55 protein-coding genes (2 of these 55 running past the window's edge) are annotated in these 56,810 nt (G+C 58.3%); 30 read left to right on the top strand and 25 right to left on the bottom strand.

Features of this window, described 5'->3' with window-relative positions; all coding sequences use genetic code 11:
* Positions 1-905, bottom strand: partial view of an ArsB/NhaD family transporter gene (locus ACI5FR_RS17850; RefSeq protein ID WP_405456695.1) — the 5' portion only. It extends 376 nt beyond the left edge of the window; only the first 905 of its 1,281 coding nucleotides appear in the window; the start codon lies at positions 903-905; its stop codon lies beyond the left edge, outside the window.
* Positions 906-1,060: 155 nt separating this feature from the next.
* Positions 1,061-1,888 carry a helix-turn-helix transcriptional regulator gene (locus ACI5FR_RS17845; protein ID WP_405456694.1) on the bottom strand — a complete coding sequence of 276 codons (828 nt, stop codon included), beginning with the start codon at positions 1,886-1,888 and terminating at the stop codon, positions 1,061-1,063.
* A gap of 184 nt (positions 1,889-2,072) precedes the next feature.
* On the opposite strand from ACI5FR_RS17845, the gene ACI5FR_RS17840 reads away from it, so the two are divergent.
* Positions 2,073-2,783 (top strand): phytanoyl-CoA dioxygenase family protein, encoded by a 711-nt coding sequence (locus ACI5FR_RS17840; protein WP_405456693.1) that lies wholly within the window; start codon positions 2,073-2,075, stop codon positions 2,781-2,783.
* A gap of 53 nt (positions 2,784-2,836) precedes the next feature.
* Here the strand turns inward: ACI5FR_RS17840 and ACI5FR_RS17835 are convergent, their stop codons facing one another.
* Both ACI5FR_RS17835 and gerQ read right to left on the bottom strand, forming a co-directional pair.
* Entirely contained in the window at positions 2,837-3,406 is a 570-nt protein-coding gene (locus ACI5FR_RS17835; protein ID WP_405456691.1) for a peptidase G2 autoproteolytic cleavage domain-containing protein, read from the bottom strand.
* Between the two features lie 286 nt (positions 3,407-3,692).
* The gene (gene gerQ, locus ACI5FR_RS17830; RefSeq protein ID WP_405456688.1) at positions 3,693-4,136 is read right to left on the bottom strand and encodes a spore coat protein GerQ; all 444 of its coding nucleotides are present in this window, start codon (positions 4,134-4,136) and stop codon (positions 3,693-3,695) included.
* Between the two features lie 301 nt (positions 4,137-4,437).
* On the opposite strand from gerQ, the gene cyoE reads away from it, so the two are divergent.
* The 3 genes from cyoE (at position 4,438) to ACI5FR_RS17815 (ending at position 7,061) form a co-directional block, all read left to right on the top strand.
* Positions 4,438-5,397, top strand: coding sequence for a heme o synthase (cyoE, locus tag ACI5FR_RS17825; RefSeq protein WP_405456686.1), 960 nt, complete (start codon positions 4,438-4,440; stop codon positions 5,395-5,397).
* Positions 5,398-5,494: 97 nt separating this feature from the next.
* Positions 5,495-6,112 (top strand): SCO family protein, encoded by a 618-nt coding sequence (locus tag ACI5FR_RS17820; RefSeq protein WP_405456684.1) that lies wholly within the window; start codon positions 5,495-5,497, stop codon positions 6,110-6,112.
* Positions 6,113-6,137: 25 nt separating this feature from the next.
* Positions 6,138-7,061 carry an AEC family transporter gene (locus tag ACI5FR_RS17815; protein ID WP_405456682.1) on the top strand — a complete coding sequence of 308 codons (924 nt, stop codon included), beginning with the start codon at positions 6,138-6,140 and terminating at the stop codon, positions 7,059-7,061.
* 17 nt (positions 7,062-7,078) lie between these two features.
* Here the strand turns inward: ACI5FR_RS17815 and ACI5FR_RS17810 are convergent, their stop codons facing one another.
* From ACI5FR_RS17810 to ACI5FR_RS17795, 4 genes are all read right to left on the bottom strand, one after another.
* Positions 7,079-7,429 (bottom strand): toprim domain-containing protein, encoded by a 351-nt coding sequence (locus tag ACI5FR_RS17810; RefSeq protein ID WP_405456680.1) that lies wholly within the window; start codon positions 7,427-7,429, stop codon positions 7,079-7,081.
* Positions 7,430-7,498: 69 nt separating this feature from the next.
* Positions 7,499-8,842: a TrkH family potassium uptake protein gene (locus ACI5FR_RS17805; RefSeq protein ID WP_405456677.1), complete on the bottom strand. Its 1,344-nt coding sequence runs from the start codon at positions 8,840-8,842 to the stop codon at positions 7,499-7,501.
* Between the two features lie 131 nt (positions 8,843-8,973).
* Positions 8,974-9,060: a YjcZ family sporulation protein gene (locus ACI5FR_RS17800; protein WP_405456721.1), complete on the bottom strand. Its 87-nt coding sequence runs from the start codon at positions 9,058-9,060 to the stop codon at positions 8,974-8,976.
* A 106-nt stretch (positions 9,061-9,166) separates the two neighbouring features.
* The gene (locus tag ACI5FR_RS17795; RefSeq protein ID WP_405456675.1) at positions 9,167-10,375 is read right to left on the bottom strand and encodes an MFS transporter; all 1,209 of its coding nucleotides are present in this window, start codon (positions 10,373-10,375) and stop codon (positions 9,167-9,169) included.
* 260 nt (positions 10,376-10,635) lie between these two features.
* Here ACI5FR_RS17795 and ACI5FR_RS17790 point away from each other — a divergent pair, with 260 nt between their 5' ends.
* On the top strand, positions 10,636-11,070 hold the full coding sequence (locus ACI5FR_RS17790; RefSeq protein ID WP_405456673.1) for a hypothetical protein: 435 nt from the start codon (positions 10,636-10,638) through the stop codon (positions 11,068-11,070).
* 75 nt (positions 11,071-11,145) lie between these two features.
* On the top strand, positions 11,146-12,300 hold the full coding sequence (locus ACI5FR_RS17785) for a transglutaminase domain-containing protein (RefSeq protein ID WP_405456671.1): 1,155 nt from the start codon (positions 11,146-11,148) through the stop codon (positions 12,298-12,300).
* A 73-nt stretch (positions 12,301-12,373) separates the two neighbouring features.
* Here the strand turns inward: ACI5FR_RS17785 and ACI5FR_RS17780 are convergent, their stop codons facing one another.
* Positions 12,374-12,496 carry a hypothetical protein gene (locus ACI5FR_RS17780; RefSeq protein WP_405456669.1) on the bottom strand — a complete coding sequence of 41 codons (123 nt, stop codon included), beginning with the start codon at positions 12,494-12,496 and terminating at the stop codon, positions 12,374-12,376.
* Between the two features lie 229 nt (positions 12,497-12,725).
* Between ACI5FR_RS17780 and ACI5FR_RS17775 the strand changes: the two genes are divergently transcribed.
* Complete coding sequence (locus ACI5FR_RS17775; RefSeq protein ID WP_405456719.1) at positions 12,726-14,714, top strand: peptidoglycan D,D-transpeptidase FtsI family protein; 1,989 nt, start codon at positions 12,726-12,728, stop codon at positions 14,712-14,714.
* Positions 14,715-14,729: 15 nt separating this feature from the next.
* Here the strand turns inward: ACI5FR_RS17775 and ACI5FR_RS17770 are convergent, their stop codons facing one another.
* Together ACI5FR_RS17770 and ACI5FR_RS17765 are read right to left on the bottom strand one after the other, a co-directional pair.
* The gene (locus ACI5FR_RS17770; protein WP_405456667.1) at positions 14,730-15,230 is read right to left on the bottom strand and encodes a GyrI-like domain-containing protein; all 501 of its coding nucleotides are present in this window, start codon (positions 15,228-15,230) and stop codon (positions 14,730-14,732) included.
* A gap of 12 nt (positions 15,231-15,242) precedes the next feature.
* Entirely contained in the window at positions 15,243-15,686 is a 444-nt protein-coding gene (locus ACI5FR_RS17765; RefSeq protein WP_405456665.1) for a GyrI-like domain-containing protein, read from the bottom strand.
* A 141-nt stretch (positions 15,687-15,827) separates the two neighbouring features.
* Between ACI5FR_RS17765 and ACI5FR_RS17760 the strand changes: the two genes are divergently transcribed.
* From ACI5FR_RS17760 to ACI5FR_RS17735, 6 genes are all read left to right on the top strand, one after another.
* On the top strand, positions 15,828-16,541 hold the full coding sequence (locus ACI5FR_RS17760; RefSeq protein WP_405456663.1) for an HAD-IA family hydrolase: 714 nt from the start codon (positions 15,828-15,830) through the stop codon (positions 16,539-16,541).
* Positions 16,542-16,564: 23 nt separating this feature from the next.
* Positions 16,565-18,595 carry a peptidoglycan D,D-transpeptidase FtsI family protein gene (locus tag ACI5FR_RS17755; protein ID WP_405456662.1) on the top strand — a complete coding sequence of 677 codons (2,031 nt, stop codon included), beginning with the start codon at positions 16,565-16,567 and terminating at the stop codon, positions 18,593-18,595.
* Positions 18,596-19,014: 419 nt separating this feature from the next.
* Positions 19,015-20,913, top strand: coding sequence for an asparagine synthase (glutamine-hydrolyzing) (gene asnB / locus ACI5FR_RS17750; protein WP_405456660.1), 1,899 nt, complete (start codon positions 19,015-19,017; stop codon positions 20,911-20,913).
* Between the two features lie 54 nt (positions 20,914-20,967).
* The gene (locus ACI5FR_RS17745) at positions 20,968-21,708 is read left to right on the top strand and encodes a Cof-type HAD-IIB family hydrolase (RefSeq protein ID WP_405456658.1); all 741 of its coding nucleotides are present in this window, start codon (positions 20,968-20,970) and stop codon (positions 21,706-21,708) included.
* A 68-nt stretch (positions 21,709-21,776) separates the two neighbouring features.
* Positions 21,777-22,262: a DUF456 domain-containing protein gene (locus tag ACI5FR_RS17740; RefSeq protein WP_405456656.1), complete on the top strand. Its 486-nt coding sequence runs from the start codon at positions 21,777-21,779 to the stop codon at positions 22,260-22,262.
* 29 nt (positions 22,263-22,291) lie between these two features.
* Positions 22,292-23,017: a ThuA domain-containing protein gene (locus ACI5FR_RS17735; RefSeq protein WP_405456654.1), complete on the top strand. Its 726-nt coding sequence runs from the start codon at positions 22,292-22,294 to the stop codon at positions 23,015-23,017.
* A gap of 1,053 nt (positions 23,018-24,070) precedes the next feature.
* On the opposite strand, the gene ACI5FR_RS17730 is transcribed toward ACI5FR_RS17735, so the two are convergent.
* Positions 24,071-25,885, bottom strand: coding sequence for an ABC transporter substrate-binding protein (locus ACI5FR_RS17730; RefSeq protein ID WP_405456651.1), 1,815 nt, complete (start codon positions 25,883-25,885; stop codon positions 24,071-24,073).
* Between the two features lie 157 nt (positions 25,886-26,042).
* Between ACI5FR_RS17730 and ACI5FR_RS17725 the strand changes: the two genes are divergently transcribed.
* Positions 26,043-26,255: a hypothetical protein gene (locus ACI5FR_RS17725; protein ID WP_405456649.1), complete on the top strand. Its 213-nt coding sequence runs from the start codon at positions 26,043-26,045 to the stop codon at positions 26,253-26,255.
* On the opposite strand, the gene ACI5FR_RS17720 is transcribed toward ACI5FR_RS17725, so the two are convergent.
* Together ACI5FR_RS17720 and ACI5FR_RS17715 are read right to left on the bottom strand one after the other, a co-directional pair.
* Positions 26,250-27,059 carry a hypothetical protein gene (locus ACI5FR_RS17720; protein WP_405456646.1) on the bottom strand — a complete coding sequence of 270 codons (810 nt, stop codon included), beginning with the start codon at positions 27,057-27,059 and terminating at the stop codon, positions 26,250-26,252. The two genes, ACI5FR_RS17725 and ACI5FR_RS17720, sit on opposite strands and share 6 nt — an antisense overlap.
* Before the next feature lie 129 nt (positions 27,060-27,188).
* Complete coding sequence (locus tag ACI5FR_RS17715) at positions 27,189-28,274, bottom strand: citrate synthase (RefSeq protein ID WP_405456645.1); 1,086 nt, start codon at positions 28,272-28,274, stop codon at positions 27,189-27,191.
* 268 nt (positions 28,275-28,542) lie between these two features.
* On the opposite strand from ACI5FR_RS17715, the gene ACI5FR_RS17710 reads away from it, so the two are divergent.
* Positions 28,543-31,989 carry a heparinase II/III family protein gene (locus ACI5FR_RS17710; protein ID WP_405456642.1) on the top strand — a complete coding sequence of 1,149 codons (3,447 nt, stop codon included), beginning with the start codon at positions 28,543-28,545 and terminating at the stop codon, positions 31,987-31,989.
* 70 nt (positions 31,990-32,059) lie between these two features.
* Here the strand turns inward: ACI5FR_RS17710 and ACI5FR_RS17705 are convergent, their stop codons facing one another.
* Together ACI5FR_RS17705 and ACI5FR_RS17700 are read right to left on the bottom strand one after the other, a co-directional pair.
* A complete protein-coding gene (locus tag ACI5FR_RS17705; RefSeq protein ID WP_405456639.1) occupies positions 32,060-33,184 on the bottom strand; it encodes a homoserine dehydrogenase in 1,125 nt (374 codons plus the stop codon).
* Between the two features lie 97 nt (positions 33,185-33,281).
* Complete coding sequence (locus tag ACI5FR_RS17700; protein WP_405456636.1) at positions 33,282-33,578, bottom strand: hypothetical protein; 297 nt, start codon at positions 33,576-33,578, stop codon at positions 33,282-33,284.
* Between the two features lie 132 nt (positions 33,579-33,710).
* Between ACI5FR_RS17700 and ACI5FR_RS17695 the strand changes: the two genes are divergently transcribed.
* Entirely contained in the window at positions 33,711-35,348 is a 1,638-nt protein-coding gene (locus ACI5FR_RS17695; RefSeq protein WP_405456634.1) for a putative polysaccharide biosynthesis protein, read from the top strand.
* Positions 35,349-35,350: 2 nt separating this feature from the next.
* On the opposite strand, the gene ACI5FR_RS17690 is transcribed toward ACI5FR_RS17695, so the two are convergent.
* The 3 genes from ACI5FR_RS17690 to ACI5FR_RS17680 are packed head-to-tail and all read right to left on the bottom strand — an operon-like array spanning position 35,351 to position 37,784.
* Complete coding sequence (locus ACI5FR_RS17690) at positions 35,351-36,625, bottom strand: DUF2515 family protein (protein ID WP_405456631.1); 1,275 nt, start codon at positions 36,623-36,625, stop codon at positions 35,351-35,353.
* A 57-nt stretch (positions 36,626-36,682) separates the two neighbouring features.
* Positions 36,683-36,925 (bottom strand): type II toxin-antitoxin system antitoxin, encoded by a 243-nt coding sequence (locus ACI5FR_RS17685; RefSeq protein ID WP_405456629.1) that lies wholly within the window; start codon positions 36,923-36,925, stop codon positions 36,683-36,685.
* A 16-nt stretch (positions 36,926-36,941) separates the two neighbouring features.
* The gene (locus ACI5FR_RS17680) at positions 36,942-37,784 is read right to left on the bottom strand and encodes an SPFH domain-containing protein (protein ID WP_405456627.1); all 843 of its coding nucleotides are present in this window, start codon (positions 37,782-37,784) and stop codon (positions 36,942-36,944) included.
* Positions 37,785-37,974: 190 nt separating this feature from the next.
* On the opposite strand from ACI5FR_RS17680, the gene ACI5FR_RS17675 reads away from it, so the two are divergent.
* The 5 genes from ACI5FR_RS17675 to ACI5FR_RS17655 all read left to right on the top strand — a co-directional run bounded on the left by ACI5FR_RS17675 (position 37,975) and on the right by ACI5FR_RS17655 (position 42,782).
* Positions 37,975-38,328 (top strand): thioredoxin family protein, encoded by a 354-nt coding sequence (locus ACI5FR_RS17675; RefSeq protein ID WP_405456624.1) that lies wholly within the window; start codon positions 37,975-37,977, stop codon positions 38,326-38,328.
* Between the two features lie 180 nt (positions 38,329-38,508).
* On the top strand, positions 38,509-39,423 hold the full coding sequence (locus ACI5FR_RS17670; protein WP_405456622.1) for a COX15/CtaA family protein: 915 nt from the start codon (positions 38,509-38,511) through the stop codon (positions 39,421-39,423).
* 18 nt (positions 39,424-39,441) lie between these two features.
* A complete protein-coding gene (locus ACI5FR_RS17665; RefSeq protein ID WP_405456620.1) occupies positions 39,442-41,199 on the top strand; it encodes a UbiD family decarboxylase in 1,758 nt (585 codons plus the stop codon).
* Between the two features lie 87 nt (positions 41,200-41,286).
* Positions 41,287-41,991, top strand: coding sequence for a Cthe_2314 family HEPN domain-containing protein (locus ACI5FR_RS17660; RefSeq protein WP_405456618.1), 705 nt, complete (start codon positions 41,287-41,289; stop codon positions 41,989-41,991).
* Positions 41,992-42,008: 17 nt separating this feature from the next.
* On the top strand, positions 42,009-42,782 hold the full coding sequence (locus tag ACI5FR_RS17655; protein WP_405456718.1) for an SDR family oxidoreductase: 774 nt from the start codon (positions 42,009-42,011) through the stop codon (positions 42,780-42,782).
* A 49-nt stretch (positions 42,783-42,831) separates the two neighbouring features.
* Here ACI5FR_RS17655 and ACI5FR_RS17650 read toward each other — a convergent pair whose 3' ends face one another.
* Positions 42,832-43,074, bottom strand: a complete 243-nt coding sequence (locus ACI5FR_RS17650) for a NifU family protein (RefSeq protein WP_405456616.1) — start codon at positions 43,072-43,074, stop codon at positions 42,832-42,834.
* Positions 43,075-43,154: 80 nt separating this feature from the next.
* Between ACI5FR_RS17650 and ACI5FR_RS17645 the strand changes: the two genes are divergently transcribed.
* A complete protein-coding gene (locus tag ACI5FR_RS17645; RefSeq protein ID WP_405456614.1) occupies positions 43,155-43,406 on the top strand; it encodes a YuzB family protein in 252 nt (83 codons plus the stop codon).
* Between the two features lie 7 nt (positions 43,407-43,413).
* On the opposite strand, the gene ACI5FR_RS17640 is transcribed toward ACI5FR_RS17645, so the two are convergent.
* Positions 43,414-44,475 carry an NAD(P)/FAD-dependent oxidoreductase gene (locus ACI5FR_RS17640; protein ID WP_405456612.1) on the bottom strand — a complete coding sequence of 354 codons (1,062 nt, stop codon included), beginning with the start codon at positions 44,473-44,475 and terminating at the stop codon, positions 43,414-43,416.
* 98 nt (positions 44,476-44,573) lie between these two features.
* Entirely contained in the window at positions 44,574-45,677 is a 1,104-nt protein-coding gene (gene mqnE / locus ACI5FR_RS17635; protein WP_405456610.1) for an aminofutalosine synthase MqnE, read from the bottom strand.
* 226 nt (positions 45,678-45,903) lie between these two features.
* Here mqnE and ACI5FR_RS17630 point away from each other — a divergent pair, with 226 nt between their 5' ends.
* The 6 genes from ACI5FR_RS17630 (at position 45,904) to ACI5FR_RS17605 (ending at position 50,844) form a co-directional block, all read left to right on the top strand.
* Entirely contained in the window at positions 45,904-46,263 is a 360-nt protein-coding gene (locus ACI5FR_RS17630) for a HesB/IscA family protein (RefSeq protein WP_405456608.1), read from the top strand.
* 200 nt (positions 46,264-46,463) lie between these two features.
* Positions 46,464-47,468, top strand: a complete 1,005-nt coding sequence (locus ACI5FR_RS17625; RefSeq protein WP_405456605.1) for a cation diffusion facilitator family transporter — start codon at positions 46,464-46,466, stop codon at positions 47,466-47,468.
* 24 nt (positions 47,469-47,492) lie between these two features.
* Complete coding sequence (locus ACI5FR_RS17620) at positions 47,493-47,669, top strand: hypothetical protein (RefSeq protein WP_405456603.1); 177 nt, start codon at positions 47,493-47,495, stop codon at positions 47,667-47,669.
* A gap of 238 nt (positions 47,670-47,907) precedes the next feature.
* Positions 47,908-48,060 carry a sporulation histidine kinase inhibitor Sda gene (sda, locus tag ACI5FR_RS17615; protein ID WP_405456601.1) on the top strand — a complete coding sequence of 51 codons (153 nt, stop codon included), beginning with the start codon at positions 47,908-47,910 and terminating at the stop codon, positions 48,058-48,060.
* Between the two features lie 145 nt (positions 48,061-48,205).
* Positions 48,206-50,062 carry an extracellular solute-binding protein gene (locus tag ACI5FR_RS17610; RefSeq protein ID WP_405456598.1) on the top strand — a complete coding sequence of 619 codons (1,857 nt, stop codon included), beginning with the start codon at positions 48,206-48,208 and terminating at the stop codon, positions 50,060-50,062.
* A gap of 143 nt (positions 50,063-50,205) precedes the next feature.
* The gene (locus tag ACI5FR_RS17605; protein ID WP_405456596.1) at positions 50,206-50,844 is read left to right on the top strand and encodes a nitroreductase family protein; all 639 of its coding nucleotides are present in this window, start codon (positions 50,206-50,208) and stop codon (positions 50,842-50,844) included.
* A gap of 74 nt (positions 50,845-50,918) precedes the next feature.
* Here ACI5FR_RS17605 and ACI5FR_RS17600 read toward each other — a convergent pair whose 3' ends face one another.
* The 3 genes from ACI5FR_RS17600 to ACI5FR_RS17590 all read right to left on the bottom strand — a co-directional run bounded on the left by ACI5FR_RS17600 (position 50,919) and on the right by ACI5FR_RS17590 (position 54,534).
* Complete coding sequence (locus ACI5FR_RS17600; RefSeq protein WP_405456594.1) at positions 50,919-52,283, bottom strand: hypothetical protein; 1,365 nt, start codon at positions 52,281-52,283, stop codon at positions 50,919-50,921.
* Positions 52,284-52,415: 132 nt separating this feature from the next.
* Positions 52,416-53,858, bottom strand: coding sequence for a sensor histidine kinase (locus tag ACI5FR_RS17595; protein ID WP_405456592.1), 1,443 nt, complete (start codon positions 53,856-53,858; stop codon positions 52,416-52,418).
* Between the two features lies 1 nt (position 53,859).
* Complete coding sequence (locus ACI5FR_RS17590; protein WP_405456590.1) at positions 53,860-54,534, bottom strand: response regulator transcription factor; 675 nt, start codon at positions 54,532-54,534, stop codon at positions 53,860-53,862.
* Between the two features lie 245 nt (positions 54,535-54,779).
* Between ACI5FR_RS17590 and ACI5FR_RS17585 the strand changes: the two genes are divergently transcribed.
* Positions 54,780-56,123 (top strand): extracellular solute-binding protein, encoded by a 1,344-nt coding sequence (locus ACI5FR_RS17585; RefSeq protein ID WP_405456588.1) that lies wholly within the window; start codon positions 54,780-54,782, stop codon positions 56,121-56,123.
* A gap of 79 nt (positions 56,124-56,202) precedes the next feature.
* Positions 56,203-56,810, top strand: the 5' portion of a protein-coding gene (locus ACI5FR_RS17580) for a carbohydrate ABC transporter permease (RefSeq protein ID WP_405456586.1). 277 nt of this gene lie beyond the right edge of the window; 608 of the gene's 885 nt are visible here — the first part of the coding sequence; it begins with the start codon at positions 56,203-56,205; its stop codon lies off the right edge, out of view.

Below are 56,810 nucleotides of genomic sequence, written 5' to 3'. Positions count from 1 at the left end.
ATCGCGATGACGCCCGTCTCGATCAGCCCGGATACGAGCACGAACAGCCCGACGAAGAAAAAGATCGTCGTCCACTCCACCTTGGCGAGCGCTTCCTCCATCACATGTTCGCCGGTCAATAACAGCAAGAGGAAGGCACCGGTCAATGCGACCGTTGCCGACTCGAGATGAAGGAGCTGGTGCAGGAAAAATCCGATGATGGTGAGCCCCAGTACGGTCAGGGATTGCTTCAGCAGCTTGCGGTTCTTGATAAGCGCGCGTTCATCCATCTCCATAAGAGCGCGCATGTGCTCCGGCGAGGTCTGGATTTGGGACCGGAACAGGAGCACGAAGATCGGGAGGAAGGCAATCATGATCAAGGCTGCGATCGGAGCCAAATTGTTAATGAACGCCATGAACGTCAATTCCGGCACGGCGCTGCCAATCATGATGTTGGGAGGATCCCCGATCAAGGTGGCCGTCCCTCCGATGTTCGAGGCGAAAATCTGCGTAATCAGGAAGGGAATCGGCGGCACCCGCAGCTGCCGGGTGATGTTGAACGTGACAGGCACCATCAGCAGCACGGTCGTCACGTTGTCCAGGAATGCCGACCCGACCGCGGTAATGACGGCCAGCGCGATTAGTATGCGCACCGGCTCGCCGCTCGCCAGCTTGGCTGCCTTGACCGCTACATAATTGAAGACGCCGGTCTCGGCGGTGACGCTGACCAGGATCATCATCCCGATCAGCAGCCCGAGCGTATTGAAGTCGATGTGGTGTACGGCTTCCGCCTGATCGACGATTCCGAAGACGATCATGGCGACGCCCCCGATCATGGCTACGATCGTGCGGTGTACTTTCTCCGCGACAATCATGGCGTACACAATGAGGAATAAGCCGATGGCCCAGTAAGCTTGAATCTCCATAAGTCCCCCTTGAATGATTGGTACTAGATTTAGGATTTCCCAAAAACGGAAACAAAAAAGAGAAGCCCCTTGGTGACAGGCTCCTCCGACTTGCTTAAGCATGAGTATGCGGTTGATCGATCCGACTCTTAAAATACCATGCCCGGCGCGGGGCGTCAATGCTTGGCGCGGAATTGGCGCGGGGTCATGCCGCGGAACTGCTTGAACACTTTGATGAAATAGCTCGAAGAGCCGAAGCCGCATTCCAGGGCGATCTCCGTTATCGACCGGTTCGTGTGGCGCAGCATGTGGCTTGCGTGCTGCAGCCGGAGCCGGGCGAGGAATTCATTCGGCGTGAGCCCGGCGACCGCCTTGAACTTCGTATAGAAGCCGGTCTTCTTGAGCTTCGTCTGCCGCATCACCTCGTCCATGTCGATCTCGTAGGACCAGTGGGCGATGATGTATTCGATGGCGGCCACGAGGCTCGAGAGGGAAGGGTCGGCCTGGCGCTCGGCCGATTGCTCGAGATAATGGCGGTGCACATGGACGAGGATCTGGAGGAGCAGCGTGAACTGCTGCACGTCCCAGTCCGGCCGGCCGAGACTCGCCTCCTCCACAGCCTGCTCGGCCAGCCGCTTGATCGCTTGAGCGTGCGGCGAGCTAGCCGGGATGAGCGGCGGCATGTCCGTCATGTAGAACGGGGCGAGCAGCGCATATCCTCTCGGCACGCCGCTCACGACCGCGGGCGAGAACAGCACCATGACCCATCGGGCCGGCTTGTCCGCCTCGCGGGTCAAGTTCCAGTGAGGCTCGAACGGCCGGAATAGGAACACGTCGCCGGGCTCGGCGTAGTACACCCGATCAAGAAGCGGGTACATCATCGGACGGTCGAGCGGGATGCTGAGCTCCAGGGCGTCGTGGACGTGCAGCTCGTGCTCGGTGAGCTCGGCGAGCTTCTCCTCGATCGTATAGCCGTGCGTCAGCCGGATATCCGAATAGTTCACCCGAGTCCCCTCCTTTTCAATACTAAGATACCATCGGGAGCCGGAGGCGGGAAGGGTGAGATTGCGGCCGTGCGAACAAAATTGCTATTTTTCCATGGTGATCGTGGAAGATTGGAGCAGCTGCCGCCGGTTACAATCGAGGTATAAAATGACCAAGCAGCGAGCTGCGAAGGGAGCCAATGAAATGACGACGCAAACGGGATTTGTATTGACGGAGGAATTGGTGGAGCAATTTTACCGGGAAGGGTATTTCTACGCACCGGGGTTTCTGGCTCCGGAGACCGTAGAGGCGATCAACCGGGAAAACGAGGCGTTCGCCTATGCCCCGAGCGACGGCAAGTGGAGGAGCAAGGCGATTATTCGGATCGAGGAGGAGCGGGGCGACTATCCCCATACGACGGCGTTCCTGACCGATCCTGCGATCGTCAGCGTGTTCGAACGCATTCTGTGCAACCCGGTGAAGCTGTGGATGGGCATGTACGCGGTCGTCGCTCCAGGCGGCAACGGGCTGGAGTGGCACCAGGACAATCAATATACGCATATTCTGGGCCATATGCTGAACGGATTCATCGCGCTGGATTTTATCGATCAAAGCAATGCCGGCTTGTGGCTGGCCCCTGGCTCCCATCTGCTTGGACGTCAGCCCAACTTAAACGAGGGGGAGGGGCACAAACGCGCCGCCGAACCCGAGAATGGCGCGCCCTGTCTCCCAATGGCTCCAGGCGACGCCGTCTTCTTCCACCGGGAGACGCTGCATCACAGCAAGAAGAACAACACCGACAAGCCTCGCCGGGCATATGCCTTCCAGGTGGCATCGGCCAACTGCCGCTACGCCAAGACCGGCATGCTGCTGGAGGACCGTGTGCTGCTGTCGGGATACCGGTCGAGCCGATAAGCGGCCGAACGGGAAAAGGCTGCAAGCAGTCGTCGCCTGCCTGCAGCCTTTTGCTATCGTCGAACCCGGACCCCTCCCAGCAGGATGAGAATCTGAGCGGGGCCGATCCGCTTCATGACCTTGAAGCCGAATCCGCGCGGCGCAGCAGAAGCGATGCCGTCCGCATTGGGCCAGCAGTATTCATTGACCCGGCATGAACCGTCATCCCGTACCGTCAGCTTGCCGAGGAGTCCCACACTGACCCATTCCGGCCTCTGTCTTCGCGGCACGTAGACCGCATTCGGGTCGTATTCCGGGTTCAGCATCCGCTGGCCGGATTCGTCGGTGAGCGGGCGTCCCCATTCGTCCTCCAGGAACATCCGGTTCCAGTGCAGCTCGCTAGCGTCCCCGAGAATCATCGGCTTCGCCGTCACGACGCCTAGAACCTCTTCGTCTTGGGCTGTGGCTTTGCGCACGAGGCTGCCGTCCAGCGCGACGAAGCAGCCCGGCTCGATCGGCTGCCTGTCCGCGGTCTCGAACATTTCGGCATAGCCCGCGCCAGCGGGGCCCAATACGGTGCCATCTGTCTTGACATTACCGAGAGGGTCGACCGAAAACGTTTGGACTACGGGGGTCTTCGCCACCGCGCCGCCGGAGCGTGATTTGGTGCCAGATGCGATCGTGACGCGGCCTAATCGCTTTTTCCTGTGGGACAGTTTGGCGGCGGACTTCCTTGCAGGAGAATATGATCTTTTAGAAGCAACTATTGTGGATATCATTAGACAACCCCTTCCATGTAGGAACTACTGCATGATATGGGAAGAGGGCCTAAGGGGTTTGTACACCAGCCTATGACAACATGCGCAAGAGCGCCCATCCCTGAGCCGAGCCGGCAGGGGACAGGCGCTCTTCCTGCATTCATGCCGGCGATTAGCGCACCGGGTACGAATAGTTCAGCGGCTCGTCGAACGTGACATAGTCCAGGTTGACCATCAAGAGCAGAAAACGCATGCCGGTAGTCGGATCGCTAATGATGATGTGGTCGCGGCCGGCCGCTTCGATCTTGCCTTTGAAGATCTTGGCGTTCCACTCGCTGTTGTTCTCATACGTCATGTAGAACGTCCCGGTCTTGCCCAGGTTCAGACGAAGAATGTTCTCAATGAAGGATTGTTCGCTGAGCGATGCTGGCAAGGGCGCGGTCATGGGGGGAGCAGCCGGAGTGGTCGTACCGGTCGGCTGGTAAAAGCCTGCGCCGCTTTGCCCTGGCGCTTGCGTTTGCATGTGGCCATAGGGCTTAGGCTGCTGGTGCCCGGGATACATCATCTGGGGACCGGTTGTCCCCCGGAAGTCTGGATATGCTTGATAACAGGACATAATGTATAAAAGCCTCCTTTTTGGGATTAAAACGTACCGAGCACGCTGGGGCAGTCTTCGCTCGTCGGTGCGAAGAAACAGTGGGCGAAGTCTGCTCGGTGGTCTGGGCTCAAACCTACATCTTCATCATATTGGGCGCCCCGCGAAATGGTGACGGTTCCGGGAAAAATGTTTTCGTCGCAAAGCGTTCACACGGTTCGACAAATTTATGAAATCGGTCCGCACTTTGTTGTCAAATGCAGGACGGGTTGATATGATAGGGAAGGTTAAAGTGCAAATGATTTTGATGGGGGGCAATACCATGGACAATCAGCTCCAGATGGAAGGGACGCTCAGCGCGGAAGCGCAGGCCGCACTCGAGACGGAAGAGCTGCTGGCTCCCGTTCGCAAGGCAACGATTCGCGACTATGTGAACCTGGCCAAGCCGGGCATTTTATTTTCTAATTTGATCGCCGCCTTCGGGGGTTACTGGGTCGCATGGGGAGCATCGGGCGAAGAGATCGATCTGGTCAAGATGCTGCTCACGATGATCGGCACCGCACTCGTCATGGCATCCGGCTGCGTCCTGAACAACTACCTCGACCGCGATATGGACACGAAGATGAGCCGGACGAAGAAGCGCGCGCTGCCTACGGGCGTCGTGACGCCGAATCAGGTGCTGATCTACGGCATCGTTCTAGGACTCGTCGGACTGACCGTGCTCGTCTTCTTCTCCGGCTCGCTAGCCGCGCTGCTCGGCGTCGTCGGCTTGCTCGTCTACGTATGGATTTACACCGCTTGGCTGAAGCGCACTTCGCCGCTCAGCACGACGATCGGCGCGATCTCGGGCGCCATGCCGCCGGTCATCGGATACGTCGCCGTGTCCAACGTGCTGGACGCCGGGGCCTGGATTCTGTTCGGCATCTTGTTCCTGTGGCAGCCGCCGCACTTCTGGGCGCTCGGCATGCGCCGGAAGGAAGAATACCGCGCCGCGGGCTATCCGCTCTTGCCGGTCGTACACGGCAACTATATTACGAAGCTGCACATGATGCGCTTCCTGATCATGCTCGTGCCGGTTTCGCTCATGCTATACTTGTACCAGTACGTAGGGGAGGTCTACTTGATCACCGCGTCCGTACTTGGCTTGATTTGGGTGTTCCTGGGCATCATGGGCTTCAAGGCGAAGGATGACGATACTTGGGCGAAGAAAATGTTCGTCTACTCGATCAACTATTTGCCGATCCTGTTCATCATCATGATCTTGGACACGATCCGGGTGTAAACCCTAAGAGCTTTTTTAGCAGCAAGCCCCTAAGCAAGCGACGGGGCTTCTTTTTTTAACATCATTCCGGGGTTGAAGTTAGGAGGAACAACGCGACATGCAGCAATTTATTGAGAAGCACTGGTTCAAGGGGGTGGCCGCCGCCGCGATCATCGCGATCGCCGCCGTGCTAGTCCTGAATACTTCCACGTTCAAAAAGAGCGGCAAACTGCCGGTCATCAAGAAGGCCACCGAGTTCTCCCTGGAGAGCTCCGACGGCTCCACAGCGAGCCTGGCCGACTCGAACGGCAAGGTTCGGCTCGTCTACTTCTTCTGGTCGACATGCCCGGACGTCTGCCAGCCGACGACCTATGAGCTATCGAAGGTGAAGCAAGAGCTGGAGAAGGACGGACTTATGGGAAGCAAGGTCGTGATGTATTCGATTTCCTTCGACCCGGACAAGGATACGGCACAGCAGCTGTCGACGTATTCAGCCCGATTCCAGAAAGATACGACGAACTGGAAGTTCCTGCGCGGGGAAGAGAAGGCGATGCGAGACTTGGCTAACGCTTATGGCGTAAGTGTCCTGAAGAACAAGGACGGCACGTTCGCGCATACGAATTCGATCGCCCTCGTCGACGGCGCGGGCAACATTCGCGAGTACATTACATCCGACGAAGTGGGCGCGATCGTGAGCTACAAGGAAATCGTGAAGGAAGTCAAAACTTTATTGTAGATCCAGCTAGAGAAGAGGAACCGGGTTGTCTTACTTTTCCTATATCCTGCTGAACAACGTCGTCCCGCTCAGTCTTATGATTGCAGCGGGTGTCGTGCTTCAGCTCGTCTTCAAGCTCGACATTCGGACGTTGTCCAAGCTGAACTTTTTCTTATTTTCCCCTTGCATCATGTTTCTCATGCTGTACGAGTCGGCGATTACGCTGAACATCATGCTACAAGTGCTGCTGTTCATCTGCGCGTTCTTCGCCGCGTCTTACATCCTGATCGGCGTCGTCATGAAGCTGCGCGGGTATAGCGGCAGCATGAAGAGCGCCATGCGGAACAGCGTCCTGTTCTACAATAGCGCCAATTACGCGATCCCGCTCAATCAGCTCGTCTTCGTTAACGATCCGTTCACCTTATCGATCCAGATCATCATCATGATGATGCAGAGCTTGCTGCCGAATACGTACGGCATCTACAGCGTGAACTCCCACCGGCAGTCGATGCGGGAGACGCTGAGGACGATCCTCACGATGCCGACGATCTATGTGATCCCGATCGCGCTGACGATGCGCTGGCTTCATATTCCGTTGCCGCATCCGATCTACATTTCGATCGATTATGTGGGCAAGGGCTTTATCGCTACGGCGCTCATCACGCTCGGGGTACAGCTGGGAGGCATGAAGTGGCGGCTGCAGCTGTCGGACGTGATGCTCTCGAACGTGATGCGGCTATGCGTAGGGCCGCTGCTCGGATTCGTCCTGGTCTGGGCGTTAGGCATAGAAGGCGATATGGCCAAGGCGCTCGTGCTGTCCTGCGCCGTACCTACGTCGCTCAGCAGCGTGCTGCTGGCGGTGGAGTTCGACAGCGAGCCGGAGTTCGCATCGCAGGCGGTGTTCTCATCCACTGTGTTCAGTATTTTTACGGTGACATTCGTCATCTATTTGCTGCAATACGTAGGGTGAAATCCCAGCAAAGTTCTTTACGGCACTAAATCGCTCGGAGGGTATAGAATAAATTCATCGAGACCCGCCTTCTCCAGCTGTTGGATGATATATTCGTCCGGGGTACCTTCGACGCCGGCATAGCCTCGGCGGGTGTAGATTTGCTCCGCATCGGGGTATGTGTCCCTCAGCATCGCGCGGATTCGCTTGCCCGACGGATCGTTGTCCGTGAACAGGTAGACGTCGCGGTCCCCGATCTCTTTTTTCAATCGCTCCAGCTTCTCCGTATTCAGCGTTCCATATGTACACACGATCATGATTTGGTCTGAGAGCAGCCGCCGCAAGCGGCTTTTGTCGTTTTTGCCTTCTACGATGATTGCGATCGACATGATGGTTCTCCTTCTTAACGATTAACAGCTAAACTATCGGAAGTATTCCCTGGGAAATGTCGGATCGTGTTATCCGATTAACAGCTTCCCTTCAGGATGGCGATATAGCTCTTTTTTATGCTTAGGCTGCAAGGCGAAGGCCAACGTGACCGGACCTACGCGTCCCAGGAACATGACGAAGATAAGAATCCACTTGCCTGCCGCGGTCAAATCCGGAGTCAAGCCCATGCTGAGCCCGACCGTTCCAAAGGCGGATACAACCTCGAACAATATCATCAGGAACGGCCTCGGATGCAGCGCCGACATGACCATCGTCGCAATCGAGATCAGGAACACGGATAGGATCGTAAACGTCGTCGCCCGATACACGAGCTCCTGGGAGATGCGGTAGCGGAACAGCTGTACGTCTTCCCTGCCGCGCACCATCGTGAAGACTGCGCCAAGCAGGATGGCGAACGAAGTAATCTTGATCCCGCCCCCCGTAGAGCCCGGAGCGGCCCCGATGAACATGAGTACAATCATGAAAAATTGTGTGCCTTGCCTGAGCCCGGCTATATCGATCGTATTCGTGCCCGAGGACCGCAGGCTCACGGACTGGAACATCGCCGCCATCGCTTTATGGCCGTCGTGAAGCGGTACGAGCGTAAGCGGGTTCGTGTATTCGAAGATGAAGATCACCAGCGCGCCTATTCCGATCAGGAGGCTTGAACCGGTTAGGACGACTTTGCTGTGCAGGCTCAGCCTTCGCGTGCGTCGGTACTCGATCAAGTCGGACATGACGATGAAGCCGATGCCGCCCGAGACCACGAGCAGCATGGACACGATATTGATGAGGATGTCGTCCACGTACATCGTCATGCTGCGGAAGCCGCCGAACAGCTCGAACCCGGCATTGTTGAACAGAGACACCGCATGGAACACGCCGAAATAAAGCGCCCGGCCGAACGGCAGTTCCGACGACCAGCGCCAGGCGTATAGGAGAGCCCCTATGCCTTCGAGGCTGAGCGAATATGTGAAAACCTTTTTCGTCAGGCGAACGATGCCTTCGATGTTCGTCTGGTTCATCGATTCCTTCAAGACGATGCGTTCCCGGAGCGAGATTCGACGGCCGAGCATGAGGGCGAACCATGTGGCCGACGTCATGAAGCCGAGTCCGCCCAGCTGGATCAATACTAGGATGACCAGCTGACCGAACAGGGTGAAGTCATTCGCCGTATCGGCCACGACCAATCCGGTCACGCATGTAGCTGAAGCGGATGTGAATAATGCGTCTATGTAAGAGATTGACTTGCCCGGGGGCGATGAGATCGGCGCCCACAGCAGCAAGCTTCCGATCAGAATGAGCAGCAGGAACCCGACGGTTAAGATTTGCGGCGGGGATAGCCTGGAGACTCTGGCACGAATAGTTGACATGATAGGATGACACCTCTTGGGTACAGTTTACCTGATCGGACGAACGTTATCCAATCCTGGCTGTACCGCCTTGAGCATGGATACGAAAAAACGGCTTGAGCCCTTGGCCCAAACCGTTCCCTATAGCAGTCCTAGAAGCACCAGCAGCTTGCAAGTACAATTACCAGAAGGATGAAAAGTACGAGTATGAATGCACTAGAGTGGCCGAGAGCGGACATATTCAAAAGACCTCCTTCCCGACTGCGTGGTCATCTTACACTCCTATCCTATTGCGGAGACGGGCGTACGGCCTGTGCAAATACCTAGAGCCCGAAAAATGGGTGATTATCGAGGAAGGACAGTCGCTGTCCGGAACTTCTGCGGAGCGAGCAGCAGAAGCGCCAGCATGAGGAACAGGAAGGCGATGAAGTAAGGGCTCACGACCGTACGCAGCTGTCCCGCGAGGACGGGGCCGATGAACGCGCCGATGGAGAAGGAGACGGATAGGAGGGAGAAGACGCGGCCGTAGCGGCTCGCGCTCGAAACCGTAGCGAGCAGCGTCGCCATGGCCGGGAAGATGATGCCCTTCGCCATCCCGACGAGGAACAGCGATGCCGCGATCGGCAACGGCCAATGGACGGACAAGCCGAAGAAGCATAATGCGAGCGCTAATGCCCCCGACGCCGTGCGAGCGAAAGGGGAGAACCGGTTCAAGAACAGCAGGCTCAAGGTAAATAGGGCGCCCAGGCTGACCATGGAGAATAGCAGACCTGAAGTGAGGATCGACTGCTTAGCCGCACTCATAAGCGGCAGCTCGAAGAAGAGGATGCCTTGCGAGCAAGAGATCGCCATCGGGATGCCGAAGAACAGCCACGGGATGGTGCCGTTGTCGGCCGTGCCGATGGAGGCGTCCGGGGCGGTTGCCTCGTAGCGGGACGGCGCATGCGAATGGCCGTGCCCGGGAGCGTGGGGAGGCAGGCCGGGATGCTCCCCGGCCACCGCAGGAGTGCGCTCCTCCCGGATGCCGAGCATCGCTAACAGCCCGATACCGATCAGCGCCCAGCCGAGGAAGAGGAACGAGGTCGTGAAGCCGAACTTGCCGACGAGATAAGCGCCTGCGGCCGGGGAGATGACGGAGGCGAGTGTATGGACGAGGCCGTTGCCGGCCATGAGCTTGCCTTGTTGGGTGCGGTTGCGGGCGAGCTTGGCGAGCATTGCCATACAGGCCGGCGAGAGGAACGCGAGAATGAAGCCGCTGATCGAGCGGATCCAGAGCAGCTGCCACGGGTTCGTAACCGTCGATTGGTAGACGAGGATAATACCGGCGCCGATTAGGCTTAGCAGGATGAACCATTTGCTCCCATAGCGGTCGACCCAGACCCCGGCGAGGAGATTGCCGGGCAGGTGGGTGATGGAGTAGACGCCCATGATCCAGCCTATGAACGTAGGCGCGGCGCCTAACGACAGCGCGAACGGGGTCAGGATCGGGTACTGCGCATGCAGGTCGAAGAACGCCACGAACATGAACAGGTAAAGCCAGATAGCCGTTTTCATGGGAAAATCACCCGTTTCCTTATTTTTATAAACCCCGGGGTCCCCGCAAAGTAATAGGGGGCTTCGCCGAGCTTCAGAGGCCCACTTCACTTTGTGGGGTAACTTGTACATGCATTCATCACTACTTGTACGTGATTGTCCGACCGGATATTACGGAATTTTCGGGGGCTGGACAAAAAAAGGGTGAACTTGCACGAAGCCCTATAGTATGATGGATGTGGAATCGGAGCATAACTTGTAAAATAGGAAAGGGTGTAGAAATGGATCAGTTGTCGACGTTCATTCAGGATCGCTGGGTGGTCATCCTGATCGCGATCGTGGTGCTATTCCTAGTGATTAAAATTGTGAAAACGGTTGTAAAATGGGTCATCGTGCTCGTAGTGGTAGCGGCTCTATTCTATTACGGGGCGTCGTATACGGACGATCTGAAGCAGCTGGGCAGTGACGCCGTAGCTACAGTCAAGGACGTAGCCGCCTCCGCCAAGGAAGATGCGCTCAAGGCGCTCGCCGGCAAAGATGCGAAGTTCGCGCAGAACGCCGACGGCTCGTATTCGGTGACCGCGGGCCAAGTGAAGCTGGAAGGCAAGCCGGGCGCGACGGAAGTGAGCCTGTCCGTAGCCGGGAAGAAGATCGCGGACATCAAGCTGGACGATGCGGTGAAGGCGCTGATCGAGCAAGCGAAGAAGAACGTCTAGTATCAGGAGCGGCGACTAGCGAGTCTTATACAAGACTAGCAAGATTAGAAGACACTATGCGAAGGGGGGGAGATGATGGACAATCTGGCCTGGGTGCAGCAAATGGACATGAACCTGATCTCCATCGCGCTGTTCCTTCTCGTGGCGGCCTCAATCGTGCAGGGCTTCCTTAGGGGCGCGTCCGGCTCGGCGCAGTCGTTCCTGTTCTTCGCCGCGGAAGGCGTCATCACGGTCGTCAGCGTCCTAATGGCTTGGCGGATCGGCGAATGGCTGTCCCCGGTCATCCGCGACGCCCTTATCGCCCGGAATATCGTCATCCCGAACGCCGATCTGGGCTTTTTCCAGCAAGGCTACTATACGCTGATTACCGGGATTCGCGACTTCCCGCTGTTGCGGACCGGGACGCTGTTCCTGATCGGCTACACGGCGGCCAAGCAGCTGTTGTACTGGCTGTGGCGGCAGTTCGTGTTCCGCTCGGGGTGGTTCGACCGGTCGATGACGGCCCGTGAAGGGCGGCCCTCGCTGTGGAGCAGCGGCATCGGCGGCGGGATCGGCGCGATCATCGGCATCGGCCGGGCGCTCATGCTGATCGCGGCGCTATTCGTGTTCACGACGCTGTTCCCGCAGTCGGGCTTCTCCCGCTATGTGCAGTCGTCGGGCATCTACACGCAGGGCGCGACGCAAGTCATCGCTCCGTTCAGCGGAGACTTCCTGGAGAAGCAGCTCCCCGTGCTGACGAAGGCGGTCGGCCAAGAGTACAAGAAGATCCTGCAGCGCAAGTACGAGGTCATCGACGCGAAGATTCCGGCCGACATCGAGGCCGCGGCCAAGGAGATCGCGGCCGGGAAGACGGACGACGAAGCGAAGGCGCGGGCGCTCTACCAGTGGGTCGGGACGCGGGTCCAGTACGACTGGGACAAGGTCGAGCTGTACGAGCGGGACCGGGTCTGGAAGGAGCAGTCGCCGGAGGACACGTTCGCCACGCGGCTCGGCGTCTGCATCGACTACTCGCGGCTGTACGCCGTTATGGCGCGGGCCGTCGGGCTCGAGGTGAAGGTCGTCACCGGCCAAGGCTACGACGGACGAGGCGGGTACGGCCCGCACGCCTGGAACGAGGTGTACGTCAGCGCCAAGCAGGCTTGGATTCCGCTGGACTCCACGTGGATGTCGAGCGGAGGGAACTGGTTCGACCCGCCGAATTTCTATAATACGCATATCCGGGATGTATAAAAGTGCCCCGGCCTTCCCGATACAAGGGGGGCCGGGGCGTTTGGCTTTCGTTGCGGTGCTTCTGCCCATCGTTCTAACGAAGCTCGTGCTTCGCATATTTGCCGACCCAATCTTGTTCATTCATCTCGTCGAACCAAGCGGAATGTATCCAGATCGGGAAGTTCGCGATGCGCTCCAGCTTCTCGACCGCTTGCATTCAGCCCTCCTTGGAATGCAGCCATGACTTGTTAAAGGCAGCTCTGCTCTCTTCTCAGTAGTTATTCGTCTTGTTTCGACAATACTCCTCTCCTTTTCCTCCTCCTCACTTACAATGTGTGGTCCGCCACTTTTCCATCTCCTTCGACATTATGGTAGACTAGGAAAGGTACAACTTGATAGAGTAGGAGGGATTGCCGGTGACTCCGGATTCTGAGTCCAAGGAGCAGATGGCTCACCGACGCCATTTTACGTTTCGTTTGAACTTATTTTTCTTCGTCGTCTTCGCCCTGTTCTCCATTCTGATCATCCGGCTCGCGATCGTGCAATTCGTAGAAGGGGAGACGCTGGCCGAGGAGGAGGGGAAGCTTAGGTCGAAGCATAACGCCATCCCTTCCATCCGCGGCTCGATCTTCGACCGAAAAGGATATCCGATCGCCGAGTCGACATCGTCCCAATCGCTCTTCTACTCCGTGGAGCCGGGCCAGAAGGAGAAGCAGCCGATCATAGATGTGGCCCGCAAGGTAGAGCAAATTTTCGCCCAGTACGGGGATCCGGCTAAAACGATGACGGCGGAGGACATTTTGAAAAAGATGGACGTCGGCTTTGATCTCCAGATGAACAAAACGAAGGACCCGAGCTACTACTCGGTGCCCCGCCGGATCAAAGCGGACTTGAACCAAGCGGAGATCGCCTACTTGTCCGAACACCGGGACGAGCTTCCGGGCATGGAGATTCAAGAGGAGAGCATCCGTCAATACAACGACAAGACGATCGCAGTCCAGCTAGTCGGGTATTTGAAGTCTTTCTCGACGGCGCGCAGCGATTCCGGGTTGGAGTTTTACCGGAAGAAGGCGGAGTCGACGGAACCGACCGATGAATATTTGGATACGGAGGACGTAGGGTTCGACGGGTTGGAGCTGATGTACCAGGACGAGCTGCGCGGCAAAAACGGGGTCAAGACGTACCCGGTCAATGCGGCTGAGAAAATCGTGGGCCCGGTCACGATGATCAAGCCGGAGAAGGGCAACAACCTGTTCCTGACGATTGATGCCGATGTGCAGCTCGAGACCGAGAACGCGATCATGGAGCATCTCGCCTATATCCGCGATCCGGCGCGGGACCGGTGGAGTTATGCTCCGAATGCGACGACCGGCTATGCCGTGGCCATGGAGGTCGATACCGGCAATGTCGTGGCGATGGCGAGCATGCCCGACTACAACCCGAATTTGTGGAACGGCGGGATCAGTCCGGAAGATTACAACAAGGTGAAGTTTTTCGTCGAAAACGGCACGATTCGGGAAGTGCGGCCGCCTTATGAAGATCAGAAAGAGCTGAACAAGCACCCGACCTCGCTCGTCTACCTCGGCTCGACGATCAAGCCGCTGACGATCCTGCTCGGCTTGAACGAGAAGCTGATGGGCATTAATGAGCTGTACACCGATACAGGAGTGTTCTTCTACGGGAAGGACAATAAGGCCCGGCTGACGAACTCGGACGGCAAATACAACGGCCCGATCAATGCCACCCAAGCGATCCAGTATTCGTCGAACACATACATGTCAGCCATGGTTGGCAACCGGTTGTACTTCCGGCCGAATACGGACGGGATCCAGGTTTGGAACGATTATATGGAGCGCTTCGGGCTCGGCGTGTTGACCGGCAGCGGACTCCGGGGCGAGTATGCAGGATACAAGGAGTACAACGAGACGAACAAAAAATACGGCCCGCAAGCGGCGCTCATCCCGGCTTCGTGGGGACAGATGGGCAAGTACACGACGCTGCAGCTGGCGCAGTACGCCGCGATGCTCGGCAACCGGGGGAAGCGGATCAAGCCGCAGTTCGTGACCAAGATCACGTCGTACGACATGAATCCGATTAAGGAGTTCCAGCCGGAAGTATTAAGTCAGGAGAATTTTCCGAAGGAGTATTGGGATACGGTTCAAAAAGGGATGGAGCTCGTGACCAAGAGCGGGTTCGAAGGGTTCCCTTACCGCGTAGCGGCGAAGACGGGGACGTCTACGCAGTCGGTGGCGGGGAAGGACATCGACAACGCGGTGTTCATCGCGTACGCGCCGGCCGACAAGCCGAAGCTGGCGGTTGCCGTCGTCGTTCCCGAGGGCGGCTTCGGCTCTTATGGTGCCGCGCCGATCGCGAGACGCATGTTTGACGCCTACGATCGGGCCGTCGGCTTGTACGGGGTGCCGGTGCAGCCTTAGAATCGCCGGTGCAGCTCAGGCGAGCGCCGGCTTCCGGCGAACCGGAAACCAGATGTCCGTAATCGACTCCTCCGATTCCGGCCCCTTGTTCCGTTCATCGTATACTTCTACATTGTACAGACCGCACAGCTCATAGGGCTGTTCCTTGAGCCATGTGGAATACAAATAATGATGCACTTCTCCGGCATTATCTTCGTGCCCCTGGAACGTGAAGACGGCGTACGTATTCGCCGGGATCTCTCGCACGACCATCCCGTCCGGGATGGTCCGTGTCGAGGTGACTTCCATTCCGATGAAATATTCGAACGGATCCGTGTCCGGATCGTAGCCCTCCGGATCGGTCGACAGGCCATACACGGTGTTTCCCTCAGCAATGGACATGATCTCGCCTTTCCGGCTCATAAAAGCGCTTCCCAACTTAAAAGTCGTGCGGTCCTGAAGGACCTCTTGCAGCGTAACCTGGACGGCGAGCCCGACTAATCTCAGCGCAGGGCGGTTGACTATAATCGCTTCCATCCCATTACCCCCCTAATTCAATGTATCGTACAAATCAATCTCGTTCGGTCCGGCCGTAATCTCCAGATGCCAGGCGCACAGGTTCCGCGTGTAGCCTTGGGCGGCGATCCAGGCGTGCAGCGTCTCATATGTACGCGGGATGCCCGTATTCGGCCCGCGGTGCCGAATGACCGCATACCGCTGTGCCGGCACTTCCAGACCAACCATACCAGGAGGGATTGTCATCCCATCCCATCGCTCGACCTCGACACCGATCCAGTACCCGTCCTGTTCCTCGGTGCAATCGCCGACCACGAACGCGCCGATGAGCTGCTCCGGGTTTACCGCGCCCTCAATCTCCTTTACACGTTCTCTCAGCTTTGCCGCCGTTTGGGGAATCTCCTGAAAATACCGATCTCCCTCGCAAACGACGCGAAACCCGATCAGGTGTTTGCGCCCCAGCTGCACTACCTCCATGGGATCCCTTCCTCCTTGTAATAAGCTTCCGTCGCCTCAGCCGAATTGGTTCTTTGAGACTCCCGGCCAGTTGTGGATTAGAACGTTTGTGATACAATATTCATATACACTTTACTATGACCGAGGAGAATTTTGCCAGTTATGATTTTGCACAATGCCACACGGTATAAAGCCGTCTTTTTCGACGCAGGCGACACGCTGTTGACGATCCCCGGAGCCCGCGAGACGATGCGGCGCTACTTGGCGGACAATGCCTTCCATCGCACGGAAGAAGAGATCGGAGAGCGGTTCGACGCGGCGTTCCGCTTGCTCTATTACAATAAGCCCGTGCTGGGCAACGAGCTGTGCTCGCCCGAATCCGACCGAGCGTTCTGGGTGAATCTGTACGGGCATATGCTGAATGAGCTGGGTGCTCGCGAACAGATCGAGGAGGAACTGATCCACCGCTGGTGCCATGAGATGTACGACCTGTTCGTCTCCCCGGAGCAATACGTCTTGTTCGACGATGTCCGGGATACGCTCGAAGCGCTTCAGGCGCGAGGCTACCGGATGGCGATCGTCTCCAACTTCGCTCCCACCCTGCGCGGCATTTTGCGTTACATGGAGATCGAGCCGTACTTCGACCCGATCATCGTCTCGACCGAGGTTGGGCTGGAGAAGCCGAATCCGGCGATCTTCCGGCTCGCTCTGGAGCAGTCCGGGTTATCGGCGAACGAGGTTTTGTATATAGGCGATCACGACAAGAACGATATATGGGCTCCCGGGCAAGTGGGGATCGACGCGGTGAAGATCAAACGGTACGCCTACCATACCGGCGAAGGCATTCACTCGCTTCGCGAACTGTGGCAGGACTAGGGTAGGAGGAAAGAGGAGCGAGCATGACGAACAAAGATCCCGCCAAAGAAGAAATAGCCAAAAACCGTCATTTTTCATTCCGATTGAACTTCTTTTTCTTCGGCATCTTCCTGCTGTTCTCCATCCTCATCGTGCGGCTGGCCTTGCTGCAGTTCGTAGAGGGCAAGGCGCTCGCGGAGGAAGAAACCCGGATGAAGTCGATGCACCATTCCATTCCGCCGATTCGCGGGACGATCTTCGACCGCACCGGCGCCTACCCGATCGCCGAATCCACCTCGACCCAATCGCTCTTCTACTCGATCGAGCCCGGTAAGAAGGACAAGGAACCGATCATCGAGATGGCCAAGAAGCTGGAACAGGTGTTCACCCAGTACGGCGATCCGAAAAAGCCGCTCTCGGCGCAAGAGATCATCAAGCGGATGGACGTCGGCTACGACCTGGACAAAAACCCTACGAAGGACCCAAGCTACTATTCCGTGCCTCGCCGGATCAAAGCGGATATGACCAACTCGGAGATCGCTTATTTGTCCGAGCATCGAGATCAGTATCCTGGGTTCGAGATTCAAGAGGAGAGCATCCGGCACTACAACGACAAGACGATCGCCGTGCAGCTGGTCGGCTACTTGAAGTCGTTCTCGGCGGCGCGCAACAAGGATACCGGGTTGGAGTTTTATCGGCAGAAGGCGGAGTCGACCGACCCGACCGTGGAATATCTGGATACGGAGGAAGTCGGCTTTGACGGCATCGAATACTTGTTCCAGGACGAGCTGCGGGGCAAAAACGGGCTGAAGAGCTATCCGGTCAATGCTGCGCAGAAAATCGTCGGTCCCGTGACGCTGACCAAGCCGGAAAAGGGGAACAACCTGTTCCTCACGATCGATTCGAATGTACAGCTCGAGACCGAGAAAGCGATCACGGAGCATCTGGCGTACATCCGCTCGGTCAAGAACGACGTGTGGCGCTATGCGCCCAATGCGACTACCGGCTATGCGGTGGCGATGGAAGTCGATACGGGCAATGTGATCGCGATGGCGAGTATGCCGGACTATGACCCGAACATTTGGCATGGCGGCATTAACAACGAAGATTACAAGAGTATTCAGTACCAATACTTGAACGGGGCTATCTCCGAGGTGTACGCGAACTATCCGGATCCGAAGGAACGGGCGAAGCATCCGACCTCGCTCGTGTACCTGGGCTCGACGATCAAGCCGCTGTCCGTCCTGATCGGGCTCAAGGAAGGGCTGTTCACCGCGAACGAGACGTACTACGACACCGGAGCGATGACGTTCGGGAAAGACAACACGGTCATTCACAATTCCGGCGGCACCGCGTGGGGATATCTTAATGCGTGGCAGGCGATCTGGCGCTCCTCCAACACCTACATGTCCGAGATGATCGGGCTGCGGCTGTACAACAAGTACAAGGGCGATATCAAGGTGTGGGACGACTATATGAAGCAATTCGGTCTCGGGGTCAAGACGGGCAGCGGCCTTCGCTACGAGTCGGCAGGCATCGCCGACTACAAATATGAAGCGGAAAAAGCGAGCTCGCAGTCTGCGCTCGTCCGCGCCTCCTGGGGCCAGATGGGCAAGTACACGACGCTTCAGCTCGCGCAGTATGCCGCGATGCTCGGCAACCGGGGCAAGCGGATGAAGCCGAACTTCGTCTCTTATATGACGACTTACGATATGCAGCCGATCAAAAAGTTCGAGCCCGAGGTGCTGAACGAGGTGCAGCTGCCTAAGGATTATTGGGACACGATTCAGCGCGGCATGCTGCTAGTGAACAAGGACGGCTTCGACGGCGTGACCTACTCGGTCGCCGCCAAGACCGGGACGTCGACCCAGAGCATCGCCCGCAAGGAGATCGACAACGCCGTATTCATCGCCTATGCGCCTGCCGACAAGCCGAAGATCGCGGTAGCCGTCGTCGTGCCGGAAGGCGGCTATGGTGCGTATGGCGCCGGGCCGATCGCTCGCCGCATTCTCGACGCGTACGACCGGGAGTACGGCATGTACGGGACGCCGAATCCGAATGCAGGCGTGAAATAAGCGAATAGAGCAAGAGGAGGAGCTGCTAGTGAGGAGACACTCACGGCGGCTCTTTTTTGCAGCTTCAATGTTGCACTAATGAAACTTTTTTGCGTATACATAACAATAGGGCGAGACGAGATGTGCGGGAACCATCGGGATGTCGCCCGTTTAAGGGGTGAGCCTCATGAAGCGAAAGCAGACCAGTCCGTCGATTAGACGTTTTTGGTGGGGGATGCTGTATCTTACTCTTACGGCTCTTTTCACAGGATGAATGTACCGTTGAAAGGCAGAGCAGCAAGGCCCGGCGGGGAATGTCGCATGGAACAAGCCTTGTTTCTGAAAACGAGGAGAGGTATGATATACTAAATGTTCAGTAACGTGTTCCATCTCGTGTGCAGATGCAACAACAGGACCTCAACTTGAAAGGATCAATAGCTATGTGCGGCATTACGGGCGTAATGTATTTCGATGCTAGAGAGCCGAAGGAAGCGATGCTTCGGCAGATGATGGATGTGATCGAGCACCGGGGGCCGAACGATTCCGGCGTCTTCACCGATCCGGGGATCGGACTCGGCTTTCGCCGGCTGTCGATCATCGACCTGAAGGAAGGCCACCAGCCGCTCAGCAATGAGGACGATACCGTCTGGATCGTCTTCAACGGCGAGATCTACAACTATCAGCGTCTGCGGGAGGACCTGCTCGCGCGGGGACACCGCTTCAAGACGCATACCGATACGGAAGTGATCGTACACCTGTACGAGGAATACGGCGAGCATTGCGTCGACCATCTGCGGGGCATGTACGGGTTCGTCATTTGGGACCGCCGGAAGCGGGAGCTGTTCGGGGCGCGGGACCATTTCGGCATCAAGCCGTTCTATTACTACACCGACGGGAGCCGCTTCCTGTTCGGCTCGGAGATCAAGAGCTTGCTCGAGGCGGACGGCATGGAGCGCCGGGTGAACGAGGACAGCCTGCTGCAGTACTTGACGTTCCAGTACGTGCCGGAGCCGGAGACGATGTTCGCCGGCATTCGCAAGCTGCCGCCGGCCCACACGATTCGGATCACCGCCGACGGCCGGATGAGCGTCCGCCGCTACTGGGATCCGATGTTCGCGCCGGTGCAGCGGCCGTTCGCCGACGTCGTCGAGGAGCTGCGGGCGAAGCTGCGGGACTCGGTCGTGCATCACATGCACAGCGACGTCGAGCGCGGCTGCTTCCTGTCGAGCGGCATCGACTCGACCGCGATCGCGGCGCACATGAAGCGGATCGAGCCGATCCGCACGTTCTCCGTCGGCTTCGACGGGCCGAACAACGAGACGGTCATCGCGAGACAGACCGCCCAGGCGCTCGGCACGGAGCACTACGAGAAGCTGATCACCGCCGACGACTTCTTCGGCGCGCTGCCGAAGGCGATCTGGCACCAGGACGAGCCTGTCGCCGACCCTTCCGCGATCGCGCTCTATCACGTCGCGGGCTTGGCGGCCGAGCACATCACGGTCGTGCTGTCCGGCGAAGGCGCGGACGAGCTGTTCGGCGGCTACCGCATCTACCGTGAGCCGCTGTCGCTGAGGCCGCTAGCTTGGCTGCCGCGGCCGGTCATGCGGCTCGTGCATCAGCTGGTGCGCTTCCTGCCGGATGGCGTGAAGGGGCGCAATTACTTGCTGCGCGGAACTACGCCGCTCGAGGAGCGGTTCCTCGGCAACGCCAAGCTGCTCGGAGAGGCGGCCAAGGCGGAGCTGCTGCAGCTCGACCGCAAGCGGCTGCGCACGTACCGCGACCCGTGGCAGGTGGCGGGCGACTTCTACAGCAAGACCCGCCACTTGGATCCGGTGTCGCGTATGCAGTACATCGACATGAACCTGTGGCTGCCGGGCGATATTCTGATGAAGGCCGACAAGATGACGATGGCCCATTCGCTGGAGCTGCGCGTCCCGTTCCTGGATAAGGAGCTGTTCGAGTTCGCCCGGACGATCCCGATGGAGTACCGGCTGGCGGAAGGGACGACCAAGTATGTGTTCCGCAAGGCGATGGAAGGGATCATCCCGGACTTCATCCTGAACCGTCCGAAGCTCGGCTTCCCCGTTCCGCTGCGCGAATGGGTCAAAGGACCGCAGGGCGCGATGATGCGTGAACAGATCCGTTCGAGCGGCATCGAGCCGTACTTCGACCTGAAGGTCGTCGACCGGATGTTCGATCAGCATGCGGCCGGTCACGGAGACTTCGCCCGCTGGATCTGGGCGGTGTACGTCTTCGGCCTGTGGCATGCGACGTATATGCAAGGTGCGACCTCGCCGGGACTCGGCTTGGAACGGCAATTGGAGTCAACCGGGACGTAGCCGGGACCATTGGATTTCGTTTTTTGGACAAGTCAGGGAGAGGATGAAGAAGGCATGGGACGCTACAAATTGCTCGCGATCGATATGGACGGCACGCTGTTGAACGAGGAATCCCTCATCTCCGACGACAACCGCAACTGGATTCACAAAGCGCTGGAGGCGGGCATCTCGGTTATCCTGTCCACCGGGCGCGGGGTGCAAAAGGTGTACCCGTATACGGACGAGATCGGGCTTAAGACGCCGATCGTCTCGGTGAACGGCAGCGAGGTGTGGAAGGAGCCGCGGGTGCTCCTGAAGCGTCACCTGATGAAGACGGAATGGATACGCCGCCTGCACGAGATGTCGGTGAAGTATGACACGTGGTTCTGGGCGTATTCCGTCGAGGGCGTGCACAACAAGGAAAACTGGGTGCCGGAGGAGCTGGAGACTACCCAGTGGCTGAAGTTCGGGTTTTTCACCGAAGACGATCAAAGCCGCAACCGAATCCTGGACGAGCTGACCGCTTGGGGCGAATTCGAGATTACGAACTCGCACCCGCACAATCTGGAGATCAATCCCAAAGGCATCAGCAAGGCGAGCGGGATTGAAGAAGTGTGCCGGCTGCTGGGGCATTCGATGTCCGAAGTCGTGGCGATGGGTGACAGCCTGAACGATATGGCGATGATCCGGGCGGCCGGACTCGGCGTGGCGATGGGCAATGCCCAGGAGGAGCTTAAGCGGGCTGCGGATCTTGTGACAGTGACGAATCAGGAGCATGCGGTGGCGAAGATCATTCGGGAGCATATTCTGGTGTAATCTGTGTCTGATGAGAGTCTGATGAGTTTGATGAGTTTGATCGACGAGCCGGAAGGAGCGGGTGCGTAATGGCCATTGCGGGATGGATCCTGGTTATCGTTTTGTTCGCGGTCGGAATGGCCGGGGCGATCTTCCCAATTTTGCCGGGCGTGCTGGCGATCTATGCGGCTTTTTTCGTGTACGGGTTTTTCATCGGGTTCGGCGAGTTCGGCTTCTGGTTCTGGCTTCTCCAGACGTCCATCGTAGTCGCGGTTATCGTCGCCGATTACTTGGTCAGCGCGCTGGGGGTGAAGAAGGTAGGCGGCTCCCGGGCTTCGGTCGTCGGCAGCACAATCGGAATTCTCGTCGGCCCCTTCGTCATTCCGGGGATCGGCTTGCTGCTCGGGCCTTTTCTCGGGGCGGTGATCGGAGAGCTGTTCGCCGGGTCGCAGCCGGGACAAGCGGTGAAGGTCGGGATCGGGTCGTTGGTCGGATTTCTCTCCAGCGTCGTCGTAAAATTCATTTTACAATTGATCATGATTGTGCTATTTATAGGGTGGGTTATCTGGAACTGAGTGTCACTAATGCGTAGGGAGGAACTACCTTGATCCGCGTTATCGTCTGGAACGAATATTTGCATGAGAAGGAAAACCAAGTCGTCGCGTCCCTGTACCCGAATGGCATCCATGGGGCGATCGGGGCCGGGATTGCGAAGGAAGACGTGCAAGTGCGCTACGCTACGCTGGACATGCCGGAGCACGGTCTGTCCGACGAGGTGCTGAGCGAGACCGATGTTCTCATCTGGTGGGGGCACCGGGGCCATAACCAAGTGAGCGACGAGATCGTGGAGCGCGTGCAGAAGCGCGTGCTGCAGGGCATGGGCTTGATCGTGCTGCACTCGGGCCACTTCTCCAAAATTTTCAAAAAGCTCATGGGCACCACATGCGACCTGAAATGGCGCGCCGTCGGGGAGAAGGAGCGGCTCTGGGTCGTCGATCCGTCGCATCCGATCGCAGAGGGCGTCGGGCAGTTCATCGAGCTCGAGCATGAGGAGATGTACGGCGAACACTTCGACATTCCGGCTCCGGACGAGCTCGTCTTCGTCAGCTGGTTCGAAGGCGGCGAAGTGTTCCGCAGCGGCTGCACGTTCCGCCGGGGGCAGGGCAAGATTTTCTACTTCCGCCCGGGGCATGAGACGTATCCGACGTACCATAACCAGGATGTGCTGCGCGTGATTTCCAATGCCGTGCATTGGGCCGCTCCGAAGCTCGGGGCTAAGCCGGTGTACGGCCACGTGAAGGAGCCGCTCGAGCCAATCAAGAGCGTGTAGGTGTAGGCTTTGTTAGGCGTGAAGGCGGGGCGGAGTTTTGATGGGAGAGGGAAAACCTCCCTCTTCTTGGGCCGAATGGTCCTCTTTTTCGCACGTTAAGGGGAAAACCTCCCTCTTTTTTTGGCTAAATGCTCGGATCGAGCGGATTTTTGGCCGGAGGAGAGGGAGGTTTTCCCTTTCCTGCCCGAAATCGGGCCGGTTTGCGCAAAAGAGGAGGAGGTTTTCCTCTTTTGGAGGCGTCGGTTACTGGAAAGGATCCGGGGCGGTGGACGGGATTAAGCCGAAATAGTCGCGTTACTGGACGGGATCCGGGGCGGTGGACGGGATAAAGCCGAAATAGTCGTGTTACTGGGCGGGACCCGGGGCGGTGGACGGGATAAAGCCGAAATAGTCGTGTTTCTGGACGGGATCCGGAGCGGTGGACGGGATAAAGCCGAAATAGTCGTGTTTCTGGACGGGATCTTGGGCGGTGGACGGGATTAAGCCGAATTAGTCGTGTTACTGGAAAGGATTAAGCGCAATCGCAATCACATCCACCTGAGCGATTCTCCGGCAAATCGATCCGACTGATTCTATTCTCCAACCTCCGTATGAATATCGACCTAAGCTATCCTTTACGACCGATATACCCTAGCATTTCCATCCATCCCCGTAACCTGTACACCCCTAAATTCGGCAACACAGACAACGTACGCATGAACATCAACCTGAGCTTCCATGCGACCGATAAACCCCGGCAACACCATCCACCCCCGCAACCTGCGACCCAGCACTCGGCAACCTGTAGCAAGCTCGCATTCTAGTAACTAGGTCCAAGCACTTCAATCCTCAACCTAGGCAACAGCATTCACACCGATTCGATCAACAGAGTTTAATCTTCGTATCCACGCACCATGCAACTCCCGTACCTCGCAACCCCCCACATCCTACACTCCTGCACTCCGTACCCCGCACCCCCCACACACCTCCGCTCCTACACTCCTGCAAACAACCGCACCCCCCACAAATTACTCTACTCCTGCGCCCCGGCATTCCAGCTACCCAGCCCCCAGCCTACTCGGGCAAAAACCAAATGTCCTTAAAGTCAACCCACCCGAGCGGGTTCAGGCGGAACCCTTTCACCGAAGGGTGCAGCGAGGCGATCTGCTTCGTATGCACCAGGAACAGCAGCGAGCGGTTCTCGTTCTGCATTCCCTCCAGCAGCTGCAGCAGGCCCACGCGTGCTTGTGGGTCGGGCTCGGCCAGCAGTGTCGCGAGCATCCGGTCGCACGTCTGGAGCGAGTCGGGCGCCATATGCGCGCGGATGTAGCTCAGGTCCGAACGATAGTTCTGGAACGGCCCCTCGTCCTCGATGACGAGACTGAACAGGTAGCCGTCCGCCTGGCGAATCGCTTGCGCGTCGACCATCTCCTCCCGGGATTGGATCACCACCTGGAGCTGAACGCCGAACCGCGCATACTGCTGCTGCAGCCAAGCGGCGTCTTCCGCATGCCCCGCAGTCGTCGCCAGCACGAACGGTTCGCCCCGATACCCCGAGTCCTTCAGCAGGCGTAGCCCGAGCTCGGGGTTGAAGGCGTAGTCGTCGGCCGACAGGAAGTCGCCGGGAACATAGGAGTGGGCGCAGTACACCCGGGTTTCACCCAAGTCGCGGATCATTTTCCCCCGGTCGGTCAGATAGTGCAGCGCATGCCGGAACGCAAAGCTATGCTGAGGTCCGCCCGCCCGGCTCAGATTGAACGTCATCACGCAGCAGCCCGGGAACAGCTCCTCCGCCGCCGACCAGCTGGGACGCTGGGTGGCAGCCGGTTCGAGTCGGGCGTGGTGGAAGGCGATTTTGTCCCAGGGCGACTCGGTCCAGGCGGTGAGGCAATCCTCCGGCATGATGATCATCTCCACCCGATCCAGATAAGCCCTCCCTTGAAAATAAGAAGGGAACGCCTCCAGCGTACAAAACGAAGGCACATTGGCGATCAGCTGGAACGGCCCGGTCCCGACCGGATGCCTGGCGAAGGCCGCTCCCTTCTGCTGGCAGACGTCCTGAGGGACGATCGAGGCCGCGTGGCTGCACAGGAAGCGCGGGAACAAGTAATGAGGTCCGCAGAGCTCGAACTCGACGGTCGTCGCGTTCCGTGCGTGCACCGACACCAGCTCCCGGAACAGCCAGCGGTAGGCGGACTCCGTCCCCGGATCCGGGTCCATCAATCGGCGGAACGTATACGCGACATCCTCCGCGGTCAGCTCGCGCCCATGATGGAACAGCACCCCCTTGCGCAGCCGGAAAATCCAGCGCCGTTCGCCGGCTTCGCTCTCCCAGCTGTGGGCCAGATGAGGTACGACCGTACCCGTGGCCCGATCATACCGCACGAGCGTATCGAATAGCTGCCGGATTACGTTTACGTCAGTAGCGAAGAACGTCGAGATCGGATCCAGCCGATACAGGGCGTGCGGGATCGGAAGCCGCAGCACCTCCACGCAGCTCTGGGAAGAGGACTCGGGCTCCGTCTGATACCCGAAATACCCCGTCAGCCACTCCATGAACCGATCCCGGGCCGACGTCCCGTCCCCGTATTCGCGGATCAGCTCGAGCCCTTCCGAGAGCTGGCCTTTGTCAGCCAGCTTCTGGGCCAGCTCCACGAGCACCTGCTCGTGCGGCATCAAGAAAGTCAGCATCGACAAGTTCCCGCGGCCGATCCCGGGAGTCCAGGCGATCCAGCCTACGGCTAGCAGCTTCTTGAGCACGATCTTCACATTGCGAGGCGAGCAATACCAGATGCGGGCCAGCTCGTCCAGGCCGATCGGAAATGGCGATTGCTCCGGTTGAGATGCATATGCGCGGCGAACCTGCAAATATTGCAAGGACAGTTGCATAAACTTCCTTTCCTCCTCCGCTAGGCCAGCTTGACAATGAAAAAAAGGGGAAATTATTTTCGCTCATTATACTCTTTTTATCATCTTTTGAACATGTAAAAATAGCACCAAGAGAAAACACAAAAGAGACCCATAAGGGATGGATGGAGGGAGCGACATGCTGGACGAATATTACTTGGTAGAACAACAGGCGGAGCAGCGGAAAAGAGAGCTCAAGGAAGTTACCCGGAACTATTGGAAATGCGCAGCTGTAAGCTTGGAGGAGCGGGAGGAGCGGGAGGAGCATAGAAAAAACGGTCCCGGAAGACCGTCTCTCTTAACCATAATCGCGAACTGGTTCGGAAATGGCAAACGTTCAAGCGGACTATAACGGGGTAAACGTACAGTCCTCGGGCTCGGTCGTCGTGATCGTAATCGTCCAGCCTTCCGCGATGACGAACGCTCCTCCAATCGGAGAATCCGAGGTGACGTATAGACTCCAAACTCCATTCGGGGCGAGCCCGTTAAAATTGCTAAGCGCAACGACTGGCGATGTCGGAGGCGCCGGCGAGTTGAGATTCTCGATCTCTTCGTAATTGGTCGGCTGATACGTACCGGAGACGAGCGGGCCGTCATCCGGTATCGGACCGGCTGCCGAGTCGTCGAACGTCAAGAAGACGTGGGCAAAGCCAAGCATGCCGCCTGCATCCGAGGTGAGGAGCGTATTCGTAATTCCGTCCGGTCCGGCGAGGAGAATCTCCCTCGCATCGAAATTATTGCCGGAGAGATCAAGCAGGTTGACCGTGACCTTCGTAATAAAGCCTTCTAATCCGGTGACCGTAATGGTCGACGGATACGGAACGGCCCTCGGGTCCGTACTCGGATCGGCGATGTCGATGCTGTTCGGATTCGCGAACGTCCCGATATGGGCCCGGTTGCACAATCGGCGAAAAGGGGCCACGGTCAAAGTCGAATCGACGTTTACAGTCGGGTTGACGGTCACCGGAGATGGCGCGATGTTCGTAACGTCCGGCGGAGGGTTGTTAATGATCGTTCTCACAATAATCTTTTTACGCTTCTTTTTGGATTTGAGCACGCAATGCCTTTTCTTTTTGCGCGGTCGACATTTCACAATCCGCTTGTGCCGACGGCGCTTTTTCTGATCAAGCTCGTCTAAGGACTCCACATCGTTCATCCGTCTATGCCTCCCTTTGAACTTGTATATGCTATGTCCCACATATACCGGGCGTATAGACGGATGTACAAGGCGAACTAGACAGGCAACCATTTGTCGGGAAAATGGTGAGGCAACCAGTGACAAGCCTTACGGCAGGTCACCGGTATAGACGGATTGCGGCCGATAGATCCGGTTGTCCGCCGCCTGCTCCAGCACGTGGGCGGTCCAGCCGACGATCCGGCTCGCTGTGAATGTGGCCGTGAACAACGAGGGATCGAGCCGTACCGCCTTCAGCACCGCCGAGGCGAAAAACTCCACATTGGTGTACAGCTTGCGCCCCGGCTTATACTCCGCCAGCAGCCGGATGGCCGTCTCCTCGACGTGCAGGGCGAAGTCGAACCAAGGGTCTTCTGCGTTCAGCCGCGCAGTCACTTCCCGCAGCGCCTCGGCCCGGGGATCCATCGTCTTGTAGACGCGATGGCCGAAGCCCATCAGCTTCTCGCGCTGCTCGAGCTTGCCGCGGATCCACGGTTCGGCGTTCTCCCTCGCGCCGATCTCCTCCAGCATAGCGATGACCTCGGAGGGGGCTCCGCCATGCAGCGGCCCCTTCATTGCACCGATACCGGCCGTTACGGCGGACACGAGGTCGGACTCCGTCGAGCTGACGACCCGGCAGGCGAACGTGGAGGCGTTCAGGCCATGCTCCATCGTTAGGATCAAGTACGCTTCGAGCGCTTGCACGTGCGCTTCAGACGGTACCTCGCCCGACAGCATGTACAAGTAGTTGGCGGCATGACGCAGCTCGGGATGCGGCTCGACGAAGGGTGCTCCCTGCAGCCGGCGGAACCGGTAGGCGATGATGGACGGCAGCACGGCCGTCAGCTCGAGCGCCTGCTCGGCGGTAGGCGGCCAAGCGTAGCGGGCATCGCCGATCGCCGAGACGGCGGTGCGCAGCACGCTCATCATCGGAGCATCGGCCGGCAGGGCGTCGAGAACGAGCCGGACGGACGCCGGCAGCGTGCGCGCTTCCTTCATGCTGCCGGTGAACGCCGCAAGCGTGTCGGCACCCGGCAGCGTTCCGTACCAGAGCAGATGCGCGACCTCCTCGAAGGTGCGACGGACGGCCAAGTCCTGGGCGCGATGCCCGCGGAATATGAGACGGCCTTGGGCGCCGTCGACGAGACTGATCGACGTTTCGGCGGCGACGATTCCTTCCAAACCTCTGGCTAGCATAAGCTCGACCTCCTGAGAATGGCATGAGTTTCTTTCAGTATACTCGGAAGCGCTGATAAATGATAATTGTTAAAATATTTATGTGTGATAGAAATAGTTTATTTATATACATGTATATGATAGGTATTTTGAAATAAATGGATGTGATAGAATGAAAGCAAAAGGAGGTGGTAGCCCAACCCTATCGGTTTGCTAAGCTTCTTAGTCGACATCCCAGATCATGCTCGCCGTCCAGTTGCACCCAATCTGACGCGAAATGAGGGATCCCATGATGGACCACGCGCCTCGCCTGTCGGCGTTCAGGCCGATGCTGCTGCTGTTGTTCGCCTTTGTCGCACTCCTTACGGTTATGCTCCTTCCTCCCCAAGCCGCACGTGCCTACACCGACCCCAGCAACATGACTGACGACGTTTTTTTCGCCAAGCTTAATCTGGATTATCCCGGTCTCGCGACCGTGAAGGCGGACGTAGCCGCTGCCAACTACACAGCGGCCAAGACCCATCTGCTGAGTTATTTTCAAAGCCGCTCCGCCCCCGTCTACTTCCCGGTCGGCACGACGCCCTCCGGAGGCCCGCTGGAATCCAGTCCGGACGATCTGGTCAACTACATTTTCACGATTCTCGGAGAGACCAAGAACTTCAGCGGATCCGGCGGCATCCAGTGGGATCAGACATGGACGGGCGGTTCCTGGTCGAACTCCTCGTTCAATAATTATTTGGAAGATTTCCTGATGTACAACATTCTCGCCCCTGGGTATAACGCGCTTGCACCAGGCGATCCGAAACGGACCTCATACTCCGACACTTGGATGAAATTCGCCCTGGAGTTTATCACGGACAAAGGCAATACGGCCAACGGCACGTCCGAGAACATCCTGGATTTGGCGAAACGGCTGACCAACTGGAACATGGCCTACTCGGTGTTCCGGAACAGTCCTTCGATCGATGCGCCCGGCAACGCGGCTTACCTGAAGCATATCTGGCAAATGGCCGACTACGCCTATGCGAACATCGAATCGGCGAACGGCAACAACTGGTATGCGAGCATCGCCCGCGCGATCTATATCGCCGGCGTCTACTTCCCCGAGTTCAAGGATGCGGAGAACTGGCGGATGCGCGGCGAGGGCGCGATGAGCAAGTACATGAACAAAAACGTGAAGGGCGACGGCATGAACGACGAGCCTACGGAGGGCTACCATTTGTATGGCCTGTCGCTCGCCAATACGATTCAGCAGTTCGGGCAGCTAAACGGCTATGCCGATGTGTTGAAGGACTCCAAGGAGCTGCTCGAGCGCAGCGCGGAATTCACCATGGACGCCTTGTTCCCGAACCTGGAGGAAGGGCCGATGATCGGGGATTCCTCGGAAAAGGAGTTCGCTCCCCATGGGCTTTTGGCCGACTATGCGACAATTTACGGACGATCGGATTTCGAGTATATCGCTTCCCATCGAGCGAGCGGGACGGTGCCGGACCATACGTCGGTCGTGTATCCGAACAGCTCCGCGATCATGCGGACGGGCTGGAACGACAATGACAAATACATGTTCATCGAGAACGAGGATACGGATTACGGGGCTTCCCACAACCACCCAGACGACTTGAGTCTGGTCATGTACGCTTACGGCAAGCGGCTGATCGCCGACCCGGGCGTTTACACCTACGATTCTCCTGACACAGTGGGGGACTGGCTGAGGCGCACCACGGAAGCCCACAATACGGTTGAGGTGAACAACAATCCGCAAAGCCTGGTGAACCGCAAGCTGAACAAGTGGATCACGAACGCCGGCTTCGACTTCTATGACGGCCAGCACGGCGATTACGCGCCGATCTATCACAACCGCAAAGTATTTTTCGCCAAGCCGAACTATTGGATCGTGTCCGACGTGATGACGGGCAGCGCGATTGCGAACACGTATGAGCAACTGTGGCACTTCCGACCGAATACGCTCAGCCTGAACGGGACGACGAAGGCGGTGACGACGCAGTTCGTCGGGGAGCCGAACGTGAAGATCGTGCCGGCCGACCCGACTACCGTCACGGCGGCGGTTCGGAACGGGTATTATTCGGACGCTTACGCCTCCTATTCGCCGGCTCAATACTTGGCCTATACGAAATCGGCGACGGGCAGCACTTCCTACGACACGGTGATTTTCCCCGAGGATGCCGGGCAGAATCACAACGTGACGGTGTCGCGCCTCGCGATGGCGGGCGTCAGTCCTTACACCGCTACGGCGCTGACGATCAATCTCGATTCGGGCAACAACGGGAATGTGGCCGCCTACTATCTCTCGCACGAGACGACGCACCCGACCCGCAGCTTCGGAACGTACGGCTATAACGGCGAGCTGGCCTATATCGAAAAGACGTCCGGCGGCGCGCTGAGCCAGATCGCGATCGACGAGGGCAGCCTGTTGACCGACGGGGCGACGAATCTCCTCTCGGCCACCGGCACGGTGCAGAACTTGGCCGTGAAATATAGCGGTACGACGCTGCAGCTGTCCAGCAGCGAGAAGCTGGCGTACGCGGTCACGATCTACGCTCCCGGGGTGACGGCCGTTACGTTCAATGGGGCCGGCGTCGGGTTTACGACGGCGGGCAGCTACATCACCGTCGCGGCGGCCGGGGCGAGCACGGCTTCGACGGTGCTGACGGATAGCTTCGACGTGGCTCCGCTGACGAACGAGTTCTATGACTTCGAGAGCGGTTCGGCGACTGGCTGGCGGCCGCTTAACGGGACATGGAGCGTCACGGCCCAAGGCGCGGGCAAGGTGTACCGCCAGACGAACAACGCCAGCGTGGACGCCAAGACGGTCACGACGTCCAAGTGGACGGACGTGCTCGTGGAGGCGGATGTCACGACGGTGTCGGCCACGACCGGGACGAACGGGGTGCATCTGCTGGCTCGGTACCAGGACGTGCTCAATACGTACATGTTCCGCTATTACTCGCTGAGCGGGACCACGTCGCTGCGGATCGAGAAGGTATTCGCCGGCACGACTACCGTGCTCGCTACGGTACCGTTCACGATGGCGACCGGCACGACGTATAAGCTGAAGGGCACGATCAGCGGCAATACGCTCAAGCTGTACGTCGACGGGACGCTCTATCTGACGGCGACCGATTCGGACATTACCGAAGGGTACGTCGGGCTGGACGCGCATCGCCGAGATGCGTACTTCGACAACGTGAAGGTGACGGAGATCATCGGGGACGATTGGGAGATCGACCGCGGGCCTTGGATAATCAACAACTTCGAGCTGTATACCGACTCGCTCAGCTCCGCCAACTCGGAGGTGCGAACGCGGGAGCAGAACGACCTGTACGCCTACAGCGGACAGGCGAAAGTGAAGGTCGCCGCCTGGGGCGCGACGCCGGCCAGCGCCGGACTTGTCGCCCGCTCGCTCGGCATCAATGACGGCTACCGCTTCCTGCTGTACAACAGCGGCAGCGGCACGAAGCTGCGCATCGAAAAGGTCCTGAGCGGCCTTGCGGCCGCGGCGACGCCGACCGTGCTCGCGGAGAAGGCGTACACGGTCGCCACCGGCACGTACTACACGCTGAAGGCCGCCGTGGAGGGCGGGGTGCTGAAGCTATACGTGAACGGGACGCTTGAGCTGAGCGCCTACGACACGACGCTGCCACGCGGCGGCTTCGGGTTCCGGGCGACGAACGCGCAGGCGCGCTTCGACGACGCGTTGCTGGAGCGACTGCAATAGCGGAATAGTGAGAAGGGCTCGGGAGCATGGTTCCCGAGCCCTTTTTGGGGTCATCCAAGCCTTTTCCAGCCTACTTGTCCGGCCGATACAGATTGATCAGATCCTTCCACGCCGCGGCCGCGGCTCCGGTAGGGCTGGAGGCGCCGCCGATCGCGGCGACCGTGCCCATCAAGTCCGTGTGGAACACGATACCCTTCTCGGTTCGGTCGACGCCGAATAGCGGGTGGCCAGGCTCGAGCTCGCGCGGAGCGACTTCCAGCCGGATGCGCGTCCCGGACTCCGGCGACGCGTCCGGCGGGACGAGCTCAGCGGAAGCGAGCAGCTTCAGCTTCTTGCCGGCCTGCTGTGCCGCGGCGATCGCGTCCGGCGTGACTCGATCGATGCCGGTCACCTGTACGTCGCGGAGCGTACTGGACGCGCCGAGCAGCGCATCGGCCAGCAGGACGAGCTTGCAGGCACTGTCCGTCCCCTCGACGTCCAGTGCGGGATTCGTCTCGGCGATGCCGCGCTGCTGCGCCTCCTGCAGCGCCTCCGCGAACGAGACGGGCTCCTCGTGCATCCGGGTCAAGATGTAGTTCGTCGTCCCGTTGAGGATGCCTTCGATCTTCGAGATCCTGCAGCCGGCAAGCGCGTAGTCTCCGAGATCGAGCGTCGGCAGCGCGGCGGCCGTCGCCCCGCTGTACCGGAGGCTTGTCCCGCTCGAGCGGGCCGCGTCCCGGATAGCGCCGAAGTTCGAGACCAGCGCGCCCTTCGAGATCGCCACGACGTCGAGCCCCCGGTTCAACGCCTTCATCATGTAAGAGAGCGCCGGCTCGCCATGCGAGATATTCGTCGGGGTCGCTTCGACGAGGACGTCGGCGAGCTGCCCCCAGTCCGGCATCGCCATCGTCGTCGATGCTGAAGCTTCGAGCCAAGTCGCGGTGCGTCCGCATTCGTTATCGGCGTAGTCGCGCAGCGCTTTCGAGCCCCGCCCCGGGGCGTCGAGCAGAGCGGCGATCTGTATGCCTTCGGCGTCGTACAGCAGCCCACCGCTGCCCAAGATTCCGACGAGCCGGAACCGCAATCGGTATCTCGCTTTCCACTCCGTCTCTCGCCGGTGGAGCACGCGAACGAATTCCCGGCCCACGGTGCCGAAGCCGGCCAATAGGATGTTTACGGTCTTTATGTCGTCAGGTGCTTTCCAGTCTACAGTCATGCCTGTACCCACCGTCCTTTCCCACCACTGTACCGCAAATCCGCGCAGAAAAAAAGAAAGCCTCTGTCAGGCTTTCCCGTTCCTCTTGCCCTCTTCCCTACAACAGCAGCGTAATGGCGAGCAGGTCGAACAGCACCAGCGGCAGTACCGTGCTGTTGTAGAAGTAGTTTCCATAACCAGGATAGTAGGGGTTGAAATAGCGCGTTTGCTGCTGGGGCAAATGCAAGTATACGTAATCGGCATCGACATGCACGATGTATCCTTCGTGAACGGCCCCGTTCGTGCGCTCCAACCGCACATACCGGTTCAAGTACTGCTTGCACGCGTGATAGGCTTCTTCCTTACATTGCTTAATTAGCTTATGGACTTCCGCCTTCGCCTTGTAAATCTCCATGTTGCCTTGCACCTCCGTTTCTAGTCATCCACATCATATGCATTCGCCCAGATTTGGTTCATCGTTCATGGCGGAGGGGGAACAATCCTAGTATAATAGGAGTCATGCTTATTACAGGGAGAAGGGTCTCAATTGTCCAAGGATTCGCTTGTCAAAGGAACGATTATTCTCGCGCTCGCCGCCCTGATCGCCCGGGTATTGGGCGCGGTGCAGCGTATTCCGCTCGTCTATCTGCTCGATGACGCCGGTATGGCGACGTACTCGATCGCCTTCAATATCTATAGCTTCCTGCTCGTCATCGCCACCGCCGGCATTCCAAGCGCGCTCAGCAAGCTCGTCTCGCAGGAGACGGCGCTCGGGCAGCATGCGGAAGCGAACCGCATCTATAGAGCGGCCGGGCTGTTCGCCCTCGGCGCCGGTGTCGTCATGACGCTCCTGCTCCTCGTGTTCGCGCCGTATTACGCGAATGAAGTGAGCCACGACCCGGACGCCGCGTTGTCCATCCGCGCGCTCGCGCCGGCGCTGCTCCTGTTCCCGCTGATCGCGATCATGCGGGGCTATTTCCAGGGCCGGCAGCGCATGCTGCCGAACGGGCTGTCGCAGATCGTAGAGCAGATCCTGCGGCTCGTCACGGCAGTCGGCCTCGCGTTCCTCCTGCTCCAGCTCGATTACGGCCACGTTAAGGCTGTGGCCGGCGCCTCGTTCGGAGGCGTGATGGGCAGCATCGGCGCCGTCCTCGTGATGGCGTACTACGCGCTCGCCATGCGGCGCGAGGACGCCCGCACCGGACAGACCGGCAATGCGAAGCCGGTCCAGTCGCCCAGCTACGGCGCGATCTATCGCCGGCTGTTCCGGGTGGCCGTGCCGATCGTCTTGTTCTCGACGGCCGTGCCGCTCATCTACTTGATCGACTCGTCGATTACGATCGGCCTGCTGCAAGGCGATCTCGGCTACGACGCGGCGAAGGAGGCGCTCGGCGTCTTGGGCGGACGAGCCCAGTCGCTCGCCGGCATCCCGATCATCCTGGCGATCGCGCTCAGCCAGTCGGCGGTGCCCGTCGTGTCCGCCGCCTTCGCCCGCCAGGACATGGAGCTTGTACGCGGACAAGCGTCCAAGGCGCTGTACATGTCCGTCGTCACCGGGCTGCCGATGGTCATCGCGATTTGCGTAGCGGCGCGGCCGCTGAACGGCTTCCTGTTCGGCAATCATGACGGCACGTCCATCATTATATTCCTGACCGTCAGCGTCCTGTTCCAGATCGTCATGCAAACCTCCGGCGCCATCCTGATGGGCATGGGGCGAATGAAGCCGCTCATCCTGCATGTCGCCATCGGGATCGTCATTAAGCTGGTGGCGAGCTACTTGCTCTCGCCATGGCTCGGCATCTACGGGATCATCGCTGCAACCGCGCTTTGCTTCATCGCGATGGCGCAGCTGAACTTGCGCGTGTTGAAACGAATGGTGGATTACACGGTATTGGGCAGCAAATGGGGAGGCATCATCGTGACGGTGATCGGAACGTCGGCAGTCGGCGCGGCGCTCGAGTGGGCGACGAGCCAATGGGTGCAGCCGTTCGCGGCCGCGCGGGTGAACGATATGATCAATGCAGCGATCGTCGGCGGACTCGCTTGCGTTTTGTATGTGCTCTTGCTCTTCCTCACGCGAACCGTGACGGAGAGCGAGATCGGCAGCTTCCCGGGACCGCTGCAGAAGCTGTACCGCCGCTTCCGCCGCGACAAGAGCCGCAGCAACAGCGCGAGCCAAGGTTAATCTCAGAGGAGTTGGTCGGTTAAGACGGCCAGCTCTATTTTATTGAGCGCGAAGCAGGCTTCGTTCGTAATCTCGAACGCGTGGGGGACCGTAAGGTCGTCGTAATATTCCATGACCGTGAGGGAGTCGAACCAGTCATATCGCGGAGGGGAGTCGAAAGGGGTATCCGGCCAGGCGTCGGCGAGCTTCGGGCTGCATAAGCGCGCGGCTCCGGGCAGCAGGCTGCATCCGTTCAGCTTCTCGGCGTAAGGCTTTTCCGGAGAGGACGGACGCTCGGGAGCGAACAGCTGCGGCCAATAGTCGGCCCGCGACCCTGTGTGAGGAGTGGAGGAGGCGAACTTCAGCACGCCTTCCCGAATGTCCGGGACGCCGAACAGGATCGCGTACAGCTGCATGCCGATGCCGATACGCTCTTGCAGATTGGCGAAATGTTCAAGGACCCGGCCCGCGAGCCGGGGGTGCGGGAGGCTGGAGGTATAGGGGAAGGCGAGCACATTGAGCTGCAGCCACGTTTGAGCGCGATAGGGCACGGAGTTCAGCATGGAGGCGAACGGTTCGCTTCGAACGACCCGATCTTCAATATAGTGCTGCTCATTGATGATGAGCGAAGCGGTCAGCAGCTCGGAGCAGCGATCGCGCCAGAACGCGTCCCAGATCGGGCTCATAAAGGCGGATACGCGGAACAAGGGCAGCAGGTGAAACAAGCTCTTGCCGTGCGACTTGCTCGCTTCATACAGCAGCAGTTGGGGATACGCATCGTGGAATATAAACGAGTTCGCCCGCTCCAGAAAAGCAAAGCTCATCCGAAGCCGATCGTCCGTCAACAGACGCGGGAGGAGCTCCCCCCGTAGGTCGGTCATGTTCCATCCCCCGTTCCGGGATACCATATGCGCGAGCAATGCCCAATGGAGCTCGGGATGACGGGAATACAGCTCATAGTAGGCTTGCGTCCGGGTTACGTTGTTGCGGTTCATGCGCTCGGTCTCGGCTGCGATTGCACGAACAAGAGACTGCTCCTCCGCCGCTATCGGCTGGATGGAAGCAGTCTCTTGCGGCAAGGAAGCGTCGCGACGCAGCTGAGCGGCCAGCTCATGCCGGATCCGGCGCAGCGTCTGACTTGGAATGGCAAGGGCCGTGGCGGACTCCGCCAACTGAGCGGACCGCCGGTAATTCGACGCTTTCCCGAGAAGGTAATGGGCGGCGTGAAGAGGGATGGCCAGCATCCGTTTCACGAAGCGGCTTACGGTCGCAGCTTTGGCATTTCCTTCGGCGTTCATCGGGACGTCTCCTTCCTCGGCCGGTGCAGCATGGTTGCCTTGCGGTTTTGAAAGGTATTATTCTCCCGACGTTCCGTCGTTATGTGCCCGCGGCTCCGCCTGAGTCTCGGTTGCCGGTATGCCGGCCGGCCGGGGGCCTCTCAGCCGTCCCGAGCGGAAAGCGGCAGCACGCAGCAAATATTCGATGTGCCCATTCACACTGCGCAGCTCATCGGCGGCCCAGTGCTCGATGATCTCATACAGCTTCGGATCCATGCGCAGTGGGAAGCTCTTCTTGGTATTCCCGTTCGCTCCTGGCATATGGCGCTCCGCACGCTTAGTAGAGCGTACTGGTGTTGATAACCGGCTGGGCCGACCGGTCCGACACGATAGCGACCATCAAGTTGTTGATCATGGCTGCCTTGCGCTCTTCGTCAAGCTGGAGCCCGGTCTCCTGCTCGAGCTTGGAGATCGCCATCTGCACCATACTGACCGCGCCTTCTACGATTTTCTCCCGGGCGGCAATGATGGCGGTCGCTTGCTGGCGCTGCAGCATCGCACTTGCGATCTCGGTGGAGTAGGCGAGATGCGTGAGCCGCGCCTCGATCACTTCCACGCCGGCTACGGCGAGGCGATTCTGCAGCTCTTGCGCCAGCTCCAAGGCAACCTCCTCAGCGTTGCCGCGGAGCGAATAACCTGCCTGATCTAGGTTATCATACGGGTAGCGGGTGGCCACGTGACGGAGCGCAGTCTCGCTCTGGATCTCGACGAACTGCTCATAGTTGTCGACGTCGTACGAGGCCCTCGCGGTGTCTATCACACGGAAGACGACGACGGCGGCGATCTCGATCGGGTTGCCTTCGATGTCGTTCACCTTCAGCTTGGCGCTGTTAAAGTTGCGGACGCGCAGCGACATTTTGCGCCGCACGCTGAGCGGAACCGTCATCCAGAGACCGCTCTCGCGGATGGTGCCGAGATACTTGCCGAAGAACGTGATGACGTTAGCTTGATTAGGCTGAATGACGGTAATGGAAGTCAGGAGAAGGAAGGCGATTGCCTCGAGCAGAATCGCTATTACCAGTTTCTCTTGAACCAAGGCATACAAGCCTAATCCGCCCAGGCCGAGAATTAGAACGATACCGAGGTAGCCGTTCATATACATCGTTTTTTGTTCTTTCATTCCACAACGCTCCCTTTTTAGTTGGTATGGGGATTTCTTTTTGATACTTTTATGATATCACTTTTTACTAATAATGTAAATTCATAAAATTTGGTGTATCCCACACATCCCAGTTGGGCCGTCTATCATTGACAGCACCTCTCGGGCATGCTATAACAGGGAAAACGAATGGGAATGCGAGGGATTGGCGATGGAACAACTTAGAACCGAGCAAGCCTTTTACGATACCATTGGGCAAGATAAGCCTACCGTAGCGGTATTCAAAACAACCTGGTGCAAAGACTGCCATTATATCGAACCGTTCATGCCGGATGTGGAAGCGAAGTACGGCGACCGGCTGCAATTCGTCCATATCGACCGCGACGAGCTGCCGGATCTGTGCGAGAAGTACAACGTGCTCGGCATTCCGAGCTTCATCGCCTTCGTGAAGGGCGAAGAGACGATCCGCTTCGTGAGCAAGCTCCGCAAGACGCGCGAGGAGATCGAGGAGTTTTTCGACCGGGTCGTGGAAGTGAGCGAGGCTGTGGCTGCTAAAAAGGCTTAACTGGACGCCCGACTGGCAATATAGTGTAACAAGCCGCTAATTCGTTTCCTTATAGGGGAGCGATGGCGGCTTTTTGTCATTTTGGTGGCGAACAGGTTTGTTCACATTTCGGAAATGGCTTTAGCTGGGCGATCAAGCTATAATGTAGGATGACGGATTGAACGAAAAGTAGGTGCTTTTATGCAAAAATCATATAAATGGGTTTCTCTCCTCACGACGATTGGCATGGGACTCGTGCTCCTGATGGGGGCGCTCGTCACCAAGACCGAGTCCGGCCGGGGCTGCGGCGACGATTGGCCGCTCTGCAACGGCAAGTTCATCCCGGCTTACACAATCGAGTCGATGATCGAATACAGTCACCGTGCGGTCAGCGGCCTGGTGGGCATCCTCGTGCTCGCGGCCGCGATCTATACGTACAAGCTCCTCCGCCATAGCGGGGAGGCGAAGCTGTTCGCCTATAGCGCATTGTTCTTTACGGTGCTGCAGGCGATTCTCGGGGCGATGGCGGTCGTGTGGCCGACCTCGGACGCGGTGCTGGCGCTGCATTTCGGATTTTCGTTGGTTGCTTTCGCGGCTACTCTCTTATTAACGATCGGGGTCTGGAAGGACGAGTTTTCGGGAGATAAAACCGTCGGGAAGCTTGGAACGGTGAGCCGGAAGTTTCGTAATACCGTGTGGCTCGTGACCGGCTACAGTTATGTGGTCGTCTATATAGGGGCGTTCGTGCGACATACGGAATCGTCCGGCGGCTGCCTCGGCTGGCCGCTGTGCAACGGCGAAGTCGTTCCCGAGCTGTCCGGGGCGACGGGCATCGCCTTCGCCCATCGGATCGCGGCCGCCATTCTGTTCTTGGCGATCGCCTACATCGCGTTCCGTGCGAACCGTACGTATGCCGATATACCGTTCATTCGTACTAGCGCAAGATGGGCGCTTACGCTCGCTGGACTCCAGGTCATCAGCGGAGCGCTCATTGTGTATGCGCTCGGGACGGACTGGTATTTGTTCGCCGCGCTGCTGCACGTTATCCTAATCGCCTGCTTGTTCGGCATCCTGTGCGATCTGTGCGTCCGGGTGCGCCGAATGGCGGCCGGCTAATCCATTCAGGGGGTACCCATGAACTTGACGAATCTGCGCGCGCATCTCGAGCTGCTGCGCGCCGAGAACGAACTGATTGAAATTCACGCTCCTGTCGATCCATACCTGGAATTGGCGGAGATTCACCGCAGGGTCATTGAGGAACAAGGCCCTGCTTTGTTGTTCACGAATGTGAAAGGGAGCGCTTTCCCGGTCGCGACGAACTTGTTCGGCACGCCTCGGCGCATCGACCTCGCGTTCGGGCCGCGGCCGGAGCAATTCATGCGCCAGGCTGTAGGCGCGATGGAACGGCTGATGCCGCCCACGCTGAAAGGGCTGTGGGGGGAGCGGAACTTGCTGATCGACGCGCTGAAGGTCGGGACGAAATCGGTGCCCGCCCAGCAAGCGCCGGTTATGCAGGTATGCGATACGGACCGCCCCATGGACAAGCTTCCCGTGCTGACGTGCTGGCAAGAGGACGGCGGTCCGTTCATCACGCTGCCGCTCGTCTACACCGAGCATCCGGACGGCGGGCACCATAACCTCGGCATGTATCGCATGCAGGTGTACGACGGCCAGACGACGGGGATGCACTGGCAAATTCACAAGGGCGGCGGCTTCCACTACCACGAAGCCGAGCAGCGCGGGAAGGCGCTGCCCGTCACCGTGTTCCTGGGCGGGCCGCCCGCGCTTATCGCTTCGGCGATCGCGCCGGCCCCCGAGCATCTGCCCGAGCTGCTGCTCGCTTCGCTCATCCTCGGGCAGAAGCTCCCGCTCGCGGACGATCCGCACGGGGGGCACCGCCTCGTCGCCGAGGCGGAATTCGCGATCAGCGGCCTCGTGCCGCCTCATGAGCGCCGCCCGGAAGGGCCGTTCGGCGATCACTTCGGCTACTATTCGCTGATCCATGACTTCCCGGTGCTGCACGTGAACCGCGTGTGGCACCGCAAGGATGCGATCTACCCGGCCACGATCGTCGGGAAGCCGCGGCAGGAAGACTACTTCTTCGGCGACTTCCTCCAGCGCCTCTTGTCGCCGGCGTTCCCGGTCGTCATGCCGGGCGTCAAGTCGCTCTGGACATACGCCGAGACCGGCTTCCACGCCCTCGCATCGGCCGTCGTGCGGGAGAGCTATGCCCGCGAGGCGCTGACGAGCGCGTTCCGCATCTTGGGGGAGGGGCAGCTGTCGCTGACCAAGTTCCTGCTGCTCACCGATCAGCCTGTCGATCTGGCCGACTTCCCGAGGCTGTTCGAGCTCGTGCTCGAGCGGTTCGATCCGCGCCAGGATTTGTACATTTTTAATAAAACGTCGAACGATACGTTAGACTATACAGGACTTCGGCTGAATCACGGGAGCAAGGCCGTGCTCGCCGGCGTAGGCGAGCCGGTGCGCGAGCTGCCGCGCGTTTATGCCGGCGGGGCGCTGCCAGGCATCCGGGACGCGCGGCCGTTCTGCGGCGGCTGCCTCGTCGTCTCCGGAGCGTCGTTCGTCGACGACCCGGAGCTGCCGCAGCGGCTGCTGCAGCAGGCCAAGGCGCAGCTGGCGGGCTGGCCGGTCGTCATCGTCTCGGACGATGCGGCCGTGGCCGAACGCCAGAGCAGCTTCCTCTGGTCGGTGTTCACGCGGTTCAACCCGGCGACGGACATTTATGCCGACGCCGAGGTGCGGCACCACCACCTGAGCTACGAGCTGCCGCTGATTATCGACGCGCGGATGAAGCCGGGGTACCCGGATGAGCTCGTCCCGCGCGAGGATATCGTGAAGCTCGTTGACTCGCGGTGGAAGGAATACTTCTAAACCCCACAAAGTGAAGTTAATGCTTACGACGCGTATTCCTAATCCTTTGCGGGGACCCCGATTACTATCTACTAAGGCGGTGTTGGCTTGCTAAGTCCGATCCTGGGCAAACCGAATGAAACCGAGACTGCGCTCTTGCAGCAATCCGTGCGCGCCATCGAAGCGTACCGGAAGGATCTGCACAAGCTGATCGAGCGGGGCGGGCCGGAGTGCGGGCGGTATACGCGCTTCGACCTGTGGTGCCGCGGGTTCGTCTCCGCCTTGGTGGAATTGGAGTGGAGCGTGCGAGGCGCAGGCAATTTCGGCCAGCAGGTCTCGCATACATACGAGGAAGCGATGGGCGAGGAGGAGCTTGGCTGCTACCACACCCACTTGTACTTTTACAAAAACGCGTTTATTCGCCTGTTCTCGATCCTGGACAAGCTGGGCTACTTCCTGAACGACATGTACCGGCTGCAGACGGAGCGGGTGAAGGCCAAGTTCTCCTACTTCACCGTGCTGCGCCAGATGCACGATCGCAAGCTCCAACCGAAGCTCGAGGAGCGACTGTTCGAGCAGAAACAGCGGTTCAAGGTTCCGATGGACCGGCTGCGCCAAAAGCGCAATATGGAGATTCACCACATCAACGCCGAAATGCTGGATGACTTGACCCGAACGGACCTGTGCCGGGCGGATCGGACGTATATCGAGGATTTGGCCGCCAATCTGAACGACTTGCGCTGCGGATACGAGATGGTGTGCCGGACAATCGCGATCGCGTTCGACTACATTCGCCGGGACCGGCCGATCTGACTGGAGGGAGCATCATGCTGAAAGGCAAGCTGGCCTGCATTACAGGAAGCGCCAAGGGTCTCGGTCGAATGACGGCGCTCACGCTGGCCGACATGGGCTGCGACATCGCCGTCAATTATGTGCATAGTACGGAGGCCGCCGACCAGCTGGTACACGAGCTGCGCGGCAAGGGCGTGCGGGCGATCGCCGTTCAGGCGGATATCGCCGATCGCGATCAGGCCCAGCGGCTCATCGACACGATCGAGTCGAGCTGGGGCGCCACGGTCGACATTCTCATTAACAACGCAGGGCCGTTCGTGCGGGAGCGCCGCTTCTTCCACGAATACGCGCTGAACGAGATCGAGTACTTGATGCGGGGCAACCTGCTCGGGGTCATGGAGCTCGATCACCGGGTGCTGCCCGGCATGCAGGCGAAGCGGTGGGGCCGCATCATCCACTTCGGCTTCGGCCATGCGGCGGAAGCCCGCGGGTGGCCGCACCGCGCCGTCTATGCTGCGGCGAAGGTCGGGCTCGTCTCGTTCACGAAGACGCTCGCCGAGGAGCAAGCCGCGCACGGCATCACCGTGAACATGATTTGCCCCGGCGACATCCGGGGGGCGAATAAGGAGAAGACGATCGACGAGGTGCGCCACCTCGTGAACGATGAAATGCCCGGCGTCCGGCCGGGCAGCGGGGAGGACATCGCGAGGGTCATCGCCTTCTTGTGTCAGACGCACAGCGATTTCATCACCGGCAACATGCTGGACGTGTCCGGAGGGTTCGACCCGATCCGTACGCTGGCCCAACAATAAACGCCCTTGTCCGGGATCCCGGACAAGGGCGTTCGTTCTAGCGCAAGAATTAGAATACTTGCACGACCTCGTTGATGCCTTCTACTTCTTCGATCAAGGCGCGCTCGATCCCGGCCTTGAGCGTAATGGTGGAGCTTGGGCAGCTGCCGCACGCTCCCATCAGCTTCAGCTTCACGATACCGTCCTCCACGTCGACCAATTCGACGTCGCCGCCGTCGCGCTGCAGGAACGGACGAAGTTTATCCAACACTTCAAGCACTTCATCATACATGCTAGTTTGTGTATCCGCCATTTGATTCATCTCCTTTCTTAAGTATATTATAATACAATGAATGCAAAAATTAAATGGCCTGACAAGGTGGTGCCGTTCCAATGAGACCGATCGTAGAATTTTGCGCCAGCAACATGCATAACGGGAGCGACGTCACGATGAAACGGCTAGAACAGGATCCGAGCCTGGACGTCATCGAGTACGGCTGCCTGGGCAATTGCGGCCAATGCTATATGGAGCCTTACGCGCTGGTGAACGGCGAGATCGTCGCCGCCTCAGACGCGGACGAGCTATACGAGCTTATTATGGCCAAGATCAAAGAGCTTGAAACGGCCTTTGACTTCGACCTCTAAGCCGATCTTACCCAAAATGGTGCTTGGACAACCAAAGCACACCGCTCTTCAGAACCCGAGGCACTTTTCCTATAATCATCCGGCTGCCCATCATGCCGAAGCCGGCTTTTTTGCCGAGCGACCCGAGAACACCCTTCAGCTTAATGGGTCTAAGCTGAGGGGTTTCTCCTTTCCATAGCGCCGTCATGACCTCCGCGACCTGCTTGCCTTGCGCTTCCGCCGCTTGGGCGCTCGGCGAGAAGGGCAAGCTCGCGCAGTCCCCCACCACGTACACGTCCGGATGCGCCGGAATTTGATGATACTCGTTCAACAACACACGGCCTTGATTGTCCTTCGGTACATCCAACTGCTGCACGACCGGACTCGGCTGAATGCCGGCCGTCCAGACCGTCAGGTCGGTCAAGATTTCCTCGTCCTTATTGTGCAGCACGCCCGGCTCCACTCGGTGCAGCGACACATGGGAACGCATCTCTACGCCATGCTCCACGAACCAGGTGCGAACATACGACTGCAGCTTTTCCGGATACGCGGAAAGAATGCTCGCGCCCCGGTCGATCACCCGCACGTTCAAGTCGGGCCGGCTCTCTCGCAGCTCCGAAGCGATCTCTACTCCGCTCAATCCGCCGCCCACGACCGACACTTGGGCATACGGCTTCAGATCGTTCAATGCCTGATATGTTTTGCGCGAGGCCGATAAAGTCTGGATGCTGTGTGCGTACACATCGGCTCCTTCGATACAGTGGAACTTATCGACGCAACCCAGAGCGATAACGAGCCAGTCGTAGGACAGCGGGTCTTGGCCTTCCAGGTAGATGAGCTTCTTCTCCAGATCCACGCTCGACACTTCGCCGTACTTCAGAATGATGCGCGGGTCGGAGGGGAAGGCCACGCGAATTTCCGCTTCGCTCACGGTTCCGGCGGCCAGCGCATAATATTCGGTTTTGAGCCCTTGATAAGGCATCCGGTCCAGCAGGACAATCTCCGTATCCTTCGGAATGTCTCCCTCCAGGAGTTCCTGTGCTACGGTAAGGCCGCCGTAGCCGCCGCCCAATATAACAAATTTCTTCATGCCTGACGTAGTTCCTTTCTAGACGATGATCGCTTTAACTTAGGATGTCCAGCGCCGTCCGATTGTATGGGACGGGAGCGCCGGACGGGCCAGTGCGCTTAGGCGTGAACGCGGAGCTCGTTGTAGAACGTGTCCCGCTCGACCGGAATGCGTCCGGCCCCTTTGATCAGATGAATCAGCTCGTCCCGAGTCAGACCGTCCGGGGACAATGCGCCTGCCGAATGGCTGATCCGTTCCTGCACGATCGTGCCGTGGGCGTCCGAAGCCCCGAAAGTCAAGGCAAGCTGAGCAAGCTGAGTCCCCAGGTTGATGAAGTAAGCCTTGATGTGCGGGAAGTTGTCGAGCATAAGCCGGCTGATCGCGATCGTCTTGAGATCGTCGAAGGCCGATGTGCGGCGCTTGATACCCATCGACGTATTGGCCGGCTGCATGGCGTTCGGAATGAACACCATGAACCCGTTCGTCTCGTCCTGCAATTCCCGCAGCTGCACCATGTGCTGAATCCGGTCAGCCTTCGATTCGACCGCCCCATACAGCATGGTGGCATGCGTCTTCATACCGAGCAGATGCGCCGTACGGTGCACCGTCAGCCATTGATCCGTCGACGCTTTATCCACGTTCATTTTCTTCCGGTAATGGTCCGTCAGAATCTCCGCGCCGCCGCCCGGCATCGTATCGAGACCGGCTTCCATCAAGCGGGAGAGCACTTGCTCGTAAGAGAGCCCGCTCAGCCGCGAGAAGAAGTCGATCTCCGCCGCGGTATACGCCTTGATCGTCACCTTCGGATAATTCTGCTTCAGGACCCGAATGGAATTGACGTAGTAGTCGAACGTCACATGATGGTTGTGCCCGCCGGTGATATGGAATTCGTTCATGCCCGGGTGAAAGTGCTCGCCCACATAAGCCAGAATCTCCTCCGGCGTTAGCGTGTAGGCCCCGTCTTGACCTTCGTCGCGGCGAAAATGGCAGAAGGCGCAATGCGCTTCGCACACGTTGGTGAAATACAGGCTCATGTTCTCGATGAAATACACCTTGTTGCCGTTTTTGCGCTGATTCACCTTGTTCGCCAGCTGTCCGATCGTGAGCAAATCTTCGCTCTCATACAAATAGACGCCGTCCTCCGGCGTAAGCCGTTCGCCTCGTTCCACCTTGTCGGCAATGTCGGCCATCCGCTTGTCCGGGTTCGTCGTTACAATAGACATCCGTTCGTTCTCCTCTCCAAAGGAACTCTTGTAGGTTGCGGCCACGCTTGTGAAAGCTTGCACAAGGTAGACCGAAAATAAGAAGCCGATTGCTTGACTTACCTATTATAAACTTGATCCCGAGAACGGGCAATACGCATCCTTTCCTTTCCATCCCGCCCCTTGAGCGAGGTAGCAAATAGGAGTATACTGAAGGTGAACTCGAACGACGAGGAGGGAATCCGAGATGATTACGATAACCGAGGAAGCAAGCGATAAAATAAAAGAACTGCTGGAAGCCGAAGAAAGCCCGAACCTGTTCCTGCGTCTGGGCGTGAAGTCGGGCGGCTGCAGCGGATTCACGTACGGCATGGGCTTCGACGAGGATCAGAGCGAGAGTGACCGCGTCTACACAATCCACGGGCTCAAGGTGGTGGTCGACGAGGACAGCACCAAGTATTTGAACGGCTTGGAGATCGACTACAAGGAAGCGGCCATGGGCGGCGGCTTCACCATGCATAATCCGAACGCTATCGCGACCTGCGGGTGCGGGACTTCGTTCCGTACGGCCGACGATGCGGGGAAGCCGAATCCGGAGCAATGCTGATAAGCTGAGATGATTAGCCTCCTATAACTTAGGAACCTCCTTCGCGGCAATGTCTTGCGACAATGCATGCGAGGGAGGTTTTTTGTTCAAAGGAGGAAACGAGCGGTCGGTTGTCTCGTATTACATTATCCAAGCCGCCTTATAAAATAGGTTGGATTAGGAACAATAGTCAAAATGATCGAACATCACTAGGAGGAACAATGGACCCCGTACCGGAACGAGAAACTTGGCTTCAGCTTATCAAGAAAGGAAACAAATCCTCCGCCATTGCGATGGTGGGCAACGCGTTTATTGCCGTCGCGAAGGGGATAGGCGCCGCCATGAGCGGCAGCGGAGCGATGTTCGCTTCGGCGATGCACTCTTTGGCCGACAGCATCAACCAAGGGTTTGTGTTCGTAGGCAGTGTGTTGGCGGAGAAAAAACCAAGCCGTAAATTCCCTACCGGTTTTGGACGCGTAATCAACATCTTTTGTATGATTGCAGTGATCGTAGTCAGCATCATGGCTTACGAAACCGTGAAGGAAGGCTGGCATTTGATTCACCACCCGGTTCAAGCAGGCAGCGGAGGTGCGTTTTGGATCAACATGGCCGCCCTGGTGATCAATCTAGTGATCGACGGCTTTATTCTGATCAAAGCGATGAAGGAAATCTTGAAGGAAGCGAGAGTGGAAGCCAAGGGACTCGGGTTTTTGGCAGCCTCGTTCAAACACGTGGGACGCTCGGCGCCTCCTACGCGGCTGGTGTTTTATGAAGATCTCGTTGCCGTTACCGGTGCCTTGCTAGCCATGATCGCGGTCTTAATCACTTCTCTTACCTCATTCGAAGCGCTCGACGGGGTTGTCACGATCCTGATCGGCTTCCTCATGGTTGGCGTTGCGTTTCGAGTAGGTTATGACAATATGGTGGGTTTAATCGGCGTAGCGGCTCCTCGCGATGTAGCGGATAAGGTGGCCCAGATCATTTTGTCCGACGAAGACGTTACGGACATCAATGATATTCGGATCACGCAAGAGGGACGTTATTACCACGTGGATGCTATGATTGAATTGCGCAAAGGCTTAACGTTGGCCGATGCGGACGACATCAAATTCAGAGTGCAGGATAAATTGATAGCGGATCCGGACATTACCGATGTCGTCCTGGGTATAATTGAAGACAACGGTGTACGAAACTGGACGGCGGAAGCGTTGAACGAGTTTGCATAAGAAACCGGATTAGGAGATGAGCGGATGAAAGTAAAGGTGAGCCTATCGATAGGCCCGGAGCAGATGAAGGAGGCTTGGCTCGACATTCCCGACAAGAAGCTGACGGATTTGCCGGAAGAAGAGCTGGAAGCCGTAGTGGAGATCTATGTGCGAAAATGGCTGGACGAGCAGCTGAGTGTCACGTGGGAAGTCGTCGAGTGAAAATCGAAATTGCTAGATTCATAGATTGTGATAAAAGTTTTCTATGGGAAAAAGCGGATTCTCGCCTGTGAATAACTTTATTCACAAAATTCGACCTTGATAGCATACAGGTTATGACACTTGTCAACAAAGTATTCACAAGATATCCACATCGAAATGTGGACAGGGTCCAGCTTGTTCCGATTTTAGGTCCATGCTACTATAGAGAAAATTTGGAAACGAAGTTGGGTGATAAGCTATGAAATCATTAAGCAATGAGGCACTGATCGATTCCTACTTGAAGGCTATTGATTTGAAGCTGGACCGGGATTTCATCTCGCTGTTGTTGGCCGAGATCAAGCGTCGCAAGCTGAATGTGCTGTACTATACACAAGACGCTCAGGCGAACTGAGGTCACCATAACCGTATTCACGCTGCGCGTATGGGGAGCTGCATATCGTGCGGATAATTGGGAGCGAGTGGAAACTTTTCCACTCGCCCTTCGTCTATATAAAGGAGATATAGGTTGGAATTGAGGAGGAGTGGGAGAGATTATGATGAGTTCGGGAATGTCGAATAAATGGAAAAAGACGAATAAACAGCGGGTCCTCCTGACCGGAGCGGCCTTGGCCGTCTTGCTGCAGGCCGGGGGAGGGATGGCGCTGGCTGATACGCCAGCCGGACCGGTGTCCCCCTGGGAGAGCATACCGGTAATAACTCCTCCTGAACAGTATGCGCCGTTCACCGTGATGGAGGGACCCGGAACGATCGCGTTTCCTCAGGGGGTGGTCGTGGAGCAGGACATGTTGCTAGTACCGGCCCGCGCGCTGCTCGAACGTCTCGGCTACAAGGTCGAATGGGACGAGCAGGCCCGGTCCGTCGTTGCTCGGAAGACCGGCGGGTCGCTCACCTTCCCGCTCGATCATAACTACGCGTCCGTGAACGGCGCCGCGCAAACGATGCCGGCGGTGTCCCGCCTTGTAGGCGATTCGGCGTACATTCCGCTTCGGTTCGCCGCGGAAGCGGATAACCGGGAAGTCGTCTGGCGCGAGTACAACAAGACGATTGTAGTGCGGGAGCCGGACTCGCTGTTGCATGTACGGGTCGTTGCCGCGATCGACAAGTCGTTCGAGAGCGAGCAGCAGGAGCGATTGGCGAAGGCGGCCGGCGCGTTGACAGGACTCCATCTGAAGCTGGATGCGATGCCGCTGCCGAACTATCAGCAAAAGGTCAATTTGATGATCGCGGCGAACGATATGCCCGACATGCTGCTCATCCCGGATCCGTTCTTCCTGCAAAAAACTTTGACGTCCAGTGTGTTCTGGAACTTGGCTCCGCTCTTGAAGGATTACCCGCGCCTTCGAGAAGCGGTGAGCGAGCTTGAAGCGGAAGTGACGCTTGACGATGGGGGCGTATACGGCATCCCGCGGCTGCAGAACAAGGCGGACGGAGCCTTCCCCGCCATTCGCCAAGATTGGCTCGATCGCCTCGGGCTGGCCATGCCCCGCACGATGGACGAGCTCGCTCAAGTGATGCAGGCTTTCGTCGTTAAAGATCCCGATGGCAACGGCAAGCACGATACGCTCGGGTTGACTGCCTCCTCGAGCCCTATTGGGTTGGGAGATTTGGCTTGGGTCGAGAACGTCTTCAATTCCAGCGGAGGACGGTATGTCTCGAGGTCCGGCCGGATCGTCGATACGTGGCTCGAGCCCGGGACGAAGGAAGCGCTCAAGTGGCTGAATGGGATCTATGCGAACGGCTTGCTCTCCAAAGACTTCCCGGTTGCGAATGCCGATCAGGCGAGACGGCTTGCAATGGAGAACAAGGCAGGCGTCATCGCTATGACCGGCCAAGCGGCAGAAGCGGCCACCATGGAGTTGAGCTCTGCATACAAAGGGGCGGTGTTCACCCCGATCCCCTATTTGCAGGCGAAGGCGGACGGTCCCCGCGTGGTGCCCGCCTCGCTAGGCCATTCCGGGGTCTTCGCGATTCCAAAGGCGCTGTCCGAGGCGAAGGTAAGGCGCATCCTCGCCTGGATGGAAGCGTGGCTCGGCCGCAGCGAGCTGCCGGCCGCCGAACGCGAGGCTCTAAAGCCTCTGGAGCCGTATCTGGGTGGAGGCGGGTTCCATTCTACCCGGACAGACCTGGAGGCGCCATGGCAGCTGAGGGAGGAGATCGGTACGGAATCGCTGCAGGATCCTACGCTGGGATTGTTCACGAACGAGCTGAGCGCGAAGCTGGCCGACACGAACAAGAAGCTGTACGAGACAAAGATCAAAATTATCCTGGGCGCCCTGCCGCTCGATCAGTGGGACATCGTCGTGAACGAAGTAAAACAAAATCCGGATTACCAAAGCGTCATGAATCAATTAAATGAGAAAGCCGCCAAGAAGGCCGGAGGAGCTGCCCAGTAGGGCGGTGGTGGAAATAAATAACAAACTGTTGTTCTTTCTGGAGCATCAATATTCTTCAAAGGCCTGTCGCACACTATAGAGGTTCGATCTGCATAAAGGACTCATTGGATCCTCCCTATTCCACGCGACAGGAGCACGAACTCATGGCCAACACAAGCACGATGGAGCATTCCTTCACCGCGGTCGTGAACGAACGGCATGCGGTCAAGCATTACGATCCTAATCACCGCATCAGCCGGGCGGATTTGATGGAGATTCTGGAGATGGCCGGCAAAGCGCCCTCCTCATGGAACTTGCAGCATTGGAAATTTCTTGTGATCGAGGACCCGGGGAAGAAGCAGGCGCTGCTGCCGATCGCGAACAACCAGAAGCAAGTTGTGGACGCGTCCGTCGTCGTCGCCGTCCTCGGCGACTTGGAGGCCCACCGGCACGCGGAGCCCCTCTACAGCGGCGCGGTTAAGGCCGGGGCGATCAGCGAGGAGCTGAAGAACACGCTGGTCGGGCAAATTCAGGGTGTCTACAAGTCGTCCCCGCAGGTAGGCCGAGACGAAGCGATCCGCAACGCCTCGCTTGCTGCGATGCAATTGATGCTGGCGGCGAAGGCGAAGGGCTACGACACGTGCCCGATGGGCGGCTACAACCCGGCGAAGCTCGTGGAGGAGTTTCACATCCCGTCCCGATATTTGCCTATCATGCTCGTTACAATCGGGAAGGCACTGAAACCGGCCTATTCCTCCCCGCGCTTCAAGGTCGAGGAGATCACGGTGTGGAACGGCTTCTAGGTATAGACGTAAAAATCCCGACTCAACCTCTCTAAGAGGCCCCTGTCGGGATTTTTGCTTAAGTATGGACTTTGCTAAGCCTGCAAATCTGCGGCTGGTGTTGTGAAGGTCGAGAAGAAGGTGGCCTGGCCTTCCAGCGGGAGAGCCGGAAGCAGGACACCGGCCTCACCGGCTTCATAGGCTTCATCGTTCAGTTCGACGCGATCCATTCGCTGAATATGAAGCGGAAGAGCGAACGGACCCCCGCTCAGGCGCTGCTCCGCGCCGGCCGAGAAGGTCTCCTTGATCTTCGCCGCTTCTTCTTCCGACAATGCGCCGTTCTTTACGGCTTCGTCGATTTTCGCATTGAATTGCTTTGTTTGGAACTCTATTAATTGCTCTTTCGTGATGCCCTTGGACTCGGCGATCTCGAGCAGCGTCTTGCCGTTCTTCATTTCCTCTTGGAACGTCTCTTTATCGATCCCGAGGAAGCTTAACAGCTCATCGTCCGGCAATAGGCTCACGGCAATCGCATGGTCCTTCATCATAGGTAATTCAGGCAGTTCGCCCGAAGGAGTCAGCTCCGCCAATGGGCCCCCGTTGAACACGCGTATGCTGCCCTTCACACCGTCCACCCCGATTGCCGGCATCATGATCGCTCCCTTGCCGTCGAAACCTTGTTCCGCGCGCTTGGAGAACGCCTCTTTCGCCTTGGCGGCTTGCTCTTCCGTCATATGGCCGTCTTTTACCGCTTGATCGATTCTCGCATTGAAGCGCTTCGTCTCGAACTCGACGAGCTGCTCCTTCGTAATGCCCTTCGCTTCTGCGATCTCCAGAATTGTCTTGCCGCTCTTGATCTCCGAAGCGAACGCCGCTTCATCCAGCCCAAGGAAGCTGAGCAGCTCTTGATCCGCGCCGATCTGCACGGAGAAGGTCGGGCCCTCGCCACCGGTTAACGGTGCTGCCGGTAGAGCCATGGTGAACGGAGCGTTGCCTTTGGCTGTAATCATCGCTTCGGCATGCTTGGCCAAGTCCGCCTTCAGTTGATCGGCTTTCTCCTGTGTTAGCTTGCCGGCCTTCACCGCTTCCTCCAGCGGCTTGGCGAGCAGGCTCACTTGCGCCTCGATCAACGCTTCCTTGCTTACGCCGCGGCTCTCCGCGATCTCCAGCAGCGATTTGCCGGATGCGAGCTCCTTGCCGAGCGCTTCGCCGTCCATGCCCAGCAGCTTGGCGATCTCGGCCGGCGCCCCGATGCGGACACTGGTGATGGAACCGGCCACAGCTGCCTTCCCCGGCAAGATCGCTTGATCCTTCGACAAGGCGATCGGCTTCACGGATATCGCCAAGCTGCTCGCGCCTCCGCCCGTTTTGACTTCCGCTGCATTCGCTCCCATCGGGAGGGCCGCCGCGAGTACCGCCGTTACGCCCAGCGCCATCCAGCCTTTTGTTTTTTTGTTCATCTGTTCTAACCTTCTTTCTCTCAATCGGATTTTTGTCCGAGCGGGTATCCCGCCGACATGACCCATTATGGCGTATCAAGCTTAAGCATTTTTTTGAACAACCTTAATGTTTTTTTTGAGGAGCCGGTGTCGTCATTTCGCCGGAAACTGAATCGTCATGACCGTCCCTTGCCCCAGCACGCTTGAAGCTTGGATCGTGCCGCCATGTTTCTCGACGATCCACTGGGCGATCGTGAGGCCGAGCCCGGTCCCCCCGTCGGTCCGGGAACGCGCCTTATCTCCTCGGAAGAACCGGTCGAAGATACGGGGCAAATCTTGTGGCGGAATGCCCCTTCCCGTATCCGAGACCATACATCGGATCAGGGAGCCGGTTCGGGAGCAGGCGACGCGGATCGTGCCGCCAGAAGGGGTATGCTTGACCGCATTGTCCAGCAAAATGACGAGCAATTGTCGCAGCCGCTCTTCATCTCCGTGGAATGGCAGGGGAGCTTGCAAGTCGGTCTCGAGCGATATGGACTTCATCTCGCAGAGCGGACGGAACGTCTCGGCGGACTCGGCCCATTGTTCGTTCAACAGGAGCGGGACACGGTGCAGCTCCAGCTGATTGGAGTCCGAACGCGCCAAAGTGAGCAGTTGGGTAACGAGCTTCGAGAGCCGCCGAATCTCTTTCAGGATGGGAGCGATGACATGGCTCTCCTGCTCGATCGTATGGTCGGGGTGGCGCAGCAGCATCTCGGCGTTCGCCCCCATGACCGCGAGGGGCGTCCGCAACTCATGGGACGCGTCCGCCACGAACTGCTGCTGGCGCTCCCAGGCGTTCCGGATCGGCACCAGCGCCCGGCCCGCCATATAGTAGCCGGCCAGCACGACGAGGATACAGCCGACACCGCCCGCGATCGCGAGCACCATGAGCAGGCTCCTCAGCATGTTCATCTCCGAATCGATGCTCATGACGGCGTAGGACGAAGTGACCTCCGCTACGGCAACGGCGCCAGTGCCACTGAAGCTTGTAATGCTTGGGGTGTTCGTCCCGTTGATAGAGGCGCTTGTCCCACTTAAGATGTCGGTTTTAATTTTGGTCGCATTCATCTGGAAGCTGGCTGCTGGCATCACCGGAAGTTGAACCGGCAGCGCGCTGATCCGGTAGCTGTGGCCCCCGACGCGTACGGTGCTGAGCGAGCGTTCATCCGCCTCCGCGAGCATCGCGTCGAGCGTGTCGGGCTCGAGCTCCATGTTGTTGGCGATCGAGGTCAGAAGGGCGCCATTCGTGCTCTTGTAAACTAGGAAGATGCGCGGATCCATCACGATGGCGGCCGGCTTGATCGCGGCGATCGGGAGGATCGTGGGAACGGAGACGGTCCCTTCGGTCGGGAGGGCCTCGACGCCTTGAGCCGAGATCGAGACGCTCCCGCCGATGGGACTGTCGACTCGAATTTGCTCCGTAAGCACCTCGTCCACCTTCGATAGCAAGTGGTTCTGTACGAAGACATAGATGGCGGCTCCCAAGGCGGACAAGATCAACAAGAATAGAGCCGCGTAGCTGATGGCGAGCCGCGTTTTCGTTTGGCGGAACACGTCAATTCCTCCTCAGCATGAAGCCGACGCCCCGGACGGTGCGAATCCATCCTTGGCAGCCGGCAGCCGCCAGTTTTTTGCGCAAATAATGGACGTACAGGTCCACTAGATTCAAGCCCGCCTCGGAATCCAGTCCCCAGACGCGGTCGAACAGCTGCTCGCGCGTCACGATCTGTTCCCGGTTGCGGACGAAGTACTGCAAGAGCTCGTATTCCTTGGCCGACAGCTGGAGCAGCGTATCCGCATACCAGGCGTCGGATTGCTGCGGCTCGATTCTTAGGACGTCGTAGGTGAACTCGCTTTCCGTTCCGGCTTGCGGCTTCCTGCGCAGCAGCGCCCGGGCTCTGGCCAGCAGCTCCGGCACGGCGAACGGTTTGACCACATAGTCGTCGGCGCCCGCGTTCAGCCCTTTTACCCGGTCCTCAACGCTATCCTTGGCCGTCAGCAGCAAGGTCGGGGTCGCGAGCGATCGTTCCCGTATTCTCTGAAGCAGCCGCAGCCCGCTCAGCTCCGGCAGCATGATGTCCAGGACAAGCAAGTCATAGATACCGGTCTCCGCATAGATGAGCCCTTCATCGCCCGCCGTCGCGGTGTCCACATCGTACCCTTCCTCGCGGAACAGCTGGGCGATCGAGTCCAGCAGCGGAAGCTCGTCTTCGACGATCAACACTTTCATGGTTTATGTAGCTCCTTCGGCAAAAATAAAGTCCATAGATATTCGCCCCATTATAGCTCACGAACCTTAACCTACTTTTAGAGAAACCGGCGGCAACCTTAAGCGGACATAAAATTTTGTCCGGCGGATTAGAGGATTGTATCCCCTCATGATGGAAATGAGAACCTGCCGGACGGAGAGCGAGCTCCCTATAATAAAAAGGGTAAAGCGCGTTAACACTTCATCTAAACGGAGGGTCAAGGAAGATGAAAACCAAAGTAACAGTGGCCGTGCTGTCCAGCGTCTTGCTGTTGTCTACGGTGCTGACCGCATGCGGCAAGGAACAAACGGGCAATGCGGGTACGACGAGTACGCCGGGCGGCGCGACCAAAGCACCGGATGTCAAACCTTTCACGATCTCGCTGCGTCACACGCAAGTCCGGGACGACGCCAAGCTGAGACTCAAGCTTCTGGAGGACGTGGCCAAGAAGACCGAAGCGAACGTGCCAGGCCTCAAAATCGAGCTGGAAGGCGTGGAAGACAAGGTCAACCGCTTCGAAAAGCTTCCGGCCGAGATGGCGGCGGGCTCACCGCCGAAAATCTTCGACCTGTTCGGGGGCACCGACACGCAGAAGTATGCCAAGGCGAACCGGCTGCTCGATTTGACCCCGATTCTGACCGAGCTCGGATTGAAGGATAAGTTTTTCAATCTCGACGAATTCACGGTGGACGGCAAAATCTACGGGCTGCCGACCGCGGGCTTTGTGGAAGGCCTCTTTTACAACAAGAAAATTTTCAAAGACTTGGGCGTAGAAGTGCCGAAAACTTGGGATGAGTTCCTGGCCGTCGCCGACAAGGCCAAAGCGAAGAACATTACTCCGCTCGCGCTGGCTTCGGCCGACGCCTGGGTCATCAACATGATGGTTAACACGCTCTGGGTGCGCACCGCAGGCGCCGACTCCGTGGACGGCTTCGTAGCCGGCACGAGGAAATGGACGGACCCGGACGTGCTCGACGGTTTCAAGCGCTATGAGACGCTCGTGAAGAAGGACTACTTCCAGGAAGGCAATCTGGGCTTGAAGTATGCGGAGCAGCAAAATAAATTCCGTAATGGCGAAGCGGCGATGATGTTCGACGGCAGCTGGGCGAACTCGGCCATCGTCGATCCGGAGAAATCGAAGATTCCGAACGACGTCGGCTTCTTCAGCTTCCCGAACTTGGGCGGCAAAGGAGACAACTTGATCAACGGCAGCTACTCGAACGGCTACGGCTTCTCCGCGAGCCTGAACGACCAGGAGAAGAAGGCGGTTAAGGAATTCATCAAGCAAATGTTCAATGAGGAGACGCAGAAGCGGCAGCTGAAGGAATCCGGATTCGTTCCCGCGATGAAATTGTCCGACTTGTCGGGGGTCAACCCGATCGTAGGTGAGATTTTGAAGGCGGCGAATTCGAAGCAATTCCCGGCGTTCGATTCGATCGTCCAGGCGAAGGTGCGCGAGACGTTGGAGACTTCCATGCAGGAGCTGCTGGGCGGCAAAGCGACGGCTGAGAAGGTCGTCGAGAAGGTGCAGAAGGCGCAGGAGGACGCGAACAAGGAAACGAAGAAATAATCCGAAACAGGCGACGGGTACCACCCCCAAAGTGGTACCCGTAATCGTTACTTTGTGGGGAGAAAGTAGGTGACGGATCTTGAACAAGACGCTGCGCAACCCATGGACTTACTTCGCTTTTGTTCTGCCGACGCTTCTCCTGTATGGGCTGTTTTTTCTCATCCCGTTGGCGAATTCCGTGAAGTATGGGTTTACCAGATGGGATGGCGTGAACACTCCGGAGTTTACCGGGCTGGCCAATTTTATAGAAGCCTTCCAGGACGAGCGGGTCTGGGGCGCTTTGAAAAACAATGTTTATTTCATTTTTTTCTCGGTGTTTTTGCAAATTCCCGTCATTATCGTGCTGGCCATTCTGATCTCGAACATCAAGCGGTTGAAAGGGTTCTATAAAACGACGGTGTTCGTCCCTAGCATTCTCTCGACGGCCGTCGTGGGCGTGCTGTGGTCGTTCATCTACCACCCGGAGATCGGCTTGCTCAATCAGCTGCTGCATTCCGTCGGGCTGGACAAGTGGAAGCATACGTGGCTCGCGGAAGATGGGACGGCTATGCTCGCAGTGCTGTTCACGAACGGCTGGCAGTGGGTGGGCTTCTACGTCGTGCTCGTGCTGGCGGCGATCCTCGGGATTTCGCGGGAAATCTATGAAGCGGCGGAGATCGATGGCGCGACGGGTGTGCGCAAAGCCTG

Origin of the sequence: Paenibacillus sp. HJGM_3, from assembly GCF_045062745.1 — a bacterium.
GTDB lineage: Bacteria > Bacillota > Bacilli > Paenibacillales > NBRC-103111 > Paenibacillus_AA.
Note: the sequence above shows the minus strand (reverse complement) of the source record. Positions and strands in the feature narration are given on the sequence as shown.

Bases quoted from the DNA above. Each gene is read 5' to 3' on its own strand.
- ACI5FR_RS17840 (WP_405456693.1), top strand. From the start codon at position 2,073: ATGACGACGCAAACGGGATTTGTATTGACGGAGGAATTGGTGGAGCAA.
- gerQ (WP_405456688.1), bottom strand. From the start codon at position 4,136: ATGTCCTGTTATCAAGCATATCCAGACTTCCGGGGGACAACCGGTCCC.
- cyoE (WP_405456686.1), top strand. From the start codon at position 4,438: ATGGACAATCAGCTCCAGATGGAAGGGACGCTCAGCGCGGAAGCGCAG.
- ACI5FR_RS17820 (WP_405456684.1), top strand. From the start codon at position 5,495: ATGCAGCAATTTATTGAGAAGCACTGGTTCAAGGGGGTGGCCGCCGCC.
- ACI5FR_RS17810 (WP_405456680.1), bottom strand. From the start codon at position 7,429: ATGTCGATCGCAATCATCGTAGAAGGCAAAAACGACAAAAGCCGCTTG.
- ACI5FR_RS17805 (WP_405456677.1), bottom strand. From the start codon at position 8,842: ATGTCAACTATTCGTGCCAGAGTCTCCAGGCTATCCCCGCCGCAAATC.
- ACI5FR_RS17800 (WP_405456721.1), bottom strand. From the start codon at position 9,060: ATGTCCGCTCTCGGCCACTCTAGTGCATTCATACTCGTACTTTTCATC.
- ACI5FR_RS17795 (WP_405456675.1), bottom strand. From the start codon at position 10,375: ATGAAAACGGCTATCTGGCTTTACCTGTTCATGTTCGTGGCGTTCTTC.
- ACI5FR_RS17790 (WP_405456673.1), top strand. From the start codon at position 10,636: ATGGATCAGTTGTCGACGTTCATTCAGGATCGCTGGGTGGTCATCCTG.
- ACI5FR_RS17785 (WP_405456671.1), top strand. From the start codon at position 11,146: ATGGACAATCTGGCCTGGGTGCAGCAAATGGACATGAACCTGATCTCC.
- ACI5FR_RS17780 (WP_405456669.1), bottom strand. From the start codon at position 12,496: ATGCAAGCGGTCGAGAAGCTGGAGCGCATCGCGAACTTCCCGATCTGG.
- ACI5FR_RS17775 (WP_405456719.1), top strand. From the start codon at position 12,726: ATGGCTCACCGACGCCATTTTACGTTTCGTTTGAACTTATTTTTCTTC.
- ACI5FR_RS17770 (WP_405456667.1), bottom strand. From the start codon at position 15,230: ATGGAAGCGATTATAGTCAACCGCCCTGCGCTGAGATTAGTCGGGCTC.
- ACI5FR_RS17765 (WP_405456665.1), bottom strand. From the start codon at position 15,686: ATGGAGGTAGTGCAGCTGGGGCGCAAACACCTGATCGGGTTTCGCGTC.
- ACI5FR_RS17760 (WP_405456663.1), top strand. From the start codon at position 15,828: ATGATTTTGCACAATGCCACACGGTATAAAGCCGTCTTTTTCGACGCA.
- ACI5FR_RS17755 (WP_405456662.1), top strand. From the start codon at position 16,565: ATGACGAACAAAGATCCCGCCAAAGAAGAAATAGCCAAAAACCGTCAT.
- asnB (WP_405456660.1), top strand. From the start codon at position 19,015: ATGTGCGGCATTACGGGCGTAATGTATTTCGATGCTAGAGAGCCGAAG.
- ACI5FR_RS17745 (WP_405456658.1), top strand. From the start codon at position 20,968: ATGGGACGCTACAAATTGCTCGCGATCGATATGGACGGCACGCTGTTG.
- ACI5FR_RS17740 (WP_405456656.1), top strand. From the start codon at position 21,777: ATGGCCATTGCGGGATGGATCCTGGTTATCGTTTTGTTCGCGGTCGGA.
- ACI5FR_RS17730 (WP_405456651.1), bottom strand. From the start codon at position 25,885: ATGCAACTGTCCTTGCAATATTTGCAGGTTCGCCGCGCATATGCATCT.
- ACI5FR_RS17725 (WP_405456649.1), top strand. From the start codon at position 26,043: ATGCTGGACGAATATTACTTGGTAGAACAACAGGCGGAGCAGCGGAAA.
- ACI5FR_RS17720 (WP_405456646.1), bottom strand. From the start codon at position 27,059: ATGAACGATGTGGAGTCCTTAGACGAGCTTGATCAGAAAAAGCGCCGT.
- ACI5FR_RS17715 (WP_405456645.1), bottom strand. From the start codon at position 28,274: ATGCTAGCCAGAGGTTTGGAAGGAATCGTCGCCGCCGAAACGTCGATC.
- ACI5FR_RS17710 (WP_405456642.1), top strand. From the start codon at position 28,543: ATGATGGACCACGCGCCTCGCCTGTCGGCGTTCAGGCCGATGCTGCTG.
- ACI5FR_RS17705 (WP_405456639.1), bottom strand. From the start codon at position 33,184: ATGACTGTAGACTGGAAAGCACCTGACGACATAAAGACCGTAAACATC.
- ACI5FR_RS17700 (WP_405456636.1), bottom strand. From the start codon at position 33,578: ATGGAGATTTACAAGGCGAAGGCGGAAGTCCATAAGCTAATTAAGCAA.
- ACI5FR_RS17690 (WP_405456631.1), bottom strand. From the start codon at position 36,625: ATGAACGCCGAAGGAAATGCCAAAGCTGCGACCGTAAGCCGCTTCGTG.
- ACI5FR_RS17685 (WP_405456629.1), bottom strand. From the start codon at position 36,925: ATGCCAGGAGCGAACGGGAATACCAAGAAGAGCTTCCCACTGCGCATG.
- ACI5FR_RS17680 (WP_405456627.1), bottom strand. From the start codon at position 37,784: ATGAAAGAACAAAAAACGATGTATATGAACGGCTACCTCGGTATCGTT.
- ACI5FR_RS17675 (WP_405456624.1), top strand. From the start codon at position 37,975: ATGGAACAACTTAGAACCGAGCAAGCCTTTTACGATACCATTGGGCAA.
- ACI5FR_RS17670 (WP_405456622.1), top strand. From the start codon at position 38,509: ATGCAAAAATCATATAAATGGGTTTCTCTCCTCACGACGATTGGCATG.
- ACI5FR_RS17665 (WP_405456620.1), top strand. From the start codon at position 39,442: ATGAACTTGACGAATCTGCGCGCGCATCTCGAGCTGCTGCGCGCCGAG.
- ACI5FR_RS17650 (WP_405456616.1), bottom strand. From the start codon at position 43,074: ATGGCGGATACACAAACTAGCATGTATGATGAAGTGCTTGAAGTGTTG.
- ACI5FR_RS17645 (WP_405456614.1), top strand. From the start codon at position 43,155: ATGAGACCGATCGTAGAATTTTGCGCCAGCAACATGCATAACGGGAGC.
- ACI5FR_RS17640 (WP_405456612.1), bottom strand. From the start codon at position 44,475: ATGAAGAAATTTGTTATATTGGGCGGCGGCTACGGCGGCCTTACCGTA.
- mqnE (WP_405456610.1), bottom strand. From the start codon at position 45,677: ATGTCTATTGTAACGACGAACCCGGACAAGCGGATGGCCGACATTGCC.
- ACI5FR_RS17630 (WP_405456608.1), top strand. From the start codon at position 45,904: ATGATTACGATAACCGAGGAAGCAAGCGATAAAATAAAAGAACTGCTG.
- ACI5FR_RS17625 (WP_405456605.1), top strand. From the start codon at position 46,464: ATGGACCCCGTACCGGAACGAGAAACTTGGCTTCAGCTTATCAAGAAA.
- ACI5FR_RS17620 (WP_405456603.1), top strand. From the start codon at position 47,493: ATGAAAGTAAAGGTGAGCCTATCGATAGGCCCGGAGCAGATGAAGGAG.
- sda (WP_405456601.1), top strand. From the start codon at position 47,908: ATGAAATCATTAAGCAATGAGGCACTGATCGATTCCTACTTGAAGGCT.
- ACI5FR_RS17610 (WP_405456598.1), top strand. From the start codon at position 48,206: ATGAGTTCGGGAATGTCGAATAAATGGAAAAAGACGAATAAACAGCGG.
- ACI5FR_RS17605 (WP_405456596.1), top strand. From the start codon at position 50,206: ATGGCCAACACAAGCACGATGGAGCATTCCTTCACCGCGGTCGTGAAC.
- ACI5FR_RS17600 (WP_405456594.1), bottom strand. From the start codon at position 52,283: ATGAACAAAAAAACAAAAGGCTGGATGGCGCTGGGCGTAACGGCGGTA.
- ACI5FR_RS17590 (WP_405456590.1), bottom strand. From the start codon at position 54,534: ATGAAAGTGTTGATCGTCGAAGACGAGCTTCCGCTGCTGGACTCGATC.
- ACI5FR_RS17585 (WP_405456588.1), top strand. From the start codon at position 54,780: ATGAAAACCAAAGTAACAGTGGCCGTGCTGTCCAGCGTCTTGCTGTTG.